This is a genomic window from Ornithinibacillus californiensis, assembly GCF_001038485.1.
Taxonomy (GTDB): domain Bacteria; phylum Bacillota; class Bacilli; order Bacillales; family Amphibacillaceae; genus Ornithinibacillus; species Ornithinibacillus californiensis.
Genome location: NZ_LDUE01000030.1, coordinates 1 through 57,671 on the forward strand (window position 1 = coordinate 1; position 57,671 = coordinate 57,671).

Consider the following 57,671-nt stretch of genomic DNA (forward strand, 5'->3'; position numbering starts at 1 on the left):
CTTAAGTTGGGTGGAGATTTTTGTTGAGATGAAGAATAGAGTGGTTCTAATCCTTAAGTTGGTTGAGGAATTTGGTTGAGATGAAGAATAGAGGAGTTCTAATCTATAATCCTTTAGTTGAGTGAGGATTTTGGTTGAGACAAAGAATAAATGTTGAATAGATTGCAATTGCTAATAAAAGAAACCTATTGAGTCATTACTCAATAGGTTTTCTAGCTTTAAAGTAAGACCAACGTTTGTTGCTGATAAAATTATATCGTGTCATTAATATTCTTTGTATTCTTTGTTGTGTCAGTAAAGATGCACACCAGTCGTTTACAATACTTGTTGTTATTTTTTCATTTGGGAATAATAGAATGAATTCTTCGGTTGTTCGTAAAACAGCATCGGCTATCTTTTCATTCCTTCCACAATTAATGCAGTAACAATAATACCCCGAAACTCTAATAGAGAATGATTTGCAGTTTTGACAGCTGATCCCTTTCTTAAGTTGATTATAAGAGTAGGAAGGTAGGTTAGAATATGGATACTCCTCTTGATGAGAAGATAAGAGCTTGTCTACAATTGCTCTAGTTCGATTGGTAATATCGGAATGTTTAGAATTTAATTTCCTAAGTAGGGAGTTAATTTGTGTTGGAAGAATAAATCGTTTATCTAGAGGAGCATTGTATAAGGTGAATTCTGGATTGACAAATACCACAGAGGCTTGAATTGGAATATTGATAGAATTACGATTGACAAATTGTTGTAGTAGGGTTTCTGCCCGATCTAGTTGGTGGAAGGGGTTTGTTATTTTATAATCTGGATATTTATAGAAGTTATCATTCTTATAGATATATTCCGCTTCAAAGTTTTTGATTTCGTAGACCTTTATCACATCGGGGAAAACTAATAAAGTATCAATTTGAAATAACGAGTTGTGATGGGTAAGTAGTAAATCTTTTATTATAAAGCAATCAGTTTGAAGTTGTGATCAAGTATTCCATCAAACAACACCTCTCCTTCATAACCTTTCTTTAAATTAAAATAGTGTTGCTCTTCCTTCTCTGATAGTTCGCTTCGATAAGACAAAATCTCTAGTATTTGCAGCTCTTTAGAAGGGGTTCGTTTCTTTGCTTCCATTTACTTCATCCTTTCTTTATGAAAAATCACTTGAGAGATAATAGGGGAGAATGACTAAACGATCTCCCCTAAACATAATTACAACGCCTTAACTAACCCACCATCAACCAACAACGTCTGTCCAGTCGTATACGTATTTGCTGCAGAGCATAAGAAAACGGCTTGCTTAGCAAATTCTTCTGGCAATCCGTAGCGACCCATCGGAATACTTTTTTCGGTTGAAGATACAATTTCCTTATAGGACAAACCTAGTTTCTCTGCACGGATCTTATCTAAATGTTCTACACGTTCTGTTGCGATTCGGCCTGGTCCAATGGTGTTAATCAAAATATTGTCTCTTGCAAGCTCTTGAGACAGGCTCTTAGCCAACCCGACAACTCCTGCGCGGAATGTGTTTGATAGAATTAGATTATCAATGGATTGTTTAATAGATGACGAGGTGAAGTTAATAATTCGACCGCTTTGTTGTTCCTTCATATATGGGAGTACTTCACGAATTGCTCTGACAAAACTTAGTAAATTAAGTTCAAATGCATTTTGCCATGCATCATCTTCAAAGTTTGCAAACCCACCAGCTGGAGGTCCTCCTGCGTTGTTGACGAGTACATCTACTGTTCCGTTTAATTCCGCCGCAAATTGAACGAGTTCTTTAATTTCATCTGGATTGGTCACATCACAAGTTTTGTAGAAAACATTGTTGTTTGCAGTGCTTTCTTTAATTTCTGCGACAGTTGCAATTAAATCTTCCTCGTTTCGACTGGAGACTACGACATGAGCTCCTTCGTGTGCAAATTGTAGTGCGGTTGCTTTCCCTAGACCTTTACTTGCAGCCATTACGATAACGGATTTTCCTTTTAACCCAAGATCCATATGTATTACCTCCTAGTAATGCGATTAATCAAAGTATATCACAGCTCTATTATTTTATAGTAAAATATACATAATTTTATGAAGAAACAGATATTGCGAAACCTAAAAAAACCGGCGCATCGCACCGATTCTCTTAATCCTTCTTAAATTTACTTCCATTGCTCTTTGCACGTAATTTTGCTAAAAGGTCTGCTGTCGTTTCTTTGGCTTCTTTTTCTGCCTCGTGATCAATTTCTACAATTTTGTAAGATCCATCTTGCTTCTCCATTTTAAAAACGGTATTTATATCACTACCTTCAGGAAGTTCTTCCTTTGCAACGACAAGCTCTGCTTTATCTTCTTCAATTAATATCACAGCTTGATTTCCTTCAAATCTGTCTAGTACACCTTTCATTGCTTTCCCTCCGAACTTTAATTTACACATGCAATTCCTTCTGCTTCGATATCCCTTATTCTAGCATCGCCAATTCCTTTTATCCGTGTTAAATCTTTCACGGAACTAAATGGTCTCAATTCGATAAGGTCTTGTGCACGCTCTGGTCCAATGTGTTTAATATTCTGTACCTCTTCGAATGAAGCCGTATTAATGTTGACACAGCTTGAATTCGCTTGTTCATTTGATTCATTTGGAGAGGAACCAGAGTCTGAATTTGTTCCGCTCCCAGAACTAGAGCTTGAACCACTGTTAGTTTCACTACTTTTCGGGGTTACTGTTCCATCCTTTTTCGTCTTAATAGAATAGTCTTTACCATCTGTCGTCACAATAATCGTGCCGTGGACATCCGTGCCATATAATTCAATTCCAGCATTGTTCATGAGTGAGACAATTTCTCTATGTGGATGGCCGTAACTATTATCAGCACCCGCACTATATATTGCTACGTCCGGGCTTACCGCATTTACAAATGAATGATCACTGGATGTAGATGATCCGTGATGTCCTAACTGTAAAATATCAGCATCTATCGTAAACCCGGCATTCATCATACGCTTCTCAGCATTCGTATCCGCATCTCCAGTAAACAGGAACTTTACGTTACCATACGTGAAAAGTACTGAGATAGACTCTTCATTTGATTTACCGGTAGCAGACTGTGGATAGAGAACTTTTAAATTCATTGGTCCAATATCAAATTCATCTCCGGAACGAGGCTCATGATAGTTGGCACCACTTTCTAACACAGCTTCGAGACCGCGTTGAAATGTATTTGAGGTACTATCGTTTCCGGATAACCAAACTTCTGTAACCGTCATTGCATTAACCACATCATCTAGCTGGCCAATATGATCGGCATCTGGATGACTCCCAATAACTAAATCTAGTTTGGTAACGCCTTGCGATTGTAAATAATTGACGACTTCATTTCCTCGCCAGTCCCCAACGTCAAATAATATATTGTGCTCACCATATTGCAATAGTGTCGCATCGGCTTGCCCGACATCAATATAGTGAACCTGTAACTCTGGAAGGCTACCAACGTTTTTGGGTTCTTCTTTTTCTTCCTTTTCTTCTTGTGTAGCTTCATCACTTTGTGAATCGGTTTGTTCGTCAGCTACTTCTTTTGCGTCACTGACCTCTTCTTCTGTCTGCGTCACTTCTATATCTACTTTTTTATCTTTTACTTCCTCACTACTATCCGGTTCTACACCTTGACCACAGGCAACTAAGAAAAACGCCATCAGCACGGGAAGCAAGAGTCTTTTATACATGTTTATTCCCCCATAAAAATCATTTAACCTCATTAATCGTAACAAAATAACCTAAGGAAATCTACATGAGAACGACAGGGTAAAGGTTGGTGATATCCCACAACATAAAAATTACTAGAAATTAAATTTTAATAGCCCTCTACTAATGCAAAATTGTATTTTCTACCTATGAAAAACAAATTTTCTACCTAAAAAAGTTCAGTAAAACACTATTTTACAAAGATGATTTATTTTTATCGAATTGGCATACTTAGGGATAGGAGGGATGGACGTGAAAAAACTAGTTCAGTGGAAAATAACTACGATCCTAATATTTCTTGTACTAATAGGTAATGGCCTAGTTACTATTTTTGCAGAAAAAATCGCACTTGAATCAGTAGATCAACCATCCAACAAGAAAACTGTATCAGTTAATGGAGTCGTAGACCGAATAGAGGACGGAGAAAAAGTTGTCATTCTAGTAGAGGCATTGGAAAAAGAGCTAGTTATCCATCAAGGTGATTTTGACCTTATTCTCCAGCCACATATCTGGCTACGACTTACGCTAATGGATGGTGAAATAAAGGAAGTGTCCATAGATTTGGAAAAAACCAAAGAAGAGGAGGGAAAGGTTAAGGCCCTGCTAGATAAGATAAAGGGTAGGGGAAATAATTAGACTTTGTTATAGTTTAAATCCTTCCTTAACCTTCTTCGCTACTTCAGCAGCACTTAGGTTTGTATTGTTAATTCTTATGTAGTTTTCATACGGAATTTCGCCTTCTAAAGAATTTAATCGATGTTTAACTATCGAATTTTTTAGGTTGTTTTCCGACCACTCGATATCTCTTTTCGACGGCTTATGTTCTAGTCTATTGGGCGTTTTATTTCTTTCCAATCTCTCGGATATGTCAGCCTCTAACTCTACAAAATAGACCGTGCCACCTCTCGATTCAAAAATCTTGCAGATGCGGTTTACGTAATCCCAGTCTTCTTGCAGATCAAAGGCCCACAAATAAGTGAAGATTAAACCATCTAAATCACTTGTTGCCACTGATTCAAAAATCTCACGGCGAAAGAGGTTTACTAACCGTTTTCCTTCTTTGGTTCCATAATCAAAGAAATTGCTAACTAATTCGATTGTCATGTGGTTATGAAAGAGCTTTAAATTCGTGATTCTAGCGAGTTATTGTCCGACAGTCATTTTTCCAACAGCTTGTGGTCCTGTGATAAGTACAAATTTCATTTCATATAGTACCCCTTTTAGAATTTTATAAATAGTTTATCATATTTTGGCAAAGAAAAAAGGCTAAATCTAATTAGATTCAGCCTACCGAAATATCCATTATTTAATGACCACCATGCTCATCTTCTTCAGTTTCCTCATGACCATGATCGTCCTCTGTATCTTCATCGGTTTGTTCATAATGACCGCCTTCACCAATCGTAATCGCTAGTTTAGGCATTGTGTGCATATCTCTTGCAGTTACATGGACTTGTACATGGAATAATCCATCATGATCAAATGAAGTAGTAGCGGTATATGTACCGTCTTCATTATTTGTGGACTCTATTTTCGTGCTTTCGTCTTTTTTTCCCTCTTCCCAAATTTCATAAACGACTTCATCAGCATCCGTAACATTCTCTTCACCATATGTGACAGTAGCAAGAAGTTCAACCTCTTCGTTAACTTCTGCAGCCTCGGGCACATCAAGTGTTGCCCCTAAAACAAGTACTTCTTCTTCGTCAGGATTGTTTTCATTCGTATCGGAACAAGCAGCTAGTAAAATAATTGAAACTGCAATTAGGATAAAAAATAATTTTGATTTCATTCCAAAAACTCCTTTCAATCTATCTGTATTCTATCATGTTGCATCATAATTTAAACGTAGAGTTTTGAACAGATATTGACATTTTGTTACAGCTATCATTTACATAGAAATTACACTATTTTCACAATAAACTGAAACTCAAATGGGATACTTAAGATAGAGTGAATATTGAATGGAGGGAACTAAATGAAACGTGTAAAAAAAGCAATCATTCCTGCAGCTGGATTAGGTACACGCTTTCTACCGGCAACGAAAGCAATGCCTAAGGAGATGTTACCTATAATTGATCGTCCTACAATTGATTATATTGTGGAAGAGGCAAAACGTTCAGGTATTGAGGACATTATTATTGTTACCGGAAAGGGAAAGCGTGCTATTGAGGATCATTTCGATAAAAATATAGAGCTGGAAGACAACCTGATTAAAAAAGGGAAGCATGCATTACTCGAGAAAATTCAACCTTCATCCAATGTGGAAATTCATTATATTAGACAAAAAGAACCGAGAGGACTTGGTAATGCTGTATGGTGTGCACGTAAGTTTATCGGTGATGAACCATTTGCTGTGTTATTAGGTGATGATATTGTTCGAGCGGAAACACCTGGTATTAAACAATTAATCATGCAATTCGAAAAGTTGGATTCCTCCATTATTGGGGTACAAGAAATTCCTATAGAAGAAACAGAGCGGTATGGAATTGTTGAGTCGGATAAGAAGCAAGGTCGATTACACTCAGTGAAAAAATTAGTAGAAAAGCCGAAGATGGAAGCTGCTCCAAGTACTCTAGCGATTATGGGGCGTTATGTTCTAACCCCCGCTATATTCGATCTATTAGAAAACCAAGTACCAGGAGCTGGTGGGGAAATCCAATTAACAGATGCAATTAACCGTTTAAATGAGCTGGAACAGGTTTACGCCTACCAATTGGAAGGTAACCGATATGATGTTGGAGATAAAATGGGTTTCTTACGTACCACGGTAGATTTTGCTCTTGAAAACAGCGAGTTTAGTGGACAGGTAGAGCAAATGCTAAGGGAGCTATTAGAAAAATATCATTCACGAGAGGTAGTACGATGAATATTGCCGTTGTTGGTACAGGATATGTCGGACTCGTAACAGGAGTTAGTCTAGCCGAGGTTGGTCACCATGTTCGTTGTATCGATTTGGATACGAAGAAGATGGAACAATTAAAGTCTGGGAGAGCAACGATTTGGGAGCCAGGGTTAGAGGAATTGATGGTTAAAAACATGGCTAAGGGGAGGCTTTTCTTTACAACAGAGTATGAAATTGGTTTAGAAAATGCGGAAGTGATCTATATAGCTGTAGGTACTCCAGAGAAGGAGGATGGATCAGCGGATATTCAGTATGTAGAAGAGGCAGCGAAAACTATTGCAAAATTTGTTCGGAACGATGCATTAGTGGTGATAAAGAGTACGGTCCCCGTTGGAACAAATGATAAAATTTATAGCATTCTTCAAGATAATCTGATACGGGATATTACAGTAGATATGGTTTCAAATCCTGAATTTTTAAGGGAAGGAACAGCGATTCAAGATGCCTTTCGTGGTGATCGAATCGTAGTAGGGGCCCATAACTTAAAGGCCATTGAAGTGATGGAGAGAGTAAATAAACCTTTTGGAATACCGATATTTAAGACAGATATTCGAAGTGCTGAAATGATAAAATATGCTTCAAACGCTTTTCTGGCAACGAAAATTAGCTTTATCAATGAAATTGCAAATATTTGTGAACGTGTTGGGGCAAATGTTGACTTGGTCGCGCAAGGAATGGGGATGGATGAGCGTATAGGGAGTAAGTTTTTAAAAGCAGGAATCGGTTATGGAGGTTCTTGTTTTCCTAAAGATACGAAGGCATTAATACAGATTGCTGGCAATGTTCAGTATGATTTTGATTTGTTAAAAGGGGTTGTTCAAGTCAATCAAAAGCAGCAGATGATCCTAGTTGATCGCTTGCTTGATAGATTTACCTCGCTAAAAGGGAAGAGAGTTACCGTACTAGGATTAACATTTAAACCGAATACCGATGACATGCGAGAGGCCGCCTCCATTATTATTACGAATACCTTGATAACGCTAGGTGCAGATGTTATCTGCTATGATCCAGTTGCGATGGAGCAAGCGATGAATCTTCTACATGATCAAGTTAAATTTGCAGATAGTATGAAGGAAGCATTATTAGAGAGTGAAGCTGCGTTATTATTAACAGAGTGGGATGAATTTAAGGAAATAGATTTAGATGTTTATCAGCTTATGAAATCGCCAATTATCTTTGATGGTCGTAATTGCTATCCACCAGAGGTTATGGCTGAGAAGCAGATAGAGTATTATTCCATTGGTAGACCTAAGATCCCACCATTAACGTATGTGAAATAGAAAGGGCAGCTCCTGTTTTGGGAGCTGCCCTCTTAATGAATGGCGCTTTTGAATTTACCACCATGTGCTTCTTGCGCATCGATAATCGTAATAAATGCTTGCGGGTCTGTTTCGAAAACGATAGATCGTAGTTTAGCTATCTCTAAACGAGTTAACACAACAAAGATAACCTCTTTGTCTTCCTCTATAAAGCCACCTTTACCATATAAGTTCGTAATCATGCGTCCAAGTCTTTCTTGGATTGCTTCGCCGACTTCTTTATATTCATTCGTTACAACTAGTGCAGCTTTTGTATCACCGGTAAGTCCTTGACCAACAAAGTCGATTGCTTTCGACGCAATAAAGTAGGTAATGATAGAAAGCATTGCTTGTTCCCAGCCAAGGACAAATCCTGCCCAAGCAAAAATAAAGATGTTGATAAACATAACAAACTCGCCTACAGAAAAAGGTAACTTACGAGATAATAGGATTCCAAGTATCTCGGTTCCATCCAAAGCTCCAGCATTACGAATAACAATACCAACACCCACACCTAAAATTAATCCACCAAAAACAGTAGCTAATAAAGGCTCATCTGTAGCCGGCGTTAACGAATGTAATGTCGGTTCTATAAGTGCTAGCGCAACAATACTAAATAAGGAAGAGATAACAAAGTTTTTTCCTATATATTTGTATCCAGCAATTAGGAAAGGAAGGTTAAAAATAAGTATTAAAATACCGAAATTGAGACCTGTTAAATTATTCGTAAGTAAGGAAATACCGATTATGCCACCGTCTATGATGGAATTGGGGATTAAGAATAGTTCTAATGCCACAGCTGCAAGCGCTGCGCCTATAAGCATCATCGAATAGCGCATAATAATGCTGCCAATTGATTCCTTTTTATGTTGCTTTCCCAAGTTAAAACACCTTCTTTATTAATTTTCAAAAAAATGGTACGTTAAAATTATACAGTAAAAAGGTTATTCTATGTTGTGTTTAATTCTCTATTAACATACTTTTGGAGGTGTATAAATGGATGTATGGTACGCTAGTTACGGATCGAACTTAATGGAAGATAGGTTTTTAGCATATATATATGGCGGAACTCCCCCTGGCTCAAATCGTCCTGAACGTGGAGCTCGAGATAAAACACCCCCGAAAAGGAATGAACGGGTTGATATTCCATATCCACTCTATTTTGCAAAGGAAAGAAGTAAATGGGGGATTGGTGGTGTAGCATTTATTGGTACGGGTACCACCAACGAGGAGAGCACGATCGGTAGAATGTACTTGATTAAAGAAGAACAGTTTTATGATGTTGTTTCACAAGAAAACAATGGAGTAAAGGTGGATTTGGATTTAGAAGTGATAGAACGGAAAGGTTTCATCGATATACATGATGGTTGGTATAACCGGATAGTATTCCTAGGGAGAAAAGATGGGGCACCAATTTTTACATTTACAAGTAGTTTACCAATACATATGGTATCTCTCAGAAAACCTTCTGCTCCTTACTTGTCCGTCATTGCAAAGGGATTGAAGGAACTCGGATTTGTAAAAGAGGAAATAGAGGACTATCTCTTAGGTAAGAAAGGCATCGATGGGTTTTTAACCAAGAACACTTTGAACAATTTTATTAACTTTTAATGAAAGAAAAATAACGGAGAAAGGACGAATCCATTCTCCGTTTTACAGTCTTACATTAATCTTTGAATTTTTATCGCCTTTATAATAAAAGACTCCTTCCATAATTTGCGTGTGAGGAAAAGTTAAGTGATCCCAATAATACCTTAATGCTTGATCACGATCGACAACTTGATTTAAGTTCTGAAGCGCAAGGATGGAGTTTACATTAAAATCATAGCCTGCATCTAAAAAGGTGAGAAAGAGCTTAAGTTTCTCATAGGTTAAACGATTCTTCTTCTGGAAGACTGCTGGGTAAAGTACAGAACGATAGTTTAGAAGCTTTGGGTTTTTGGCAATTTCATTAACAATACATCGTCGATTATATTTCATAGCTAGCTCTTTGTACTTTTCAGGAATGGTTGGGTCAAATATAAGTTGATAGATTTCATTTTTGGAACAACCGGTATTTTCACAAATACGTTTGATATTGTTATTGGTTTCTTTCAGTAAAAGCATAATATACTCGTATTTTAGTTTATAATTAACTTTTTCTTGCATGCAGGACTGAAATAATCGGAGCGTCCAATCGAGCTGAGTGATATGCTGTTTTTCTAAAATATAGACTGGGACAGTAATTTGGGGGCTCTGAGATTTTAATATGTTATAAGCCTCGATACCTTTATGCAATAACAGTTGCCCTTTTTTGTCTCGAATAATATGGATATAGGGGACGTGATTATTTGTATACCTATGGTAAGAGTAACGGGTAAGCGATTTAGTTGTCGTGTGCCGTGCTTTTATTTTATGAAGTGGAACCCACTCTAGTTTAATCAAGTCCATTGACTCAGCCCCTTTCGTTGTTGTTTGTAAAGGGTATGTGGGGAGTGAATTGTCCTATACCATTGTTATGATTTTGTAACAACGGTTGAAGAGCAATAAAAAAAGATGCTGACAAGAACCAGCACCTTATTGATTATAGAAATGGCAACACAATTATATCTGTATTCCCTAAGCTAGTTTGTGTTGCTTGTGTTTCTTGAATTTGGTAATTTAAGTTTGCTGCTTTTTGGATCCAATAGTTAATAGGGTGTTCAGAACCAGCTTCACCTTCAAGTTTGCAACGTTCCAGCCCAATGTTTGCTTGAATGAGCCCCCATTCCTGATCAATCGTTTGGTATAGCTCATTAGCTAGATTAAAATAATGATGTGCTTCAGCATATTGGCCCTTTTGGAAGTTCAGCTCACCCTTTGAAAGGAATATGTGGCCTTCCCAGCCTTTGATACCAACTTTTTTAATCTGTTTCATCGCCTCATCTAGAAAATCATCTGCAATAGAGTATGCTCTTTCCATTCGATGTATATCAGCTAATGTACAGACCAATATCGCTTCGTATCGATCATAAGCTCCTTTTCTAGCAAGCTCTATCCCTACTTCACAGCACTTTCTTGCCCATTTTAAGTGCCCATTTACTTTTAAGACATCAGCATATTTTCGTAAGGCACGTACAAGGTAGTTGTCCATCTCAGTTTCTTTTGCGTATCGGATGGATTTCACTAACCATTCTCTACTGAATTTCATATCCCCAGATAACACACCCAGGTTGCCACCTACCATAAATAAAAGCTCATTGTATTCAGCTGTCCAATCCTTCTCTTTAAGAATAGATTCATAGCTTAATAGCTCTTCAATTAATCCATCTACAGGTTTTGAAAACATCTGATGATGAACTTTCCGGATGGCAAGATGTGCTTTTTCTTTATTAGCCAAAATTTCAGCGGTACCTTCGTTAGCAAATAGATTTTCAATCATGGTAATCGCCTGTTGATACTCTCCGTTCAAATGAACCATATCAATTAGTATCTGCATAAGCGACAGCCCTAGTGCACTTGCCCCGTGTTCTTGATACAGTTGTTCTAGTACTTGGCGGAGAAACCTTGTTTCTCCTCGTAACTGTAACTTTTTCAAGATTGGTAGGCAAGCTGTTGATAACCAGTAGAAAAATGCTTCTTGTTCGAGATAAGCTTCATGATGGAATATAGATTCCTCAAGCGCCTGAATTTCATTCTCTGGGTGTATGGCTGTTGAAGCATAATTCTCTACTAACTTGTCATAATAGGTTGCAAGTGTGTGATGAACACGTTTGGATAACTCTTGGTTCGTATAATCCAACATACCTTGTCGCATCAATGCATGAATAAATTGCTTATCTTGTTCCTTTGTAATAAATGAAAACTTATTAAAATCATGATAACGCGTTGCAGCGTAACCAGTTGGATGCTCTCGCAATAAATAATGAAACATATCTTCCGTATAGAAACGCGGCGTTGTCATGATTTTTAACGTTTCAATTTCTTCATCGGTTAAGTATTGCAGGAATCGGTCTAGTATCTCACGTTGGTTAGAGGCGAATTTGTCCGCATGGATTTCCTCACCGAGATTCTTCATTTCAAAATACGTATCAACCGATAAGTCTAGATGATATGGATGTCCACTACTAGAGGTAATGATTTTTTGACGTACTTCTTTCTCAGTAATACCACAATTTTCTAGGAAGCTATCTGCATCATTAGTTGAAAGATTTTCAATGATATGATGATCAAGAATTTCCTTCCAATCGGAGTCGTACTTTTCCCATTCTAAATATTCTCTTCCACAGATGACAAACAATACATCCGGAAGGGAACCAATTAAATCCCGCACCCACTTGTCTTTGGAATGAATGGTAGCCTTATTCGTTACACTAGACCATATTGCTTCGAATGTATCGAGGAAGATAACCGTATGTTTAATGTTGTACTTTTCTATGGCAAGGCGTAAATCATAGGCGAAAAAGGCAATTAAGCGCTCTTCCATTTCTTGCAGGGAGCAGTGTTCTAATTCGATTAGTTGCTCTTTTACTTCTTTTTTTAAGTGCCATTTCTTTCCTGATTCATATACTTTTCCGACAATCCCTGTAATGGAACCTGCTATTCCGAGTCCATCCAATGTGCTAATAATACTTCCTAGAATTGAAAGTTCTTTTTCATACCGAAGTTTTTTCTCATTGTATGTAATGTCTGGATTTCGTTTGTAAAAATACAACGAATAAGCGAGCTCGAAATGAGCAAAGGTGATATTCTTTTGGTATTTTATTTCCCTTACAAGCTCTAGTAAGGCGCGAGCTGGTGTATGGAAGGAATGATCCTTAAAATCTAGTGAGGTATATAATGCGTGAGGGTCATAGTCTACTAGTTCAACCTTTAGTTGTTTTTGTAGACTAGTTTTTCCGATTCCTCCTACTCCATAATATACAATCACATCGTAATCCTCATGTAGGCGCTCATTCATGCTATGTAAATGATTGAAAAATACCTCTCTTGGTAATTCACGATCTGTAAAAGTTTTCGTGGCAAAATATTTGCGTTCTTTTCTTCCAATTTGAAATTTTGGTTGTATAGGCATAAAGACACCTCCTATACGTATTATAATCTACAAATTGGAGCTTGTACTATAGAAAAAAGAAAAAATGGGACAAGGGTGTTTTAATCAAAGAAAATTCATACTATACTTTAGTGCATAATACCCGCTCCGGAAATATACTTCGCTTTCCGTGGGCGGCTGGTGAGCCTCCTCGTGCTTACGCACTGCGGGGTCTCACCGATGCCTATCCTCCCACAGGAGTCTCCGTATATTTCCGGAGCTAATGTGGTAAATTATTCGCATTTTTAACTTCAACTTCTAGTTATGTCTCATCCTCTGTACTTGCTATTTATTATTCCACATAGACAGAGTCGATAATGGTTCTTTTGAATGGTTTGCCGTTTTTGGTTAGTCCTTCTACTTCAATTGTTATATTGTATACTTCCTTCGCAGTGTTAAAAGTAAGTACTTTGGAGAGATTTTTGCTCCCTGCAACAGAAAGTTTCTTCGAGTTTACGGGATTATTAGATTCGGTGATATGGTACGTTGCGGTTAACGTATTCTCCTGTACTTCTTCTGTGTTCGCAGTTAAGTGGTATGTCATTTGCATGGAATTGCTAGCTTTCACTTTTCCAGCATTCTGTAGTTTAGTAGACGAGTTAAAACTGGTAACTAATAGATATGCATCTTCTTCTTTAACCGTTAGTTCTAATTTCCATTCTCCAGCTTCAGGCTTTTTGTAAGTTAGCGTATTCTGAATAGCTCCTAAGAAAATACCTTCCTCTATTTTTGTAGAGGAGAATTTAGGTGTTACGACTTTTCCAGAAGGAGAGGTAAGTTTAGCATCAGCTAAATTACGAGAAGTTAGTAGGTTGAGAGTTACTTCTTTCACACCGTCTTCTACTGGGATGACAAGCTCATTTTCTTTTTCTACTAGGAGTGGTCCACCATCTACCCATTGGTTATAGCTAGGTGAATTCCTATCGATATTTCCAGTGGTTTTTCTCATCTGAATATTATAGTAGGTATTATCAGTTAGATAGTCATCAAACACAGGGAAAGTAACGCCTGTGCGGATGGTCGTGTGGGTCCAATCCCCGATAGCGAGCTGTTGTCCACCTGGTAATCGACTGCTAGCAGTAGTAACTACACCATCATTGGATCCATATTGTGATAAATAGACACCGCCGTACCAATTAGATGAAAAGGCAGAGCCCCAAGCGGTGCCGCCCAACGTATAGTAATCATTATAATAAGCCCTAGGCTGATCATCCGTTTGCGCTCGGAAATCTGCCATATAGCCCATCTGCATGGAATATGTACCGTCACCTTGCGCACCTAATAAGTCTGCCAGCCATCCTGCTCCGGAGCTATATGCTAAGTCGGCTAGTTGTGACCCGTGATGTGGACTGGATAGTGTAATAACATTATTTACATATTGCCAAGCACCATAGTATGTTAAAGCAGTTTGTGTATCTACTCCACCTTTACTATAGGCAACCACCGTGATTGGTTTTCCTCCAAAGTGATTGGAAATTTCTCTTATTTTATCAGCTAGCAATGCGCCGTTATCCCACATATCAGCACTAGCACCACCCGCGTCATATAACTGAATAAAAGTGGTTTGATAGCCAGCGTTGTAAGCAGTTTGATACATATCGTTCTCTTCATAAAAAACTTGCGCAACATTATTTAAACCAGGGACAAATAGTAGAATAGGAGAATTAGGTATTAAATTCGGTGGGGTGGAACCGATATACCATTCCCCAGGTGTTTCGGTGTTTCCATTATTCGCTTTACCAGTAGTGGAAAAGAGCGGTTCGGATTCTTGGAATGGAATAGGGTCAGGGATTTCAGATAAGGTTACATTTTTTGCAGATGTCGATAGGGGGAAAGCTAAACCAATAACAAGCATTACAATAACAAAAATTAACGAAAACTTCTTAGGCATCTTACTCCTCCTCATGTTTAGTCTTTTCAATCTTATTCAATCTAAAAAGGATTCATGATGGGAGGAGGTTGGGAAAGTTGATAAATTTAATATAATCTCATCCTAACATTTTGCACGGATTAACGAAAAATAGTATCAGCTAGTACATATTAGTGGGCAAAATTGGTAAAAATTAATTAGAAGGAAAATAAAATTGGGGTGAGATTAATTAGACTACTTCAGAGCTTATTCATTATTGGAGTACTATTCATTGTAATATCGCAGGTGACTTCTGCCGAACAAAAGAGCATGGAACGAATACCTACTAGTACCGAGGAACATAATTGGAAACAGTCTAGTGTCAATTACGAGACCTTGGAAGTAGGAGAGCATAAATATAATTACTGGAAGAATTTTATGAAGCATACAAGAACATGTCACATTTCTCATCGAATGAAGACAGTTGTGTACTACTGTGACATACATAATCATACGAAGTCAGAAACTATTTTAGATGAAGTGATACATAGTGAAAGACATCGAAAAGACTAAGAGAGTTGCACGAGTTTGCAACTGGAGAAACTGGTATACCGGCAATTCGGATTGCAATTGAAATTACGTAATAATAAAAAAGGGGTATTCGTCTTATTGACGAATACCTCTTTCAATGTTTAATTTGCTATGTTGCTAACTGTAAAGGTCCTAATTATAAGTTTTTAAGATAGTGATATAACCCATTTTTTTCATAGGTAAATGTAGTTACCTCATCGGCTTGTTCTTTGACGTTATCCTCTGCGTTTTTCATTGCAACTGCATGTCCAGCTAACTCAAACATTGGTAAATCATTTTCGCTGTCGCCCACGACTAGTAAGCTCTCTTTTGATATTCTATATTCGTCTAGAAGTAGTTGAATCCCTGTTCCTTTTGTTACTCCAGATACCATTATTTCAACATTATGAAGAGATGAAGATGACATCGAAAAATCAGTTTCCTGTTTTAGTTCTAGTAGTCTATTTTTCCAATCATTAATCTTTGTCGTATCGACACTAAAGAAATAGACCTTAACAATATTTTCATAGCTGAGATGATTAACCCAGTTGATATTCTGACGAAGTGCTTCCGTTCTAGAATTTAATTCATTCTCAAGTAGGGTTCTCGGAATTGTTTTCTCTAGTTCACTGATAAAATAATCTTTGTCCTCTGTTAATGCGAAGCGAGATTCTTCTACAGGATGAACTTCATAGTAGATTTTTTCTTCTCTAGCTTCTGCAATAACTTTTCGAAGAAGGTGTTCTTCTAAAGAAAATTGTGCGAGCTGCTTTTTCTTCGTATAGATACCCATACCATTTGCTGTTACATAACCATCAAGGTGAATGTGGCTAGGAAAAACATCATCGATCTCTTTTTGCGTCCTACCTGTTGCTATGAATATTTTAATTCCTTTCTCACGAAGGTGTTGGAGATGGTGAATTAAACTTTCCTCAACCAAACCATTTGGATTGAGTAGCGTACCATCCATATCTAAGGCGATTGCTTTGACATTCAATTATATTCCTCACCTTTCCAAATTTAAGTATGTCATATACAGTTCATTATAGGAGATAAATATGACATATTGGGAAAACTATGAGCACAATTTATGTTGGAACAGTGGGTACATAGATTGGGTTCAAATGTAATTGAATGCAGTAATGAAAGCGTAATACAATGAAAGTAAGAAGTGGAGGGTAACTTTTGATAGATCAACGCTCCTATATATTATTTAAAGAAATCACTTCAAGTCATCATATTACTAAATCAGAGGTGATGAGAAAACTAAGTTTGACTGAACGACAGCTACATTATGATTTAGATAAATTAAATGCCGCCTTAAAAAATCTTGAACTGCCAGAAATCAAAATAGAGAATAATATCTTAACGATTCCGGAAGAGTTAAAAGGAGAAAAAAGCTCCGGTATCTTGGCTAACGTGGATTCAAAAATGTTTATCATTTCCGAGCAGGATCGCGTATTTGCGATCTACCTCTATACTTTCATTCGTAAGGAAGTTATATCTAACTACCACTACCAATTATTACTTGGAGTTAGTAAAAATACGGCCTTGGCAGATGTGAAGCGAGTGAAAGAGCTCTGTGAAAAATGGAATCTAAAATGGGTCTATTCTCGAGTGGAAGGCTATCATGCATTAGGTAGCGAAATGGACAAGCGTAGACTGGCAGCTTTCTGTAGTGACACCTTACTTTCCCAGCCATTAGGAAAAGAAACTTTAATCTTAATCCTCAAAAGTTGGGGCTTTGAAAATGAAATCGTTTTTACCAAACGGTTGGTGGATCAACTACTAGAGCAAAGAAATGTAACGCTTGTTAAAAGTAGAAAGACAGAGATGATTATTCGGCTAACATTTCTTCGGGTTCGTACTCCAAAAGGAAATATTACTTTTAAGGAGTATGAAAAGAGTATCATTGAGCGTCAAAGTATCTTCCATGTAGGCAAACTAATGGTAGATGAGCTTTTTCCTAAAGGTATTCCAGAAGAAAGCTACTATGTAACATTACAATTATTAGTTTCATCACAGGAGACGGAAACAGCCGATAATCCTAGCCTCGCTGAGTTGGTAGATAGGATCATAATTGAGTTTGAAAAAGTAACACTACTGCCAATTGAAAACAAGTCCTTTTTAAGAAAAAGCCTATACAATCATCTAGTTCCAGCTTTTTTCCGAATCTCCTTTGGGATACCATTGGTGAATCCATTAAAAGAAAGGATACAGGAAGAGTATAAGGAATTATTTGAATTTGTTCGTCAAGCTCTAGCTCCTTTAACCATGTGGACAGGTAAAATCATTAGTGATGAAGAAATTGGATATTTCACCCTTCACTTTGGTGGTCATTTAACAGATGATAAGCGAAAAAGTATAGAAAAACTTCGAGCTTTAATCGTTTGTTCCAATGGAATAAGTTCATCCATGATGTTAAAGGCGCAGCTTAGCCAAATGTTTCCCGATATCCAATTTTCAAGTATTCATAGTTTGAATGAGTTATCGGAAGTATCATTAAGAAATTACGATATGATTTTTTCAACAGTAGAGTCAACATCTATAGAGAAACCATTCTATGTTGTCAAACCACTATTATCACAAGTGGAAAAGAATTACCTTATTCAACAGGTTGCAGCTGACTTTCCGAAAATGAATGTAAAAAATGTTTCCGTAGACAGAATAATGGAAGTGGTTGGAAAGTATGCAGATATTCGAGATGAAGAAAATCTATTCTCAGAACTTGTTAACCTACTATATTTCAAAAACACAGATAAAGGGAGATACTCACCAATGCTTTCAGAATTACTTACAGAAGACATGATTCAGTTTACCGATGTGGATTTAAATTGGAAAGATGCAATTTCAAATGCATCGACTCCATTACTCGAAGCAGGAAAAATAGAACAAAACTATATTGACGCGATGATAAGTAATGTAGAGGAAGTTGGAACGTATATCCATATTGGAAAAGGTATCGCCATTCCTCATGCAAGACCAGAAGCTGGTGTAAAACAAATTGGGATGTCGTTCCTTAGAACGAAGAAACCTGTACTGCTACTTGATAAGGAAGAACATGCAATTGATATATTCATAACTATTGCTGCAATTGATAATGAAGCACATTTAAAAGCGTTATCTCATTTAACTAAAATCCTTGCAGATGATAGCAAGCTGACTTTATTAAAGAAAGCTAATTCAGCTCAAGAAGTAATAACAATAATTAAAGAAGGAGAAGAAGAATAATGAAAATAATGACAGTATGTGGACATGGATTAGGTACAAGTTTTATGGTGGAAATGAATATCAAGAATGTATTACAGGAACTAGGTGTAACAGGTGTGGAAGTGGAACACTCTGATTTAAGTTCGGTAGGACCAAGCGATGCAGATGTATTCTTCCTTGCAAAGGATATAGCAGAAGGTGGAGCTCATCTAGGTGAAGTAATTGTATTAAACAATATCATTGATATGGATGAATTAAGAGAAAAAGTAACAGCTTTAATGAAAGAAAAAAACTTAATCTAATTTTTAATCAGGGGGAAAAATCATGAATTCTTTTCTAAGTACGCTAGTTGATATTTTAAGTCAGCCAGCAATACTTGTGGCGTTAATCGCCTTAATTGGATTGCTATTACAACGTAAAAAACTATCAGACACAATTAAAGGTACTACGAAAACGTTTGTTGGTTTCCTAGTAATTTCAGCAGGCGCAGGAATTTTAGGAGTTGCACTTGAACCATTTGGAGCAATGTTCCAAGAAGCATTTAATGTATCTGGGGTGGTTCCAAACAATGAGGCAATTGTTGGGCTTGCTTTAACTGAATATGGTACAACAACTGCTCTTATCATGTTCTTTGGTATGATTGTTAACATTTTAATAGCTCGTTTTACACCGTTTAAATATATTTTCTTAACTGGTCACCATACTCTTTACATGGCTTGTATGCTTGCAGTAATTATGGCTGTAGCTGGCTTTAGTACACCGGCATTAATCGCAGCTGGATCTGTTGCTTTAGGTATTATCATGGCATTGTCCCCAGCGATTTTACAACCATTCATGCGTCAGTTAACTGGCAATGACAATGTGGCACTTGGTCACTTTAGTGCAGTTGGTTATGCAATTAGTGGTCTTGTTGGTAAAGCTGTAAAAGGTAAAAAGGAAGTTGTTTCTACTGAGAAAATTAACTTCCCACAAGGTCTTGGCTTCTTACGTGACAGTACGGTAAGTATTGCTTTAACGATGGCAATTATTTATATTATTGTGGCATTATTTGCGGGCCCAACTTATATAGAGTCTGAATTAAGTGCTGGTACAAACTATATTGTATTTTCATTGATTCAAGCTGGTAACTTTGCTGCAGGTGTATTCATTATCTTAGCGGGTGTACGTCTAGTATTAGCTGAGATTGTACCTGCTTTCCAAGGTATCTCTACTAAACTAGTTCCAAATTCAAAACCTGCACTTGATGTACCTATCGTATTTACGTATGCACCAAACGCAGTATTGATTGGATTTTTCTCGAGTTTCGTAGGTGGTATTGTATCCATGGTAGTTATGGCCTTCACTGGTAGTGTTATTATTTTACCAGGTGTTGTACCTCACTTCTTTACAGGTGCTGCCGCAGGGGTATTTGGTAACGCAACTGGTGGTGTTAGAGGTGCTATCCTAGGTGCATTTGTTAATGGTATTATTATTTCATTCTTACCAGTATTCTTAATGCCTGTACTTGGAGATTTAGGATTTGCAAACTCTACATTCTCTGATGCCGACTTTGGTGTAGCTGGTATCTTCTTCGGTTCACTTGCTAACTACTTTGGTACTATTGCCATTGTAATAAGCTTAGTAGTAATTTTAGTGCTTATGGCAATTCCTTATAAGAAAAAGACAGCTAATAACTAATTAAATAAGATTTCGGTTAGATGTTGATTTAAACCCGCGACCCGAATACAAAAAGCTTCCTGCGGGAGTTAATGTATTTAGGGTCGCTTTACTTTATTTAAGAATTTCCAAAATATTAAAGCATCAAGGAGGATAACATATTATGACGCAAGCAACGAAAGCAGTATCCCAATTATCTATTAATACAATCCGTACATTAACGATTGACAGTGTAGAGAAAGCTAAGCATGGTCATGCGGGGATGCCGATGGGGGCAGCACCAATGGCATATGCATTATGGAAAAACTTTTTGAATATTAACCCATTAAATCCAAGTTGGTTTAACCGCGATCGTTTTGTACTTTCAGCAGGACATGGTTCTAACCTCCAGTATAATCTACTTCATTTATCTGGATTTGATGTTACTCTAGAAGATTTAAAGACAACTAGACAATGGGGGAGTAAAACACCAGGACATCCGGAATATGGACATACTCCAGGTGTAGAAGCAACAACAGGTCCTCTTGGACAAGGAATTCCAGTAACAGTAGGTATGGCACTAGCGGAAAGGTATTTAGCAGAGACGTATAACCGGGACGGATATCCTGTAGTAGATCACTTCACTTATACGATTTGTGGTGATGGGGACTTAATGGAAGGTGTATCCTATGAAGCAGCATCACTAGCGGGTCATCTTGGTCTTGGCCGTTTAATCGTTCTATATGATTCCAATGATATTAGCTTAGATGGGGATTTGAATATATCATTTTCTGAAGACATTAAAAAACGCTTTGAATCTATGAATTGGCAATACCTCCTTGTCGAGGATGGCAATGATATTTCCGCAATAGGGGCTGCGCTGCAAGAAGCACGTTTGGATGATAATCGCCCAACTATTATTGAGGTTAAAACAACCATTGGTTATGGATCTCCTTCCCTCCAAGGGACACATAAGGCCCATAGTAATCCGTTAGGAAAAGAAGAAATCAGCCGTACAAAAGAATATTTAGGTTGGGAATATGTAGAGGAATTTTATGTTCCAGAGGAGGTTTATGAAGACTTCCGATCCATTCGTGAAAATGGTATCCAAAGGGAACAAGAGTGGAATCAGTTATTTGCTAAATATGAAGCGGCATATCCAGAAGAAGCTCGAGAATTATTACGTGTTATTAATGGTGAGTTACCAAAAAACTGGGATGCGAAACTTCCTGAATTTGTTGATGGGGATTCACTTGCCACAAGAGCGTCTGCAAGTAAAGTGTTAAATGCGCTAGCAGATGTATTCCCAGAACTCGTTGGTGGAGCAGCTGACCTAAACTCTTCTACACAAGCTAAATTAAATAACTATGGTGATTTTAAGCCAGGAAATTATGTTGGAAGAAACGTTTGGTTTGGTGTCCGTGAATTTGCCATGGGTGGTATAGCGAATGGTATGGCACTTCACTATTTAAAACCGTTTGTAAGTACATTTTTTGTATTCTCAGACTATCTTCGTCCAGCCATTCGATTAGCTGCTTTAATGAAACTTCCGGTTACTTATGTTTTCACACATGATAGTGTAGCTGTTGGTGCTGATGGTCCGACACACCAACCTATAGAACATCTAGCATCCTTCCGTGCGATGCCAGGAATTTCTGTAATTCGTCCTGCAGATGCAAATGAAGCAAAAGAAGCTTGGAAGCTAGCGGTAACATCATCTGATACTCCAACAATGCTTGTTTTAGGACGTCAAGGTCTTCCGACACTAGAAGAAACTAGTAAACTAGCAACGGATGGAGTAGCAAAAGGGGCTTACGTTGTATCGCAAGCAAATAGCAAGGCAACAGGTATCATTCTTGCAGCAGGTTCTGAAGTATCTTTAGCTATTGAAGCACAAAAAGAACTAGCAAGGGAAGATATTCATGTGAACGTGGTAAGCATGCCATCATGGGAGCTATTTGAAAAGCAGTCAGAAGAATATAAGGAATCTGTACTTCCTAATCATTTAACTAAGCGCTTGTCTGTTGAAATGGGGTCTAAGCTTGGTTGGAGGGAATATGTAGGCTCAGCTGGATCAGTACTTAGTATTGATATCTTTGGTGCATCTGCTCCAGGAGATGAAGTAATTGCGAGATATGGTTTTACCGTAGAGAATGTTGTTAAGGAATTTAAGAAACTATAATTGTAGTGCCAGACACCAAATCAGGTGCCTGGCACTTTTGTGTAGATAAAGTTTATTGCCTGGAATCTCTCCTAGGATCCTTCTTCCGCGATATTGTTTCGGAGTCGGTATGTGTTTCTTCCGCAAATTCTGTTTGTAACCGTCCACTTCTTCTTAATAGGCGTTTTCTTTTTGATTTCGCCTCATTTTCCAGGATATAAGCATGGATGAATGGTTCTGTAAGAGTTATAAAGAATGCTGCAAATAAAGATGTCATAATAAGTGGCATGTCTGTTTCAATAAATAAATATCCAAGAATTGCTAGTGTGAAAAATGTTAAAAAGAAGTCGGCAATGCTTGCTTTAACATTCCCGAATCGTCGTAATAAAAAACGGTCACCTATAAGGTAACTTATTCCTGTAGCGAGAATTCCAATAATGACTAGATTGGTTAAGCTAGCATCAAAAAATATACCAAATATAGATAGTACGGTAATCATATGCACAATAAGTTTTATTCCCAAAGCTTTTAAATTCATCTTTATAAACATCCTTTCAGGAGTGGTTTCTTAGGCTTATGTTAGTATTTGGCAATTCTCCTGAAAATATGATATTTATAAGATAAGAAGACAAAACATTATGGGGGATAATACATGAAATATTTTGCTGTTTTTTTACCAATGAAAGATGAAGAAAAAAGTAAGCAATTTCGAGCAGAACATCTTACTTATTTACAAGAAAAGGTTGAGGCAGGGAATGTATTTGCGAAAGGCCGATTTGTTGATGGTGCTGGTGGTCTCGTTATTTATATGGCCGAAAGCTTAGAAGCAGCAGAAGAGATGGTAAAAAAGGATCCTTATGTAGTAACTGGTGCTAGAACTTATGAAATTCATGAATGGGAAATGACACAGTAAAAACATTTAAGACCAGAACGAAAGATGTTCTGGTCCTTTTCTCTGTACTGTAAGCTATCTGAAGGTTCCCCCTGTTTAGTAACCCCTTGCCACTTGGCGATTGTTCTCGATAATGTTAGTAATGACGGACTCTGTTAATCGTTTTACTGTTTTAGGTACCATTGTTTTTAACACGGGGTTGATCACTGGTCCCATCATTCCTTTGGCAGTCATATTAAGATTCCCTGTCATTTCTGTTTGAAAGGCTGTTATCGTTTTTGCTTCGAAATAACCGTTACCTGAGATTTTTTCACTAATTCCAGTCAAGGTGAACTTTACCGTAGTAGGTTTCTTCCATTCGGTAATATCAACTCGCATACTAACGGTTTTTTGTAGTTTACCTACATCTCCTTTAAACTTCCATGTCGACTGTTTTTCATTTAAAATGCTGTGCTCGACATAACCAGGAATAAGTGGTGCCCACTTGTTCATATCACTAACAAACTCCCAAATGGCTTCAATTGGTACATCCACTTCTTTTGTAAATGAACCTCCAGGCATATGAAAACCCTCCTTTAATCCATGTTACCAAGTATATTAACAACATCGAAATTTATTCAGGAAAGTTTATTTTGACAAATGGACAAGTATATTGCTGTTATTGTCGATATTTGTTGAACAAAAGAAAAAAATTCCTATTTTACTTTGTTTATTAAGATAAATAGGAATTTTATAGTAAAATTTCCACTCAAAACACTCTTTTACAAGAAATTGCTTGTCGAATGGTGTCAAAAACCAAAAAAATACGGATTGGAAATATTTTTTAGAATTTGGTATTTATATTTATAGAGTCGAAAGGAGGGGGGAAAATGACCCAAAATGAACTATTAGATTTAAAAAGAAAAGTAGATCAACATGAGCAAACTATCGTTCAACTCTTAGAAATAATTGCGGCGACAAATCGTCGTATATCGGAAATTTCGGCCGTTCATTCCCCTTGTTGTGATAATTTAACCCTCAAGTATCCTCGTTAGGCGCCTCACCTCTTAACAAAATAAGGATCAGTCCATCCCCGGATTGATCCTTATTCTTCTATAATAGTAATAAACCATGGCGAAGATTGTCGCGATTCCTCTTGAGATTGTCGGATGAAATTGATAAAATTAGTAAGTATGAATTCAATTAAGTTATGTATAAACTACTAGTTAGGTAACTTAGTAGATATGAATATCATTCAATCCTAAATTAAGAGGAGATACTGCCATGTGTGGTTTTGTTGGATTTGCAACTAATTCAGTTAATATAGATAAATCAAAAGTAATACAAGATATGATGAATACAATTGGACATCGTGGGCCAGATAGCGATGGTCGCTTTGTTGATGATACCGTCACATTAGGATTTAGACGATTACAGATTATTGATCTTACGCCTGATGCAAGTCAGCCTATGTTTAATGAAGATGATTCAATATCATTAATTTTTAACGGTGAAATTTATAATTACCAATCATTGATGGATGATTTAAAAGAAAAGGGTCATGTGTTTAAAAGCCAAAGTGATACAGAAGTTATCATTCATGGGTATGAGGAGTATGGAGTAGACATCCTACAAAAGCTTCGTGGTATGTTTGCATTTGCTTTATGGGATAAAAGAAATGAGTCACTATTTATTGCGCGTGACTTCTTTGGTATTAAACCGCTCTATTATACACAAAATACAACTGATAATTCTTTCCTTTTTGGATCTGAGATTAAATCATTTATGAAATTCCCAGGCTTCCAAAAGGAATTGAATAAAGAAGCGTTAAAACCTTATCTAACGTTCCAGTATTCAGTTCTTGATGAAACATTCTTTAAAGGTGTATACAAGTTACGCCCAGGTCACTACATGATCTATAAGAATGGTGAAATGGAAATCAACCAATATTGGGATATACCTTTTGAAACAGAGGAAAATTCGCTAGAGTACTACGTTCAACAAATTAAAGAAACGATGGAAGAGTCTGTTAAATATCACCGTATAAGTGATGTAAAGGTAGGGTCTTTCCTCTCAGGTGGGGTAGACTCTAGTTACATTACAGCACTATTAAAGCCAGATAAGACGTTTTCCGTTGGATTTGAGGACTATGAAGGAATCTTTAATGAAACTAATATTGCGGCTGACCTTTCGAAGCAATTAAATATTGAAAACCATAAGAAAATTATCAGTGCAGATGAGTTTTTTGATGTAATTCCTACGGTTCAATACCATATGGATGAGCCACAGTCCAATCTATCATCGGTTCCATTATATTTCCTAGCAGAACTCGCTAGTAAGCATGCTACCGTGCTACTTTCTGGTGAGGGAGCGGATGAAATCTTTGGTGGGTATGCATGGTACGAAACGTCGAAAGAAATGCGCGCGTATGAAAAAGTACCATTTATCTTCCGTCGTATCATATCGAATATCGCGAAGAAACTCCCTGAAAACCGTATTTCAACCTTCTTGGTAAAAGGTGGTCAAAAGGTTGAAGAGAAGTTTATTGGACAAGCGAAAGTTTTTGAAGAGAAGGATGCACTAAAAGTTTTACGTGATGATTTTAAAGATGCACCTACACCAGAGGAAATCGTACGTGAATCTTACGAAAGAGTTCCTAACAAGGATAATGTCACCAAGATGCAATATGTGGATATGAAGCATTGGTTGCCTGGAGATATCCTATTAAAAGCAGATAAAATGAGTTCCGCGCACTCCATTGAACTCCGAGTTCCTTTCTTGGACAAAGAGGTTATGGAGATGGCTGGAAAAATACCAGCACATTTAAAAGTAAATGATATCGATACAAAGTATGTATTACGTAAAGCTGCAAACGAAGTACTGCCAGATGAGTGGGCAAATCGTCCTAAGGTAGGATTCCCAGTTCCATTCCGTGACTGGATCAAACAAGCGAAATATTATAATCAAATACGAGAAGTGTTTGAGTCTGATATTGCTAAGCAATTTTTCCATGTCGAAGAGCTTGTGAAATTCTTGGATGAACATTACCATGGACAAGCAAACCGAGCACGTTATATTTGGACAGTGTATGTATTTTTAGTTTGGTATAAGCGTTTCTTTGTGGATATGGAAAACTAAATTAGCACTATTACAAGGTTTTCCTTCCTAGGAAAACTAATAGGGAGTAGCTCACAATGAAATTGATGTTACGAAACTCAATTCTCTTTTTTCTAATATTCATTAGCATAATCCTAGTCACAATGAATGGTGATCGGATATATGCTTTTGTTTATGAGCTTTTTGAAGAGGATGAAGGGGTAATCACAATTGTGAGTGTGGATGCTGTTAATGGGTATCCAATCAAAAATACCAAATTCCAACTGATTGATGTGGAAAGGAATGAGATGATCGAAGAGCTAATTACGGGAAGTGATGGTGTCGCACAGTCGCAAAAGCTTCCCCAGAATAAGAGCTACCAAATTGTCCAAACCGAAATCCAAAAGCCATATCAATTAAATGAGGAGCATAATTCGTTAGAGTTGGTAGCTGAACGGAATTATATAACGATTGAGAGTAGCGTTCATCCTGCGATTACTACCTATAAACGCACGGACAATCAGGAGATCGTTGCAACAGAGATGAAATTGCCTGTTGAGGTAGTGCTACAAGAACCTGAATTACCGAATGGTTGTGAAGTCACAGCACTTACAGCCGTTCTAAAATTTTATGGATACAAAGTAGAAAAAACAGCGCTCGCAGACAAGTATCTACCCAAAGTACCTTTTGAAGTGAAGAATGGCAATCTGTACGGGGCAGATCCTTACCAAGCATATGCTGGCGAGCCAAGGAGTAAAAATCAAGGATTCTTTAGCTACGTCCCGCCGATAATGGAGACGGTAAAAAGCTACTTTGAATCCATGGATGGCCATCATCAGTCAAAAGATTTAACAGGGAATAGTCCGGAACAATTATTACAATATGTTCGAGAAGGAATACCAGTGATTGTTTGGACAACGATTAATCAAAAAGAACCGATGTTTAATTACTCCTGGTATGTTGCTGATACAGATAAATCCATTGACGTAATACGTAATTCTCATACGGTCGTACTCACTGGATTTAGCGAAGATAATGTTTATGTTATGGACCCTTTAAAAGGGAACGTAGCGTATCCAAAGGAAAGATTTTTTGATATATATGAGAAAGCCGGTAGCCATGCAATGGTTGTCCATTAGCAAAAAACCCATGAACAATGAAGATTGTTTATGGGTTTTTGTTATCTTAAGAAACAAAAAAAGACTCAACTACTTGAGTCTTTTTCTAATCATTATTCAGCTACTACACCGTTAGAAACATTGTCCTGCTTAGCAGCACCGATCATTAGGAAGATTGCAGAAAGAATGTGCATGATCCAACCTACGAAAGGAATCCAAGCGATACATGAAGTTACGATACCAAGGATGCTTCCAACTGTAGAACCACCGTCTTTTTTAGTAAGTACTAAAGTAACGATATGAAGTGCTAACATGATTAATAGTGGAGTCCATAGTAATCCAACGATAATGGATGCACCAAGTACGGGGATTGCTAATAATGCTTCTAAAGCACCAGTTACCCATTTCATAATACGAGATGTTGACATGAATTTCACCTCCAAATTTTGTTTTTTGTTATAATCACAAAAATTATTATTGCATAGAAATGATATCACAACTTTAGACCTATGTCGACAAGATTTTGACAAATTATGCTAAGATTCTACAAATTTTGGTATAGCAGGTTCTAATGACCATGTGATATCTACTTATAAATAATAGTAGACACGAATACTTATATAGTAGTCCACCTTAAATGGAAGAAGGTAACGATATGAGACGGAATAATCGTAAAGGCTTACTGTTTTTTCTTCTTTTAAGTGTTGTTATAGCTCTACTGTTTTGGTTTATCTACTCGTTTTTCATCAATAGCTCATCCAATCAAGCGGAGGCAGCAGTGGAAGAATTTTATCTATATGAACAGGCTGGTGCATTTTCGGACTCTTGGGAAATGTTTCACCCATATATGAAGGAGAGGTTTGAAAAAGGTCATTATTTACAGGATCGGGCCCATGTTTTTCTGAATCATTTTGGTGTTAATACGTTTACGTTTTCTCTGGAAGACGCGGAATTGCTCCGAAATTGGCAAATTGAAGAGGATTCAGAACCAATAGAAGAAGTGTATAAAGTAGAGGTCACGCAATATTATGAAGGGAAATATGGCAACTTTGCACTTGTTCAAGAAGTTTATGCTACTAGTCTAGATGGGGAGTGGACAGTGCTTTGGGATTATAAAAAGTCAGAAACTACCTTAGAACCAGATGAAAATTAGGTATTCTTCACCTTAAAAAACAACTCACATTCTCGTATGATAGTAAAAAGAACTAGTCCATAGCGTATATTTTCTTAAAAGGAGGAAGAAGGATGAGTCAGAAGATTGCAGTCTTGATTCTTCATGGTGCAGGAACTCCTGAGAAAAATTTTGCAGATAAATTAATTGAACGGATAACAGAAGGTTTTGCTAAGAAACTGACAAACCGAAATGCAGAAAAGGAAATCGTATTCGAACCCGTCTACTGGTCTAGTGTCTTTGCACCTGAACAAGTAAAACTATGGGAACAGCTTCAGGATTATCGGGATTTAAATTATGGTAGACTCAGGCGTTTCGTTTTAGAATTCCTTGCTGATGCAGTAGCCTATCAACCGACTAGACTAGGAAATCAAAATTATGATAAAGTCCATGCTCTCGTAGCTAAATCCATGCAGCGCTTGCGAGATAGAGCGGGACATCAAGCGCCTTTATGTGTGATTAGCCATAGCCTTGGTTCCATTATTGCTAGTAATTATTTCTATGACCTGCAGTTTAAAAAGGAAAATATCGGCATGGAAACAAAGGGCTGTACCAATTCAAACGCCCTGGAACAATGTCAGACACTTACCCTTTTTTATACACTGGGCAGTCCAATGGCCATGTGGTCTCTTCGTTATATAGATTTTGGTTCTCCTATCACAGTCCCTTCCCCGACAGTTAAAGAATTTTACCCGCACTTAAAAGGAGAATGGATAAATTTTTACGATAAAGATGATATCCTAGCTTTCCCTTTAAAAGGTATTAACGAAGCTTACAAACAAGCTGTTACGAAGGATATACAAGTAAATGCTGGTGGGATATTTACGAGTTGGAATCCTCTATCTCATTTGAAGTATGATACAGATAAGGAAGTCATCAAGCCAATTGTAGACGGTCTTGTACGGACATGGAAGCGGATAAATGAGGTTAAGTAATTTAATACTAGTGATTCCTACAATAAAAAGGTATTTTTTTCAAAAAAGTTCCATACATAAATAGTAGGAGGGATAAGTTGTAAGTTAATAAAAAGGAGGAGTTTATGTATGGAATTTGGAATTCTATCACTCTTACCTCCAATTCTTGCAATTGTACTAGCACTAGTTACACGAAATGTCATTCCAGCATTGTTCGCAGGAGTATGGATTGGGGCAACGATGGTTCACGATTGGAATCCTTTGTTAGGTATGTATGCAAGTTTTAGTGAGTTTATCCTACCTAATCTCGGGGATCCGTGGAGTGCTACTGTATTACTTTATTGTGGATTATTCGGTGTATTAGTAGCATTTTTACAACGGACTGGTGGTGCACGAGCAATTGCGCATTCGATCTCTAGCCGAGTGAAATCTGATCGTGGTGCACAAGGTTCGACCATGTTATTCGGTATTATTATTTTCTTCGAGGATTATTTCAATGCATTAACGGTTGGTAGTGTGATGCGCTCTGTAACAGATAAGATGCGAGTATCTCGTGAAAAGTTAGCTTATATCGTGGATTCTACTTCCGCACCGTTATGTTTGTTAGCACCAGTATCAACATGGGTCGTTTTTGTTATGGGTTTGATCGGAGCGCAATTTGTAGAGTTAGGTATAACTGGTTCTGAGTATGTGACGTATTTAGCTACGATACCATTTAACTTTTATTCTATTTTAGCATTATTGTTAGTTGCTATCGTCATTTGGAAAAGATGGGACTTCGGTCCAATGGCACAGGCGGAATATCGAGCAAGAACTACTGGTAAACTATTGCGAGATGGAGCAGAACCACCTTCTGATGATGCAATGCTAGAAGCGGAAAATCTTCAAACGGACGTGGTACCGAAGAAACGAAACTTTCTAGTACCAATTGGGGTCCTTCTTGGTATGATTCCACCTATGTTTCTATGGACAGGAGGATTTCCTGAAAATAATTTGGTTACGGCAGTTGGAGAGGCAGATGGTGGATTATCCATTCTAATGGCAGCCTTTACCGCAATAATCGTGGCCATCCTTATGGGTATGCAACAAAAGTTATTTCGTTTCAAGGAAGCCATGCAACTGATCGTAAATGGTTTTAAAAGCATGATGTTAGTATATATAATCTTAACATTAGCTTGGTCGATTGGTAGTGTAACACAAGCCCTTGGAACAGCAGACTTTATTGTTGGCTTGGCAGAGCAATCCGTATCACCTGCTGTCATTCCGGTATTGTTATTCCTAGTAGCTTGCGTGGTTGCCTATACGACAGGTACTTCTTATGGCACGTTTGCTATCATGGTTCCAATTGCTATGCCTTTAGCTCATGCTATGGATGAAATTTCTATGTTTTTAGCAATTGCAGCAGTACTGAGTGGGGGAATATTTGGAGACCACTGTTCACCGATATCGGATACAACGATATTGTCTTCAGCTGGAAGTGCAAGTGATCATATTGATCATGTAAATACGCAAATGCCATTTGCTATAACAGCTGGGATAAGTGGGTTAGTTTCATTCTTGATAGCTGGAATAACAGGTTCAGCTATTATCTCCCTCATTGCCGGAATTATCTTATTGGTAGCTCTAGCCTTCCTATTTAATAAAAAATGGGGGAAAGAAATACCTGCAGAATTTCGAACGGTTCCGTAAGAAAAGAGTAATTTAGAGGAAAATTTTCCTGGAGAATCTATAATTTAGCGGAAAGGAGACGAAAATAGTCTCCTTTTTTTGTATAATTTATGAATCATATACCTACGTATACATTACATTTTTACCAGAATATGCTAAGCTATTTCTAATAGATTACTAGATTTACACACTAGTCCAGTAAAACGGTCCCCACCAACTATTTTTAAAAATTAATGGAGGAATGTATAAATGGGTCATGATTTTTTAAATCAAAAGGCCAGCCAGAAAATTGAAGGTAATCACCCTTTGTATCACTTTAAACGAAAAGTTTGGAATACCCATATTGATCGGTATCCTGCTGCTATTTTTGAATGCAAAAGTGAAGAAGATGTAATAGATGCAGTCTGTTATGCAAAAAAACATGGGTTAAAGATTACGGTACGTGGTGGTGGATTTCATCCGGCAGGGAAGTCTGTTATGGATGACGCAGTACTCATTGATTTGTCTAATATGAATGCGATTCAAGTGGACGAGGTTAGTAAAATAGCAACCGTTGAAGCAGGTGCCAGAACATTTGAGGTAGATGCAATAACCCAGGAGTATGGATTAGCGATTCCTCTCGGGATGAATTCCAATATTGGGGTTTCCGGTCTTGCACTGGGCGGTGGCCTAGGCTATTTAAGAGGTAAATATGGATTAACAAGTGATCATATTGTTGGTGTACATCTTGTTACAGGAGATGGGCAGTTAATCTACGTGAATCGAATAGAGCGTCCAGAATTGTTTTGGGCAATTCGAGGAGCTGGAGCCAACTATGGTGTTGTAACGAAGTTTGAATTTAAGCTAGTACCTGTTGGGCAACTTATTCTCGGTTTAGATGTTGTTTATGATTATAGTGATTTCAAACAGATAATGGAAAAAGCAGAAGCATATCGTCAAAAAGCGATAGATGATATATCCTTTAATATAATATTAACAAAATCGAATACAGGCTTTAAATCTGTCCGAGTAATCGGTATGTACATAGGGGAGTTGAATTTACAGACTGAAACAGAAATCATACAGCCATTATTGGAATTAGCCCCATCCGTCACGGATTATTCTGAGATGATGCCATATGTTGATATGCAGAAAAAATTTGATTGTTTTATCCAAGATGGTTTCGCCATTGAAGGAATTTCGTTGTTTTTTAATGAGTTACATCCAGATGTTATCGAGATTCTAATGGATGAAGTGGATAGAAGTGAATTCCCTGTATCTTATCATTTCGTTGAGATACATGGTAAAATGAATCGGATTTCGAAGTTTGAGACAGCTTTTCATATACGTGACGCTAGTTACCTTCTCGTAGTAGAAGCAGAGGTAGGAAGTCATCCTGATTTAACAGAACAATGGATCTATCAATTGTATGAAAAATTGCTTCCATATTCTTATAATCAAGTATCCTATTTAAATAGTTCAACAATAGATGAAGGGGTAATTCAAAATTCATACCGATGCATCCATGGGCGTCTAGTGGCACTAAAAAAAGAATACGATTCCGAAAATCTATTCTGTTCGGAAAATAAATTAATAGACTAATATAATAGACGCCTCCTAATGTTTTATCTTTTGGAGACGTCTATTTTTTAAATGATATCCATTATTTTCTTGATTAACTGTGGTCTGTTTTTTACATCTGCTTTTCGATAAATTCTACTTAAAGCCTTTTTTACTGTAATCTCAGCAATGAATAAGTCATTTGCTATCTCCGTAATGATTTTGTCCTCTAATAATAGTTTCATAATATCTTGTTCTCTTTTCGTTAGGGAGAACTTCTCTATGAGGATATCTAATTCATTTTGTTTCGTAACACCCTGTAAAAATTGTTTAAGATATGGAACTAGTCTTGGGCCACTCAAGTCTAGTATAAAAGTTGGTGTTGGTATATCTTCATTAAAATCATCATGCTCCGCGCCTGGTACGGTTTGAAACCCGAACTTATACAGTAAATCTTGAAAAAGTTTTAACGGTGTAGAAGCAGTAATCTTCCCTCCAGAAAAAATCAAGCGGAAAAGGCTATATAATAAGAATGAACGTGCCGCATTGTCTGTTGGGTCGATATAATCTTGATAGCGGATAAAATAACTAGTCGTTTTTTCTACAGGAACATTGTAGTACTCCTTATCTGTATTAGATAAATTTCCAAAGTATGCCCTCGATACAGGTTCCTTCGAGAGGATTGGTAGAGTCTGCTCATTTACTGGAACATTGATAGATATACCAATAACTTCACCATTCTTTTTGAGTAAGCTTGCCCCATGATAACCTATCTGTTGAATATACTCTGGTCCTATCAATTCAGACTCAAGCTGATTGTGTTTAAATGATGCATCGAATTCAATGGAAGAATTCGTTCTACGGTTGTAATATTTCGTGTTACTCTTAGAAATATTGTTTTTTTGATAAGCAAAGAACGCTTCCACCTCGTGAAAATTATACTCATCAATGGGATCTAAGTACATGGTCGTATCTATTGATGCTTCCTGGAAAAATATAGATTGAATGAGATCATCCCCGAGATGATAAAAGAAGGAAGCGATATCTTCTTCCGTTGGTTGCTTAATAATACGATGATAATAAAAAGCTACTATTTTATTGGTTAGTAATTCATATCTGTCAGGATTTCGTTGCTTTAATTCCATTCGAATAGCATCACGAATGAGCTCATGCATACTCCAACCTCTTCTGGTCTTCCGGACAAAAGAAAGGGAAGTGAGTTGATTAAATTTTCGATTTGGAATATCCTGATTGAGAATTTCTGATAAGCAACTTTGATCGAATTGATAAAATAGCGCTGCTACCTCTACAATGTTTATTAAACGGTCATTAGTTACTTCCGTTAACCATCTTTTTGTTAGTTTACTTAATATATCTGAATTGCTATTGAAAGTGCTTTCATAATTTTTGTTAGTAAAATCACTAATACTAGCTAACGTAATTAATAATGGATGGCCTTTTGTGAATTCCCAAATGTTATTAATATGGTGTTCATCGTTCACCCCGCTTTTGTTTAGAAGATGTAGCGTTTCTTCAAGACAAAAGGGATGGAGTTGAATTTGTTTCGTTACCTTTCTCCAAGCGGGAGATTCCTGCCATTCACCAGTTAACGATTTTCTCCCTGCCAAAACTACTCGAACGCTTGGATATAATTGACGAATAAAAGCATTTCGGAACCACCGATCAAAGTCTTCCATATGTTCATAGGTGTCCATAGCGATAAAAATCTTCTCATCATAATTATTTAGTAATGTAAGGCAGTCATGTAAGGTTACTTGTGATATATCATCTTTAGGGTATTGTATTTGTGAAACAAGGGTGGCATAAAGATATTCGATAAATCCTTGTACATTGTGAGTGAAATCCTGACTATTTAAATAGATAAACGGAATCTGTTGCTTCTTAGCAATTCTAGCTAATTCTTGCAACAAATATGTTTTACCAATACCACCTTCTCCATAAAAATGGGTTATTCTATGTATTGGGTTCTCCGCTTGCATGAATTCTTGGAAGAATGATAATTCGTTGCTTCTCCCGATAAAAAATTCCTCTTCCACTTTATGAATCATTTCATTAATTCGCACATCTACGTCAGAAGTACCTTCATGCACTTTCAAGATTATCCTCCTTATTCAGACAGATTTTTGAAAAGTCGTGTAATTCATAATATAAAGTAGTACTAAAGTACTGTCAAGACTATACGTGAATTACTGTAACATTCGTATAGAAATTGTAATTAATCGTACCCTAAAGAAGAACAGAGTAATCTGTTCAATACCCACAAGGAGTGATCGTTTTGGCCAGAAACAATAATAAATTGTTAGTGCCTGGTTCAAGAAATGCAATCGACCAAATGAAAGAGGAAATTGCAAGCGAACTTGGGGTACAACCTGGGGCGGACACAACTGCACGTGAGAACGGATCTGTGGGTGGCGAAATGGTCAAACGAATGATCCAAATCGCCGAGCAGAGCATGCAAAATGGGAACAAGTAGTATGCTCGATCAGGGGGCTTCCTTATTGGGAGCTCCTTATTAAATATTTCTGAATACTATATATTTCAATAAAAACTCTAGTATGGTAAATTTAGATTACTAGATTGTTAGGGTGATGTTCATGGGGAAAATTACATTACAGACGAAGATTCTCGTTCTCATTATTGGCTTGATTATATTAATAACTGCTTCATTAACGGGGATTGTTGCTTATTATGAATCAAAGGAAATTGAAAAACATATCGGAGAACGTGCATTAAATGCTGCAATTACAATATCACTAATGCCGACTGTCATTGATGCATTTGAACATGAAAATCCAACGGGCGTACTGCAACCCATTGCGGAGGAAATTAGAGAGATTATTGGAGCAGAGTTTATCGTTATTGGTAACGCTAATAGTATTCGTTATGCTCATCCAGATACCGGGAAAATAGGGAAGAAGATGGTAGGTGGTGACAATGATCGGGCACTAATTAGTGGCGAAACTTATACGTCAAAAGCTGTAGGAAGTCTTGGACCATCGTTAAGAGGAAAAGCACCTGTTATTAATGAAGATGGAGAAATTATCGGCATTATTTCAGTTGGTTTTATGTTAGATGATATCCAATCTATTATCTATAATAATTTACTGAAATTTAGTGGGTCAGCAATTCCTATAATTTTATTAGGGATATTCGGAAGTGTCATGCTTGCCCGTAATATTAGGAAAGACACCTTTGGTCTTGAACCACACCAAATCGCATCGCTATTTCAAGATAGGAGTGCCATTTTATCTTCGGTAAAGGAAGGGATTGTGGCGGTGGGTGCTGATGGAAGAGTGACCATGATGAATGAGTCTGCACAGAAGATACTTGGACTTTCAAATAACTATATGAATCAACGAATTGAAGAAGTATTTCCAAATACGAAAATGTATGACGTGTTAAATTCTGGTAGTGCAATTAAGGATGATGAGGTTGTTCTAAATAATCGCCCTGTTATTGTAAATCGTACACCTATTTTAAATGATAAAAGTCAAGTGGTAGGAGTGGTTGCAAGCTTCCGTGATAAGACGGAGATAAATGAAATGTTAAATACTTTATCAGAAGTTAGGAAGTACTCAGAAGACTTAAGAGCGCAAACACATGAATACACCAATAAACTTTATGTGTTATCTGGATTGCTACAATTAGGTCATTATAAGGAAGCAATTGAATTAATTCAAATCGAATCTAGTGCTACTGTACAAGTCAATAAAATCTTACTAGAGCAGATTAAAGATCAAACTATTCAAGCGATTTTATTGGGGAAGATTGGTAAATCTTCTGAAAAGAAAGTTGAATTTAGAATCGATACCAACAGTTACTTAGAAGAACTGCCAAGTCATATTGATGTAGCCAAATTGATTACTATTGTTGGTAATTTACTAGACAATGCTTTGGAAGCAGTTGAGAAGAAAGAAAAGAGAGAGATCGTGTTTTTTGTGACAGACCTTGGGGATGACATCGTATTTGAAATTGCGGATTCTGGTGATGGAATTCCGGGACAAGACACATACAGAATATTTGAACGTGGCTATTCTACAAAGCGTGAGAAGGGTCGTGGCTATGGCCTTGCCATTGTGACAGAAACCATTGGGGAACTAGGGGGACAAATAGAAGTACATAATCCACCAGATGGAGGAGCCATCTTTTCCGTATTTATTCCTAAGCAGTCAAAATAGAGGGGGGAGAATATGATTGATGTCATCATCGTGGAAGATGATTTTCGAATAGCTAAAATCCATGAAGAATTTCTTGGGAAGGTTTCTGGGTTTCGAGTTGTCGGTAAAGCATTGAACGGAGAAGAAGCGATTAAACTTGTAAAAGCTAATAAGATAGACTTAGTTATTCTAGATGTGTATTTACCCGATATAGTAGGTTCCAGTATGATTGAATCGATTAGGGAAACGAATACGAATATCGATTTCATTATGATCTCTGCTGCTACAGAAACAGAAATAGTTAGTGAGATTATTCGAAATGGAGTGTTTGATTATATTATTAAACCTGTAAAAATGGAACGATTTATTGAGACACTAGAACGCTATCGAGAAATGAGGGAGAATTTAGATAAGAGCAGGGAGGTTGATCAATTATTTTTAGACAAGTATTTTGGACATCCTTCCGATAAAGTGGAACACAAGGACACACCTAAAGGAATCGATCCATTAACTTTAGATAAGGTTTCGGAAATAATTAAAACGTTACCTATTGGGATAACAGCAGAGGAAATGGGTAAACGAATTGGTGCTTCTCGTACAACGGCTCGAAGATATTTAGAGTATTTAATTTCAACTGGTGAGGTAGTTGCCGAGTTAGAATATGGAATTGTTGGACGTCCAGAAAGAAAATATCATGTAGTAAAGTAGAGGGATGACACGTGTAGGGGTCAGTCCCTCTTTTCGTGAACAATATGAACAAAATGTATTTTTCTATCTTTTTAATCATTATTTTGAAAACGGTTACATATTGAAAGTATTGAATTATAGTTACAAACAAGCAATAATTTTTAGATTTCATAAGGGGGATAAAATAATGAGGAAATATGTAGCGTTTTTATTAATTGCTATCTTAATTAGCGTTCTAGCTGCTTGTTCATCCGATGAAGCGAATAGTGATGCTTCAGGTGACTGGGAGCCGGACAAATCAATTGAAATGGTTGCACCAGCTGGAGCAGGTGGGGGCTGGGATACGACTGCTAGAATGGCTGCAAAAGTGTTCAAAGAAGCAGGAATTATTGAAGAGGATATCGGTGTAATTAATAAGCCTGGTGGCGGTGGTGCTGTAGGTTGGGCTTACATTGCTGGGCATGAGGGTAGTAATAATCACTTATTTGTCGCCTCACCACCTATCATTCTTGTGCCTTTAAACGGACAATCCGAATATAGTTATGATGATTTTACACCAATTGCCAATGTTATTGCTGATTATGGTGCATTCGCTGTTCGTGCAGATGCGCCTTGGGATGATTTGAATGATCTTTTCGAAGATATGAAAGCAGATCCTGAGAGCATCTCTGTAGTTGGAACATCTTCACCTGGTAGTATGGATCACATCCAATTTGTTCAAATTGCTAAGGCTGCAGGAGTCGATGTAACAAAAATCAAGTATGTTACTGACCCAGATGGTGTTGGTCTAACACAGTTATTAAACGGTAGTGTAGAAGTATTCTCCACAGGTGTTGCCGAAACAGTGGAACAAGTAAAAGCTGGAACGATTAAAGTTCTTGGTATTACAGCTGAAGAAAGATTATCTGGAGAAGTTTTAGAAGATTTCCCGACTGCAATCGAACAAGGAATTGATGCATCCTTTGTAAACTGGCGTGGATTCTTCGGCCCTCCTAACATGGATGAAGCAGCAGTAAAATATTATGAAGCAAAATTTAAAGAGTTAAGTGATTCAGAGGAATTTAGTGCCATTCGTGATCAGTATGGCTGGGATGAAATGTTTATGGGAAGCGAAGATTATAAGACATTCTTAGATGAACAAAATGAAACCGTTCAGACCTTATTAGATGAGCTAGGATTAGGTCAGTAAAAAATTAACCATTCTGTGAAGTCAATGATGTCCGGTCATTGGCTTCCGTTTGTTTTAAATCTACTTGTAGGTGGTGAATAGATGTTTAAAACATTGAACCAACGTATAAGCATTGTATTACTTGTATTAGCTATTGTGTATTTAATATTAGCCTTCCAATTACCTTCTTTTGCGTATACCAATATTGATGCGGATGTGGTCCCAAAAGGGTTGGGATTTTTATTAGTAGCGTTATCGATTGGGTTGTTTTTTGCTAAAGATTCCGAGACGGAGGAACAGAGAGCACGAAGGAATATTCCCCAGAAAGATATAGGGGCTCTTTTAGCTGTTTTTGCTTTTGTATTTTTATATATTTTCTTTCTAGAATTATTAGGATTTGTGGTGACTACTGCAATCTTCATTTTCGGTTGTTCATGGTTCTTAGGCTATAAAAAGCATGTTGTAAATGCACTTGTTTCTGTTTTATTTCCTCTAGTAATGTATTTGTTATTTACTAGCTTTTTACAAATTAATCTACCACAAGGAATATTGCCTTTTTAAAGGGGGGAGCATATGGGATCGATTGAGGGTATACTAGCAGGTTTTCAAGTTGCGTTAAGCCTTGAAGGTATTATGTTTGTCTTGATTGGAGTTCTTGTTGGTACATTTATTGGGATGTTACCAGGACTTGGTCCAATTAGTGCAATTGCGGTCATGATTCCTATTACATTTGGGATGGATCCAACACCTGCACTTGTAATGATGGCAGGGGTATATTATGGGGCAATATTTGGAGGATCAACATCTTCCATACTATTAAATGCACCAGGCGTATCTGGTACGGTCGCTACAGCTCTTGATGGCTACCCAATGGCACAGCAAGGGAAAGCAGGAAAAGCACTTGCGATAGCGGCGATATCATCGTTTGTTGGTGGAACAGTCAGTGTTGTCTTGCTTATGTTGTTTGCACCATTGCTATCGAGTGTGGCTATTTCTTTTGATCCTCCTGCATATTTTGCCCTAATGTTTTTGGGACTAACTGCGATAACGAGTTTGTCAGAAGGGTCAACAATTAAGGCGTTAATTTCGGCAGTAGTAGGGTTTATGGTTGTAACAATTGGCATTGATCCACAAACAGGTACGCAGCGATTTACATTTGGAAATGTGAATTTACTAGAAGGGGTAGATTTCTTAGTCATTGCGTTAGGGCTATTTGCTCTAGCAGAAGTCTGTACATTAATCATTAATCGAAAAGATTTATCCTTTGATAATAAACAAAAATTGGGGAGTTTAAAAATTACAAAGGATGAATTTAAAGAAATGAGAGGACCAATGACTAGGCAGTCCTTTCTTGGATTCTTATTAGGGGTTTTACCTGGAGCAGGTGCAACAATCGCCTCTTTCATCGGTTATATAACAGAAAAGCGACTTTCTAAGAATCCTGAGGAATTCGGAAAAGGATCAGTAAAAGGACTCGCAGCACCAGAAACTGCTAATAATGCTGCAACAAGTGGTGCTTTTGTGCCGTTATTAAGTCTAGGTATTCCAGGTTCTGGTACGACTGCTGTTATGCTAGGTGCCTTTTTAGTATTAAATGTGCAACCAGGTCCGTTACTAATGACTGATCGACCTGAAATATTTTGGGGAATTATCGCTAGTATGTATATCGGTAATGTATTTCTATTAATCTTGAATCTACCATTAATACCTTATATCTCGAAAATACTAAAAATACCACGCCCTCTATTAATATCTTTAGTTATTATGTTTAGTATTATTGGGGTATATGCGATTAGTTTTAACACCTTTGATTTGTATATGTTGTTACTATTTGGTGTGATAGGATTCCTTATGCGTCTGTTCTCCTTCCCTGCACCACCTTTTATTTTAGCGTTTATATTAGGTGGCATGATGGAGCAAGCATTCAGACAATCCCTAACAATATCAAATGGAAGCTACATGATCTTTGTAGAAAGTCCAATTGCAATAAGTTTATTAATCATCGGCTTATTATCATTCCTATTCCCAATTATAGGACATTTTCGCCGTAAAAAAGAAGTGTAGGGGGACTGACCCCTCAGGTGAGTAGTACGCTCGATCAGGAGCTTCCTTTATGGGAGCTCCTTTGTGTTTTTATGTATAGAAATTAATCAGCAGGATTTCCAATTTTCGCAAAAAATAGTCCCATCATGACGACAGACAGTGTATCATAAAATATAATAAAAAGGTTTTTGGGAGGATGCCAATTATGAAACCATTAATCGGAGTAATAACGTCTACAGAACTGGATGATGATATTTACTATGAGGGGAAAGACAATGTGAATGCCATTATGAAAGCTGGTGGGATTCCGATTCTACTTCCTTATTATGATCAGGAAGTAGATATAAAAGAGATTGCAAGTAGGCTAGATGGACTGTATGCAACTGGTGGGTATGATATTGACCCTACCCTGTTTGGAGAAGAGCCCCATCCAAAGCTTGGAACAATTCTACCTGAACGTGATATTTTTGAGATAGCGTTAATAAACAAAATGCTAGAAATGGATAAACCAATTCTCGGTGTGTGTCGTGGTAGCCAGACGTTGAATATTGCACTTGGCGGTGATATGTACCAAGATATCTACTCGCAAATAGAAGGCGAGTTATTACAACATCAGCAGAAAGCACCTAAATATCATGGTTCCCATTTTGTCGAAGTTAAAAAAGGTTCGCTATTGAATCGGTTAACTGGTGAAACTAAACTAAAAGTAAATAGTCGCCATCACCAAGCAAATCGTAACGTTGTAGAACCCCTTCAAATATGTGCAACAGCAAGCGACGGAGTTATAGAAGCAATCGAAAGTACAAAACACCGATTTGCTCTAGCCCTTCAATGGCATCCAGAAAATATGTACAGTAAAAATGATCCGATAGCAGAATCGATTTTTAGAGGATTTATAGCAGCTTGTGTGAAAGAGTAATGTAACAAAGTTTAAAAAATGAAAGGAACTTCAAATTGAAAATAATCGATACACATTGTGACGCTCTATTTAAACTTCAACAATCCAGAAGACAGCTATTCCAAAAGAAGCCACTTCAATTTAAAGATTCACCAGAACTAAATACGAATCTCGGATACTTGAAAACAGGCAATGTTAACGTGCAATTTTTTGCTATTTTTATGATGCCGGAAGTACCTAATGGAGAAAAATGGCAGCATGCACTAGAGCAAATTGATATTTTTTATCATGAGATTCTCGGGCAAAATCCAGAAATGAAACATATTAAAAACTGGCAAGATATAAAGCACTTAAAAGAGGGAGAAATAGGTGCCGTATTAACACTAGAAGGTGCGGACTCATTTGGTAATGACTTAGCTAAGCTTCGTTTGCTTTACCAACTTGGTGTCATGTCCATTGGGCTAACATGGAATAATGCTAATCTATGTGCTGATGGAGTAGGAGAGCAACGGGGTGCAGGTCTGACAGAATTCGGGAAAGAGGTTGTCAAACTAAATAATGAACACGGTGTCTTAACGGATGTATCCCATCTCTCTGTAAAGGCTTTTTGGGATGTAATGGAACTGGCAAACAATCCAATTGCGAGCCATTCTAATGCGTATACACTGTGCAGACACCCTCGAAATCTGAACGATGAACAAATTCAAGCGATGTTTGATAAAAAGGCAATGATTCATGTTGTTTTCTGGCCACCGTTTATTAATTATGAACAGCATAACGCTAGCATTTCTGATTTAATAAAGCATATTGATTATTTATGTTCCTTAGGAGGAGTACGGAACATTGGGCTCGGCTCTGATTTTGATGGGATCTCGTCATTTGTTACTGACTTAGAAAATGCATCTAACTATCAAAACTTAATAAATGAGCTGTTAAAGCATTATTCAGAAGAGAAGGTAAAAGGGTTTGCATATAGGAATTTCCTTAACCGATATGTCGATGTGTAAGTAACTGAAATTATTTATTTCTGTGGAAGATTCGGCTCGTATTATATAGTGGACAAATGTTTTTTAAAATTTCCATATTTTTACGCATAGAAGACTTTTCCAATCATATACTGATAAGTTGTTGTAATGTCCAACCACTCGGCTGCATAGAATGATATGTGGCCTATTTTTCCTGGAAAGCAGGAAGAATACCGGTAACGTAGATGAACACAATTTATTAGGAGAGAGGAAACGAGCGATGTGTGGAATAACCGGTATTGTTAGTTGGAAGAACTTTGTTCGTGAGGAAAGAGAAATTCTTCAAAAAATGACAGAAACGCTGTCGTTAAGAGGACCAGATGATACGAATATTTGGTTTGATACATTTGTAGGCTTTGGACATAAGCGGTTGGCTGTCGTGGATTTAGAAGGTGGAAAACAGCCGATGCAAAAGAAAGCGGATGGCAATGCTTATACGATAGTTTATAATGGAGAGCTATATAATACAGAAGAACTAAGAAGTGAACTACGTAAGCGAGGACATATCTTTACTACAACTTCGGATACGGAAGTTTTGCTTACCTCATATATCGAGTGGAAGGAAGCGTGTGTTGAGCATCTGAATGGCATTTATGCCTTTGGTGTTTGGGATGATGCAAGACAACAACTGTTTATGTCACGGGATCGACTTGGAGTGAAGCCTTTATTTTTCTATGAAGGTGATGGGCGCTTTTTATTCGGATCTGAGATCAAAGCGATTTTAGCTCATGATGAGGTGAAGGCCGAAGTGGATGATGATGGATTAGCGGAGATTTTTGGCTTAGGTCCTTCGAGAACGCCAGGCAATGGAATTTTTAAACATATGAAGGAACTACGAGCAGGACATTCGTTAACCTTTTCCAAAAATGGTCTAAAAATATGGCGCTATTGGAATGTGGAAAGTAAAGAACATACAGATTCTGTGGAGGAAACAATCCGACGAGTGAGAGAACTTTTTATCGATGCAGTTGAAAGGCAGTTAGTTGCCGATGTACCCGTATCTACTTTTCTATCAGGTGGCGTCGATTCTAGCGCCATTACTGCTGTGGCTTCAGAGTACTTTAAGAAAAATGATAGAGGGCAGCTTACTACTTTCTCCATTGATTACAAAGGAAATGAGAAGCACTTTGAAGCTAGTAAATTCCAACCTTCTAGTGATAGACCATATATTGAAAAAATGGTGAACGCTTTTGCTACAGACCATCATGATGAATTGATTTCAGGAAAAGAACTAGCAAACTACTTGAAAGAGGCTGTTGTATTGCGAGACCAGCCGGGGATGGCAGATATTGATTCATCGCTACTATGGTTTTGTAAACAAGTAAAACAACATACCACCGTTAGTTTATCTGGTGAATGTGCCGATGAAATATTCGGTGGATATCCTTGGTTTCATGAACCGGATGCTGCTGGAGATGGATTTCCTTGGGTACGTTCCTTAGATTCTCGTATTGACCTATTGTTACCCAAGTGGCAAGAAAAACTAAATTTAAAGACGTACGTTCATGAACGGTATCAAGAAACGATTGCAGAAACACCACTGCTTGATGGTGAGAACAAACAAGATGCTAGGAGAAGAGAGTTGTTTTATCTCAACATGCATTGGTTTATGCAACAGCTATTGGACCGAAAAGACCGAATGAGTATGGGGGCTAGTTTAGAAGTGCGTGTTCCTTTTGCGGATCATCATCTAGTAGAATATGTTTGGAATATTCCTTGGGAAATGAAGATGTATGGCGGAAGGGAGAAAGGAATTCTTCGAAAAGCTCTAGAAGGGATCCTCCCCGATGAGATTTTATATCGAAAGAAAAGCCCATATCCAAAAACCTTCCAACCCGAATATACGAAACAAGTAGTGAAGTGGATGGAGGAGATATTAGCTGATAAGGATGCCCCGTTATTTGATTTTCTCAATCGCGAAAAGGTAGAGGCTATTGTCCGTAGTGAGGGGAAAGAGTTTGAGGATCCGTGGTATGGTCAGTTAATGAAAGGACCACAACTAATTGCCCATTTATGCCAGATTGATTATTGGCTACGAACCTATCAAGTTACTGTCAAAGGGTAGATAGAATGATTATATTACAAAAAGTAGTGGGAGTATTCCACTACTTTTTTTCTTTAATTATACGAATTTAGGCATGTATGTATTTTAGTAGGAATATATTGTAATAGAAAATTTGGTACATGCTTTTATTACCTAACTACCAAATTTCCCAAGTCTAAATCATAAGAAAAGGGGTGTTGGTAAGATGTCAGAGTTTATGGCAGAACTAATTGGTACGATGATTTTGATCATTTTTGGTGGCGGAGTTGTTGGTGGGGTTGTCCTTAAGAACTCCAAGGCAGAAGGGGCAGGTTGGATTGTTATTACTGTAGGATGGGGTCTCGCGGTAGCAATGGCGGTTTATGCAGTTGGAAGTGTTTCGGGGGCTCATATTAATCCTGCGGTAACATTAGGTTTTGCTGCAGTGGGAGAATTTGAATGGGCAAAAGTTCCTATATACCTAACAGCACAAATGATAGGAGCTATTATTGGTGGAGCAGTTGTTTACCTTGCTTACTTAGCACATTGGAGAAAAACAGATGACCCAGCTACAAAGCTTGCTGTATTCTCTACGGCGCCAGCAGAGCGTAGTATGTTTGCAAACTTTCTGACCGAGACTATTGGTACGTTTGTATTACTGATGGGCTTAATGTTTATTGGTGCAAATCAGTTTACAGAAGGGTTAAATCCATTAATTGTCGGTCTACTAATTGTAGCGATTGGGGTATCTCTAGGTGGTCCAACAGGTTATGCTATTAATCCTGCCCGTGATTTAGGACCAAGAATTGCGCATGCTCTTCTTCCGATTGCTGGTAAAGGTGGATCTGATTGGGGTTACTCTTGGATTCCGGTAGTTGGACCAATCTTTGGTGGAATCTACGGTGCAGTATTCTATCAGGCGATATTTTTAGGGAACGTTTCCGCTTTATTCTGGATTATGAGTGTGCTTGTATTAGTAGCAATTGGTGGCGCTGTTAATGAAGACTTTAAAAAGCAAGGTGCACAAGTAGGCTAGCAGACAAAGAGGTTGTATAATAGTTAGTAAAATGAGAGGGGTGTCATGATGGACGGGAAATTTATTTTGGCATTAGACCAAGGGACAACAAGTTCGAGAGCGATTCTATTTAACCATAGTGGAGAAATTGTAGAAACGGCACAAAGAGAGTTTGAACAACATTTTCCAAAGCCAGGCTGGGTGGAACATGATGCAAATGAAATTTGGACTTCAATCTTAGCATGTATGGCAGAAGTACTTCGTAAAGCTGATGCGGATCCTAGTCAAGTAGCTGGTATAGGTATTACAAACCAACGGGAGACAACCGTCGTATGGGATAAAAATACGGGTAAACCTGTTTACAAAGCAATTGTATGGCAATCACGTCAAACAGCAGGTATTTGTAATGAATTAAATGAAAAGGGTTACAATGATCTGTTCCGTGATAAAACAGGACTACTTATCGATGCATATTTCTCAGGTACAAAGGTAAAGTGGATTTTAGATAATGTAGAAGGTGCACGTGAAAAGGCGGAGAACGGTGATTTACTATTTGGAACGATTGATACATGGTTAGTTTATAAGCTTTCGGGTGGAAAAGCACATGTAACGGACTACTCCAATGCTTCCAGAACACTAATGTTCAATATCTATGATTTAAAGTGGGATGAGGAATTATTAGATATTTTAACTGTTCCGAAGTCCATGCTTCCTGAAGTGCGCCAATCTTCGGAGGTATATGCACATACGGTTGATTACCATTTCTTTGGACATGAGGTACCAATTGCAGGGATTGCTGGTGACCAACAAGCTGCACTTTTCGGGCAAGCTTGCTTTGAAACAGGTATGGCCAAGAACACATATGGAACAGGTTGCTTCATGTTAATGAATACAGGGGAAGAGGGAGTAAAGTCAGAGCACGGACTTCTTACAACACTTGCATGGGGTGTAGATGGAAAGGTTGAATATGCTCTGGAGGGTAGTATATTTGTAGCTGGGTCTGCAATTCAATGGTTGCGGGATGGATTACGACTAATCGCTAGTGCCCCAGAAAGTGAAGGCTATGCTGCGAAAGTAGATTCAACGGATGGCGTGTATTTAGTACCTGCGTTTGTTGGACTAGGAACACCATATTGGGATAGTGATGCAAGAGGTGCAGTATTTGGTCTTACTCGTGGAACCTCAAAGGAACACTTTATCCGTGCAACACTAGAGTCTCTTGCTTATCAAACAAGAGATGTGCTAGATGCAATGATTGCCGATTCTGGCATTGACTTAAAAACATTACGTGTTGATGGTGGAGCGGTTAAGAATGATTTATTAATGCAGTTCCAAAGTGATATTCTTGGAGTTCCAGTAGATCGCCCAGTTGTTCAAGAAACTACAGCTCTCGGTGCAGCATATCTAGCTGGGCTTGCCGTTGGCTACTGGAAAGATAAAGAAGAAATTGCTCAGCAATGGCAAATCGATAAAACATTTGAAAATACGATGGATAGTGAAGAAAAGGATAAGCTATATGCAGGCTGGCAAAAGGCTGTAGAAGCTACTAGAGTATTTAAATAACTGAATAACATACTACTGACAAGGCCCTAACGAATAACACCGATAGGGCCTATCTTAATAGGTAAGGGGGAAAGTTAAGATGAAAAAAATAATCAACGATCCGAATCAGGTTGTCCAAGATATGGTGGATGGATTAGTAGCAGCATTTCCAGAAACCTTAAAGCAAGTACCAGATACATTTGTTGTAGCAAGAGCGGATTCAGCTGTAACTGGAAAAGTTGCATTAGTAAGTGGTGGTGGAAGTGGACATGAACCGGCACATGCAGGTTATATCGGAAAAGGAATGCTAGATGCAGCTGTGTGTGGTGAAGTGTTTACATCCCCAACTCCTGACCAAGTTTTTGAAGCAATTAAAGCAGTGGATAGTGGTGAAGGGGTATTTTTAGTAATTAAAAATTACACCGGAGACGTCTTGAATTTTGAGATGGCTGCAGAGCTTGCAGAAGCGGAAGGAATTAAAGTAGCTAATGTCATTGTAAATGATGATGTTGCAGTGGAAGACAGCTCGTTTACTACGGGACGTCGAGGAATAGCTGGAACTGTGTTTGTGCATAAGATAGCCGGTGCGAAAGCTGAAGTTGGAGGGACTTTGGATGAAGTAAAAGGAGTTGCAGAAAAAGTGGTAGCTAATGTACGTTCCATGGGGATGGCATTAACACCATGCACCGTACCTGCTGCTGGCGAACCAAGCTTTACACTTGCAGAGAATGAAATGGAAATCGGTATGGGTATCCATGGAGAACCAGGAATTAATCGCGGATCGATAGCAAGTGCTGACGAGATTGCAGACACGTTAATGGGGAAAATTCTGGAGGATTATGACTTTTCAGGAGAGGTTGCTGTCTTAGTGAATGGACTCGGTTCTACTCCTGAAATGGAACTGTATATCTTAAATAAAAAAGTCCAGGATATATTGGCAGACAGAGGAATTAAGGTGTATAAAACATTTGTTGGGGAATATATGACTTCATTGGAAATGGCTGGCTGTTCAGTTTCGTTACTAAAGTTGGATGATGAACTAAAAGAATTATTAAATGCAGAGTCACTAGCACCAGCATTTCGAATGTAAGAAAGGAGAGGTTCCATGGAATTACACGCAAGAGACATGGTCAACTGGTTTGAATTAGCTAATGAAAAAATCAAGCAAAACAAGTCTTATCTCACTTCACTCGATCAACCAATCGGTGATGGAGACCATGGAATAAACATGGCAAGAGGCTATCAAGAGGCAGTAAATAGGCTACTAGCAAAGGAATATAGTGAGCCTTCTGAAGTACTTAAGGATGCATCGATGGCTTTGCTCTCAAAAGTTGGTGGTGCATCTGGACCCTTATATGGAACTGCCTTCTTAAAAATGGCAATGGCTGTAAAGGGGAAAGATTATCTTGATTTGGAGTCACTTTCGGTTGGGGTGAAGGCTGCCCTTGATGGATTGAAGCAGCGGGGGAAATCAGAGACAGGTGAAAAGACAATGATTGATGTTTGGAGTCCGGTTGCTACCTACTTTTCTAATCCTTCATCATTTCATTCGAATGGATTGGTTGAAACGGCTAGGACTGCAATGGAAAAGACGAAGGATACCATGGCAACTAAGGGACGTGCATCTTATTTTAAAGAAAAATCAATTGGCCATATAGACCCGGGCTCTGCTTCCTCTTGTTATATTTTTGAGGCACTAGCAGAAGTAATAGGGGAGAAGGAATAACATGAAATATGTAGGAATAGTACTAATTTCCCACAGCTCAAAACTTGTAAGTGGATTATTAGAGATTATTCGTCAAGTAATTCATGATGTCCCTATTGAAGTTGCAGGAGGTACGGATGAGGGGGAAATCGGAACCAGTGTCGAGAAAATCGTTACTGCGATTGATCGAGCGAACGTTGGTAATGGAGTTCTCGTATTCTATGACCTCGGCAGTGCGATGATGAATGCAGAAGTTGCGTTAGAGATGATTGATTCTAATACAGTCAAAATTATCAATGCCCCTCTAGTAGAAGGCGCCTACGTTGCTGCCGTTGAATCCAACATGGGAAAATCGCTACAAGACGTTTATGATGCAGTGATGAAGGAATTTTAATGAGAATAAACATATAATACTGAAGAGTATTACCGATAAAACACATTTATACTAGCTCCGGAAATATACGTAGACTCCTTGAAAAAGAAGAGCACTTTTTCTGCGTGCGATGTAACGCTGCCGAAGCGTTCCTTGTCCTGCGGGAGGAAAGGCATAGGTGAGACCCGAGAATGCACCTGCGTCTGCAAGTAACGCTACGCAGCATGCTTCCTCGGTGCAAGGCAGCAATGAAGTAGATTCAAGTAGTTTCCTGGCTCACCAGCCGCCCGCGGAAAGCGAAGTATATTTCCGGAGCGGGTTTAGTGTACCAATCAACGGTTATGTTACTATTAATTCTTAGTATGGAACGTATTCACCTAATGCTTCATCATAGTAATACCATAAACCATCATATTCCTCGTAGTAAGACCAAGTTTGTAACTCATTATCATAGAAATACCACTGGTCTTCTACTTCATCATAATAACTCCATTCACCAGTTTCCTCGTCATAGTACATGTTTTCATCATCAGAAGGAGCGTAATCGTCCGCGTAAATATCTTCTTCAGTATCAAGTGAAGGGTCAACATACTCATCTCCACCAGATCCACCTAAACTACCATCCTCTGACCAATCTTCTTCATAGGAATCATCATACTCGTCATACCACTCATCGTAATAGGAATCTTCTTCCTCCATATACTCCCAGATAGCATCTCCGAATTCAGACCAGAAGTCCTCATAATCATATTCCCAGTAATTATAGTAGTCTTCGTCCTCGGAATATTCTCCACCGTCAAAATAGCCTTTTTCCCATGAATCACTGTAATAATTATCCCCGTAGTACAGGGCGAAGATGTCTTCTTCTGACATCGGCTCATTAATCCAGGATTCAATCAAGGAATGGATCGTATATAATGGAATACTAAATCCGATAGAAGCGTCTTCAAGGGATTCAGCAGAATTAATGGCAATAATTTTTTCTGATGTCTTGGATATTAAGGGGCCACCACTACTTCCTGGGGAAATAGGTGCAGAGATTTGGTACAAGTTCTCATAAACATATGGATCAATGACAAAACTGCGGTTCTTCCCAGTTATATATCCCATTGTTGCAGTATTCTCTAATCCTAGTGGACTACCAAGCGCAATTATTTCTTCGCCTATTTTCGTAGTATCATTAACTTCTAGTTCGAAAGGTTTTACTCCAACAAGGTCTGGGACATGAATGACAGCTACATCAGTTTCATTAGAATATCCAATTACCGTTCCAGGATATTCAATTCCATTGATTGTTTTAATATATACCTCCGTTTCACCTTCCACGACATGGGCATTGGTAACAACGGCGCCACTACTGTTATATAAGAACCCAGAACCTTGACTGTACGCTGTGAAAACGGTATAAACTGTCTCTTGAGCGGCAGCGATGATGTCTGTTAGTTCTCTTTTTTGCTCATCTTGTAGTTGTTTTTTCTCTGTAACAGGTGTAGTTGATTCAGTGACTTCAGGTTTTAAATCTGGTTCTTGCTGTTCAATTACAGGTTCTTCCTCGAAAGCAAGTGTATCGGAAATATTAGAATAAAAGCTAGTAACGACAAAAATACTTACTCCAATGGTACCAATTAGTAAGAGTGATAGAATAATAATCGTAAAGGGACTTAACTTTTGCTTGTGAACTTGTTTTGCCCCACAATGCGGACAAAAATTTGAGTTTGGCCGTCTCTCTTTACCGCAAGATTGACAGTACATAGTGAACTCCTCTTTTCATTGTTGTAGATACTAATATTATAGCACGATATATTTTGTCTTAAGCTTAGATTTATAAATTTTATAGTTAAATAGAATTAGAAACCTCTTGTTAATAGTATTCTTCTACTTAGCAATAATCCTAATACTCCGAAAACCTGTAGACAGGATGAAAATTATTTCGTATTATGAAATAAATTAATTTAAGTTTTAGAGCTTACTTGGGGGAGCTTATTCAGAGATGCATAATAGAATAATAGTTTCTTACTAAAATACGAGGGGTGTCATACATGTTTGCATTTGATCCACAATCTAATCCATATCCTATTTCACGCCAAGCAACGTATGCTAGAAATGGAATGGTAGCTACTTCACAGCCATTAGCTGCTCAAGCGGGATTGGATATATTAAAAAAAGGCGGTAATGCCATTGACGCTGCCATCGCAACAGCTGCTTGTTTAACCGTAGTAGAGCCCACATCGAATGGTATTGGTGGGGATGCCTATGCGCTAGTATGGGTGAAAGGAAAGTTACACGGTTTAAATGGTAGTGGTCCAGCACCAAAGAGTATCTCTATTGAAGCAGTAAAAGAAGCGGGATATGATAAAATTCCAAAATTTGGTTGGATACCGGTTACAGTACCTGGTGTTCCAGCAGCCTGGGCAGCGTTATCGGAAAAGTTTGGTAAACTACCTTTTAAAGAGGTACTGGAACCTGCTATTCGTTATGCGGAAGAAGGTTTTCCGTTATCACCAGTGCTAAGCAAGTATTGGAATAGAGCATATCAAATTTTCAAAGAGAATTTAAAAAAGGACATGTTTAAGCATTGGTTTGAAACATTTATACCAAATGGTAAAGTGCCTAAAGCTGGTGATATTTGGAAGTCACCGGGTCACGCAAAGACACTAAGAGAAATTGGCGAAACAAATGCTGATTCATTCTACCGAGGGGAACTAGCAGAGAAGATTGACCAATTCTCTAAAGATAACGGTGGCTTTTTAACAAAGGAAGATTTAGCATCGTATCGTGCAGAGTGGGTTCAACCTATTGGGGTTAATTACAGGGGATATGATGTATGGGAAATTCCTCCAAATGGTCAAGGGTTAGTTGCGCTGCAAGCATTGAATATTTTAAATGGATTTGAATTTGAAGCAAGAGATACCGTAGACACGCTTCATAAACAAATTGAAGCGATTAAACTAGCATTTGCAGATGGTTTTAAATATATCACCGATGAAATACATATGAAGTATTCATCAGAGGAACTATTAAGTGAAAGTTATGCAGCAAGAAGAAGAAATCTAATAACGGACACTGCACTATTACCTGAAGCTGGAGATCCATCATCTAGCGGTACCGTCTATCTTTCAACGGCGGATCATGAAGGGAATATGGTTTCATTTATTCAAAGTAATTATATGGGATTTGGTTCTGGTTTAGTCGTACCAGGAACGGGAATAGCATTACAAAATAGGGGGCATGATTTTTCTATGGACCCTAATCACAGCAATGCATTAGTCGGTGGCAAGAAGACAATAAATACGATAATCCCAGGATTTTTAACAAAAGATAATGAAGCTATCGGACCATTTGGGGTGATGGGTGGATATATGCAGCCACAAGGCCATGTTCAAGTTGTGATGAATACTATTGATTTTGGCATGAATCCACAGACAGCTTTAGATGCGCCTCGCTGGCAGTGGATGAAAGAGAAGTCAGTCCATGTGGAGCACCGTTTTGCCCATCATTTAATACAAGGTCTAGCTGAGAAAGGGCATCAGATGCAATTAGCTGTGGAACCAAATAGCTTTGGTCGAGGTCAAATTATATGGAGAGACCCTGAAACAGGTGTATTAATAGGAGGTACCGAATCACGTACAGATGGTGCAATTGCATCATGGTGATTGAATTACTAGTTGAGAGGTAAGTTTACTATATGAAAAATCAATGGAATTTATTTATTGCGTTTTTTCGAGTCGGAATATTTGGATATGGGGGTGGACCATCGTCCATTCCTCTGGTCCATAAAGAAGTTGTTGATAAATATAAATGGATGACGGATGAGGAGTTCGGTGATTTAGTAGCGTTAGGGAATACACTACCTGGTCCAATCGCAACAAAATTAGCAGGCTATATTGGATACCGAGTCGCAGGAATAATTGGACTAATAAATGCGGTACTTGCTACGGTATTGCCTACAATTATATTAATGATTGTATTATTAACTTCTTTATCCTCTATCAAGGAATTTGATTGGGTGAAAGGGATGACAGCAGCCGTAATCCCAGTAGTCGGTGTTATGCTCCTCGTGTTAACAATCCAATTTTTTCAAAAAGCAGTCAAAGGAATGGGCTGGCTAACAACTGTTATTATGTCTATCGTCATTTTTGGTTTATTATCATTATTGAATGTTCACCCCGGAATTATTATTGGTGTTTTACTATTAATTGCATTGTTGAAACGTGATAAGGTGAAAGAAGGGAGTTCCTCATGAAGTATTGGGAAATATTTTTAGCGTTTTTTATTCCTGGAATACTTGGCTATGGAGGAGGTCCTGCTTCGATTCCATTAGTAGAGAATGAAGTTGTTAAACGGTATGAGTGGATGACTGTTCAAGAGTTTAGTGAAGTGTTAGCACTCGCTAACTCGCTACCAGGTCCGATTGCAACGAAAATGGCTGGGTTTATTGGATATAGCGAAGGTGGCATATTAGGTGCATTTATCGGTGTGTTTGCAACGGTTGCACCTTCACTTATTTTGATGGTATTCTTGTTGGGAATTCTCTATAAATATAAAGATTCACCAAAAGTAAAGAGACTGACGATGTTTGTTCGCCCAGTTATCGCCATATTATTAGGATTAATGGCCTATCGATTTTTCTTTGAGTCTTATACCAATATCGGTATCATCCAAACGCTTATCCTTTCAGTAAGCAGCTATTTCTTAATCGAACGATTCAAAGTTCACCCAGCATTCGTCATCGCAGGAGCATTCGTTTATGGAGGTTTCTTTTTATAATAATAGGCTGATAAAAAAATGTGTTGTCTATCCAGGTCCGCAGCCAGTATACACTTCGCTTTCACTTCCAGTACAGGGGCGACATCTGCTCGAAAAGACCTCGCAGTGTCTACCTTGCCGCGGGCGGCTGGTGAGCCAGGCTACTACTTGGATAAGCATCTTTGCAGCCTTGCACCGAGGAAGCACACCTCGAAGCGATACTAGCAGACGCAGGTGCATCACGGGGTCTCACCTAGGCCTATCCTCCCGCTGGAGTCTTCGTGTATACTGGCTGCTCCGAGTATATATTTTATGTGAATTTCTTTATATAATTAACTAGCCTAAAATTTAATTTTACAGGGACAGTGAATAATACAACTATGAAAACTACAATCGTCTATAAATCAGTAGAAAATTGCAATGTAAAAGGTGATTTTCATCCAACAAATAAACCCAACTCACCAGTGATCGTATATATACATGGTGGTGGACTAATTTGGGGTTCACGAACGGATATACCAGAAAAACAAATCGAATATTTTAATCAAGCAGGCTTTAATGTTTTTACCATTGACTATCGTTTAGCACCAGAAACAAAGGTAAATGAAATAAAAAAAGATATTGAAGATGCTTTGAAATGGTTGGAAGAACAAGGAAACGAGCAATTTAATATTGATAAAAGTAAAATTGCCGTAATGGGAAGCTCGGCAGGAGGGTATCTTGCACTCCTAACAGGACTGTTACCAAGGAAACCAAGAGCAATTGTTTCGTTATACGGATATGGGGATATCACTGGCGACTGGTATTTAAAACCAAGTGCTTATTTCCTTCAAAAGCCAAAAGTACCAAAGGATTTAGCATATAAATTATTATCATCTCAACCTCTATCAGAAGGTCCGATCGAGAGGAGATATGCCATTTATCTATACTGTCGACAGCAAGGAGCTTGGTTACAGGAAGCAACAGGATTGAATCCATATATGCAAAAGAACGAAATCCAGTCCTTGTGTCCGTTCTATCAAGCAGGAACTGACTATCCACCTACATTATTATTGCATGGGGATAGTGATACGGATGTACCATATGAAGAATCAGTAAAAATGAACGAAAAGCTTAAAGAAAACAGTGTGGAAAGTGAACTTATCACCATTAAAGGTGGAGATCATGTTTTTGATGAGCATTGGGAGGATCCAATTGTTCAAAAAGCATTTGAAGATATTGTTGCCTTTTTAAAAGACAAATTAGCATAAAATTCGTCATATTAGATAGAGTATCTTAATGATACTCTATCTTTTTCTTGTTCAATAATTACATCTATTTCTTTATTTTTTGTTCAAATGAACTAAAGACTTTGTTCCTAGGTTAGTTTTATAATGTAACCTGTGCTTCTGAAAGCCCTTTTCTGAAGAAAAAAGTTTCCAGAAGATACCCTAGTTACATACAGTTAATCGATCGTCTATTTACGTAGTTTCGTTATATAAAAGGAGGAAATTATAATGTTCGATATCATTATTAAGAATGGTAACGTCGTATTACGCGATGGAGTCAAAAAAGTTGATATTGGTATTAAGAATGAAAAAATTACTTGCATTGCAGAACAAATAACCGATGAAGCAAATGAAGTAATTGATGCCTCAGGTCAATATGTGATGCCAGGTATGATCGATACACATGTTCACATTAGTGAACCTGGTCGTACAGAATGGGAAGGTTTTGAAACAGGATCGAAGGCACTTGCAGCAGGTGGAACAACTAGCTATGTAGAAATGCCATTAAACGCTCTTCCAGCAACTGTTAACAAAGAAGCTCTAGATCTTAAACTGGATGCAGCGAAAACACAAAACTATGTCGACTATGCTTTCTATGGAGGACTAGTCCCTGATAATTTGGATAAACTTGAAGAATTGTCGGATGCAGGTGTTTTGGCATTTAAAGCATTCTTATCCAATGCTGGTAGTGATATCCCAGGTGATTTCACTAATGTGGATGATTATACGCTCTATAAAGGAATGCAAAAACTGGCAGAATTAGATCAAATTCTATGTCTACATGCTGAAAATGCAGACATTACAAGTAAGCTGGAAGCGGAATTCATTCGTGAAGGAAAAACATCTGCAATGGATTATCCAGATGCACGTCCTGTTATTGCTGAAGTGGAAGCTGTACAAAAGGCACTCTTATTAGCAAAAGAAACCGGTTGTAAATTACACATCGTACACATAAGCACATCGGAAGCTGTACAAGCTATCCTAAAAGCACGTGCGGAAGGTGTTGACGTAACCGTTGAATCTTGTCCTCACTATTTCTCGATGAGTGCGGAAGATGTGGAGGAAATTGGTGCATATGCGAAATGTCAACCACCACTAAGAAAGAAACCTGTACAAGAAAAGCTTTGGGAAGAATTGTTAAACGGGAATATTGACTGGTTAACCTCTGACCACTCTCCATGTACAGAAGATTTAAAACTACAAGCAGACAATCTATTTGAAGCTTGGGGTGGAATTAGTGGAGCACAAAATAATGTTGATTTGATGTTTGATTTAGCTGTTAAGCAGCGTGGATTATCTGTTAATCGATTCGCTGAATTAATTGCTACAACACCAGCAGATCGTTTTAACATGCCAAATAAAGGTGAGATTTCTGTATCTAAAGATGCGGATATCATCCTAGTAGATCCTAACCAATCTTATACCGTTAAACGTGAAGATCTTTACTATAAAAATAAACATAGTGCCTATGAAGGTAGAAAAATTGATTGTCGTGTAACGAAAACAATTGTACGTGGACATGTCGTATTTGACGTAGAACAAGGTATAGTTGGACAACCAATTGGTAAACTAATTACTAAATAAGTAATAGGAAACATAGAGCGGAAAGTCCTGTTTCGAAAGGATGAAAAGGGCTTTCCGACTCAAAAGGAATACCTTTGCGCTAAATATGTCTATTTTAGCTAAACGTTGTCGAAAACATTTGTATAAAACTAACAATGACATGCTATCTGGAAGCGCTTATAATGTGATAGGAATGATTGATATGCCTATCATATCAATAGTTAAAACAACAGATTAGCAACAAGGGAGAGAGTTGTAAAATGTCGAACAAAGAAGAAAAGAAACAAGTTGCGGCTGCAGAAGGCGATTCGCTAAGGCCAACTGAAGATAAAGACAGAACAATGGGTACATTTGGCTACATGTCCATGTGGGTCGGAGACGGTGTAAACATGGGTAATATGACACTTGGTATGAGTGTTATTGCGGTAGGTGTAGCGACACTAAACATGTGGCAAACTATTGCTGCATCCGTTCTTGCAATCGGAATTATTTCACTTATTTTTGCATTAAATGATAGAGCGGGATACAGAACAGGAATTCCTTATGTAGTACAATTAAAAATGTCCTTTGGTGATAAAGGAACAATCATTTCATCTCTTCTACGTGGTGTACCTGCCATTATCTGGTATGGTATTCAAAGTTGGATTGGTGGTACCGCATTAAA

At 37.9% G+C, this 57,671-nt stretch carries 53 protein-coding genes and 1 pseudogene (1 of these 54 running past the window's edge); 37 read left to right on the plus strand and 17 right to left on the minus strand.

What is annotated here, in order from left to right; translation table 11 throughout:
* Positions 1-196 precede the first annotated feature (196 nt).
* The 5 genes from TE34_RS07375 to TE34_RS07390 all read right to left on the minus strand — a co-directional run bounded on the left by TE34_RS07375 (position 197) and on the right by TE34_RS07390 (position 3,702).
* Entirely contained in the window at positions 197-949 is a 753-nt protein-coding gene (locus TE34_RS07375) for a nuclease-related domain-containing protein (RefSeq protein ID WP_084710653.1), read from the minus strand.
* On the minus strand, positions 946-1,122 hold the full coding sequence (locus tag TE34_RS20990; RefSeq protein ID WP_157037596.1) for a hypothetical protein: 177 nt from the start codon (positions 1,120-1,122) through the stop codon (positions 946-948). The genes TE34_RS07375 and TE34_RS20990 overlap by 4 nt, the downstream gene beginning before the upstream one ends.
* A gap of 78 nt (positions 1,123-1,200) precedes the next feature.
* The gene (locus tag TE34_RS07380; RefSeq protein WP_047984183.1) at positions 1,201-1,992 is read right to left on the minus strand and encodes an SDR family oxidoreductase; all 792 of its coding nucleotides are present in this window, start codon (positions 1,990-1,992) and stop codon (positions 1,201-1,203) included.
* 133 nt (positions 1,993-2,125) lie between these two features.
* Positions 2,126-2,386: a DUF3006 domain-containing protein gene (locus TE34_RS07385; RefSeq protein WP_047984253.1), complete on the minus strand. Its 261-nt coding sequence runs from the start codon at positions 2,384-2,386 to the stop codon at positions 2,126-2,128.
* Positions 2,387-2,403: 17 nt separating this feature from the next.
* Positions 2,404-3,702, minus strand: coding sequence for an MBL fold metallo-hydrolase (locus TE34_RS07390; protein ID WP_053074999.1), 1,299 nt, complete (start codon positions 3,700-3,702; stop codon positions 2,404-2,406).
* A gap of 271 nt (positions 3,703-3,973) precedes the next feature.
* On the opposite strand from TE34_RS07390, the gene TE34_RS07395 reads away from it, so the two are divergent.
* Entirely contained in the window at positions 3,974-4,357 is a 384-nt protein-coding gene (locus TE34_RS07395; RefSeq protein WP_047984184.1) for a hypothetical protein, read from the plus strand.
* Between the two features lie 6 nt (positions 4,358-4,363).
* Here TE34_RS07395 and TE34_RS07400 read toward each other — a convergent pair.
* Positions 4,364-4,924 (minus strand): annotated as a pseudogene (locus TE34_RS07400) (AAA family ATPase).
* A 103-nt stretch (positions 4,925-5,027) separates the two neighbouring features.
* Positions 5,028-5,510 (minus strand): FixH family protein, encoded by a 483-nt coding sequence (locus TE34_RS07405; RefSeq protein WP_053075000.1) that lies wholly within the window; start codon positions 5,508-5,510, stop codon positions 5,028-5,030.
* Between the two features lie 186 nt (positions 5,511-5,696).
* Between TE34_RS07405 and galU the strand changes: the two genes are divergently transcribed.
* The gene (gene galU, locus TE34_RS07410; RefSeq protein ID WP_047984185.1) at positions 5,697-6,587 is read left to right on the plus strand and encodes a UTP--glucose-1-phosphate uridylyltransferase GalU; all 891 of its coding nucleotides are present in this window, start codon (positions 5,697-5,699) and stop codon (positions 6,585-6,587) included.
* A complete protein-coding gene (locus tag TE34_RS07415; RefSeq protein ID WP_047984186.1) occupies positions 6,584-7,903 on the plus strand; it encodes a UDP-glucose dehydrogenase family protein in 1,320 nt (439 codons plus the stop codon). Before galU ends, TE34_RS07415 begins: the two co-directional genes overlap by 4 nt.
* A gap of 32 nt (positions 7,904-7,935) precedes the next feature.
* Here the strand turns inward: TE34_RS07415 and TE34_RS07420 are convergent, their stop codons facing one another.
* A complete protein-coding gene (locus tag TE34_RS07420) occupies positions 7,936-8,760 on the minus strand; it encodes a YitT family protein (RefSeq protein WP_047984256.1) in 825 nt (274 codons plus the stop codon).
* 157 nt (positions 8,761-8,917) lie between these two features.
* On the opposite strand from TE34_RS07420, the gene TE34_RS07425 reads away from it, so the two are divergent.
* Positions 8,918-9,532 carry a pre-mRNA-splicing factor CWC25 family protein gene (locus TE34_RS07425; protein ID WP_047984187.1) on the plus strand — a complete coding sequence of 205 codons (615 nt, stop codon included), beginning with the start codon at positions 8,918-8,920 and terminating at the stop codon, positions 9,530-9,532.
* A 42-nt stretch (positions 9,533-9,574) separates the two neighbouring features.
* Here TE34_RS07425 and TE34_RS07430 read toward each other — a convergent pair whose 3' ends face one another.
* From TE34_RS07430 to TE34_RS07440, 3 genes are all read right to left on the minus strand, one after another.
* Complete coding sequence (locus TE34_RS07430) at positions 9,575-10,351, minus strand: hypothetical protein (protein ID WP_047984188.1); 777 nt, start codon at positions 10,349-10,351, stop codon at positions 9,575-9,577.
* Between the two features lie 133 nt (positions 10,352-10,484).
* Positions 10,485-12,953 (minus strand): hypothetical protein, encoded by a 2,469-nt coding sequence (locus TE34_RS07435; RefSeq protein ID WP_047984189.1) that lies wholly within the window; start codon positions 12,951-12,953, stop codon positions 10,485-10,487.
* 310 nt (positions 12,954-13,263) lie between these two features.
* On the minus strand, positions 13,264-14,862 hold the full coding sequence (locus tag TE34_RS07440; RefSeq protein WP_047984190.1) for an esterase/lipase family protein: 1,599 nt from the start codon (positions 14,860-14,862) through the stop codon (positions 13,264-13,266).
* A gap of 198 nt (positions 14,863-15,060) precedes the next feature.
* Here TE34_RS07440 and TE34_RS20995 point away from each other — a divergent pair, with 198 nt between their 5' ends.
* Entirely contained in the window at positions 15,061-15,393 is a 333-nt protein-coding gene (locus tag TE34_RS20995; protein WP_157037597.1) for a hypothetical protein, read from the plus strand.
* Between the two features lie 154 nt (positions 15,394-15,547).
* On the opposite strand, the gene TE34_RS07445 is transcribed toward TE34_RS20995, so the two are convergent.
* A complete protein-coding gene (locus TE34_RS07445; RefSeq protein ID WP_084710654.1) occupies positions 15,548-16,387 on the minus strand; it encodes a Cof-type HAD-IIB family hydrolase in 840 nt (279 codons plus the stop codon).
* A gap of 188 nt (positions 16,388-16,575) precedes the next feature.
* Between TE34_RS07445 and TE34_RS07450 the strand changes: the two genes are divergently transcribed.
* From TE34_RS07450 to tkt, 4 genes are all read left to right on the plus strand, one after another.
* Positions 16,576-18,621, plus strand: coding sequence for a BglG family transcription antiterminator (locus TE34_RS07450; RefSeq protein WP_047984191.1), 2,046 nt, complete (start codon positions 16,576-16,578; stop codon positions 18,619-18,621).
* Positions 18,621-18,902 carry a PTS sugar transporter subunit IIB gene (locus TE34_RS07455; RefSeq protein ID WP_047984192.1) on the plus strand — a complete coding sequence of 94 codons (282 nt, stop codon included), beginning with the start codon at positions 18,621-18,623 and terminating at the stop codon, positions 18,900-18,902. Before TE34_RS07450 ends, TE34_RS07455 begins: the two co-directional genes overlap by 1 nt.
* Positions 18,903-18,924: 22 nt before the next feature.
* Entirely contained in the window at positions 18,925-20,277 is a 1,353-nt protein-coding gene (locus TE34_RS07460; protein ID WP_047984193.1) for a PTS ascorbate transporter subunit IIC, read from the plus strand.
* 142 nt (positions 20,278-20,419) lie between these two features.
* Positions 20,420-22,417, plus strand: coding sequence for a transketolase (tkt, locus tag TE34_RS07465; RefSeq protein ID WP_047984194.1), 1,998 nt, complete (start codon positions 20,420-20,422; stop codon positions 22,415-22,417).
* A 52-nt stretch (positions 22,418-22,469) separates the two neighbouring features.
* Here the strand turns inward: tkt and TE34_RS07470 are convergent, their stop codons facing one another.
* A complete protein-coding gene (locus TE34_RS07470) occupies positions 22,470-22,934 on the minus strand; it encodes a YndM family protein (RefSeq protein ID WP_053075001.1) in 465 nt (154 codons plus the stop codon).
* 114 nt (positions 22,935-23,048) lie between these two features.
* Between TE34_RS07470 and TE34_RS07475 the strand changes: the two genes are divergently transcribed.
* On the plus strand, positions 23,049-23,309 hold the full coding sequence (locus tag TE34_RS07475) for a YciI family protein (protein WP_047984195.1): 261 nt from the start codon (positions 23,049-23,051) through the stop codon (positions 23,307-23,309).
* A gap of 75 nt (positions 23,310-23,384) precedes the next feature.
* On the opposite strand, the gene TE34_RS07480 is transcribed toward TE34_RS07475, so the two are convergent.
* The gene (locus tag TE34_RS07480; RefSeq protein WP_047984196.1) at positions 23,385-23,849 is read right to left on the minus strand and encodes a CoxG family protein; all 465 of its coding nucleotides are present in this window, start codon (positions 23,847-23,849) and stop codon (positions 23,385-23,387) included.
* Between the two features lie 308 nt (positions 23,850-24,157).
* On the opposite strand from TE34_RS07480, the gene TE34_RS21000 reads away from it, so the two are divergent.
* The 3 genes from TE34_RS21000 (at position 24,158) to TE34_RS20210 (ending at position 27,502) form a co-directional block, all read left to right on the plus strand.
* Entirely contained in the window at positions 24,158-24,322 is a 165-nt protein-coding gene (locus TE34_RS21000; RefSeq protein WP_157037598.1) for a hypothetical protein, read from the plus strand.
* A gap of 229 nt (positions 24,323-24,551) precedes the next feature.
* Positions 24,552-26,405 carry an asparagine synthase (glutamine-hydrolyzing) gene (gene asnB, locus TE34_RS07485; protein ID WP_047984197.1) on the plus strand — a complete coding sequence of 618 codons (1,854 nt, stop codon included), beginning with the start codon at positions 24,552-24,554 and terminating at the stop codon, positions 26,403-26,405.
* Positions 26,406-26,461: 56 nt separating this feature from the next.
* On the plus strand, positions 26,462-27,502 hold the full coding sequence (locus TE34_RS20210) for a C39 family peptidase (RefSeq protein WP_053075002.1): 1,041 nt from the start codon (positions 26,462-26,464) through the stop codon (positions 27,500-27,502).
* Between the two features lie 92 nt (positions 27,503-27,594).
* Here TE34_RS20210 and TE34_RS07495 read toward each other — a convergent pair whose 3' ends face one another.
* A complete protein-coding gene (locus TE34_RS07495) occupies positions 27,595-27,909 on the minus strand; it encodes a hypothetical protein (protein ID WP_047984198.1) in 315 nt (104 codons plus the stop codon).
* A 227-nt stretch (positions 27,910-28,136) separates the two neighbouring features.
* Between TE34_RS07495 and TE34_RS07500 the strand changes: the two genes are divergently transcribed.
* From TE34_RS07500 to TE34_RS07515, 4 genes are all read left to right on the plus strand, one after another.
* Positions 28,137-28,634: a hypothetical protein gene (locus TE34_RS07500; RefSeq protein WP_047984199.1), complete on the plus strand. Its 498-nt coding sequence runs from the start codon at positions 28,137-28,139 to the stop codon at positions 28,632-28,634.
* Positions 28,635-28,726: 92 nt separating this feature from the next.
* Positions 28,727-29,587 (plus strand): hypothetical protein, encoded by an 861-nt coding sequence (locus tag TE34_RS07505; RefSeq protein ID WP_047984200.1) that lies wholly within the window; start codon positions 28,727-28,729, stop codon positions 29,585-29,587.
* Between the two features lie 108 nt (positions 29,588-29,695).
* On the plus strand, positions 29,696-31,255 hold the full coding sequence (locus tag TE34_RS07510; RefSeq protein ID WP_047984201.1) for a Na+/H+ antiporter NhaC family protein: 1,560 nt from the start codon (positions 29,696-29,698) through the stop codon (positions 31,253-31,255).
* 228 nt (positions 31,256-31,483) lie between these two features.
* Positions 31,484-32,815, plus strand: a complete 1,332-nt coding sequence (locus TE34_RS07515; RefSeq protein ID WP_047984202.1) for an FAD-dependent oxidoreductase — start codon at positions 31,484-31,486, stop codon at positions 32,813-32,815.
* Between the two features lie 47 nt (positions 32,816-32,862).
* On the opposite strand, the gene TE34_RS07520 is transcribed toward TE34_RS07515, so the two are convergent.
* Positions 32,863-34,884 (minus strand): LuxR family transcriptional regulator, encoded by a 2,022-nt coding sequence (locus TE34_RS07520; RefSeq protein ID WP_236687121.1) that lies wholly within the window; start codon positions 34,882-34,884, stop codon positions 32,863-32,865.
* A 185-nt stretch (positions 34,885-35,069) separates the two neighbouring features.
* Here TE34_RS07520 and TE34_RS07525 point away from each other — a divergent pair, with 185 nt between their 5' ends.
* The 14 genes from TE34_RS07525 to dhaM all read left to right on the plus strand — a co-directional run bounded on the left by TE34_RS07525 (position 35,070) and on the right by dhaM (position 49,451).
* The gene (locus tag TE34_RS07525) at positions 35,070-35,267 is read left to right on the plus strand and encodes an alpha/beta-type small acid-soluble spore protein (RefSeq protein ID WP_047984204.1); all 198 of its coding nucleotides are present in this window, start codon (positions 35,070-35,072) and stop codon (positions 35,265-35,267) included.
* A gap of 121 nt (positions 35,268-35,388) precedes the next feature.
* Positions 35,389-36,972: a sensor histidine kinase gene (locus tag TE34_RS07530; RefSeq protein WP_330218306.1), complete on the plus strand. Its 1,584-nt coding sequence runs from the start codon at positions 35,389-35,391 to the stop codon at positions 36,970-36,972.
* 12 nt (positions 36,973-36,984) lie between these two features.
* Positions 36,985-37,659, plus strand: coding sequence for a response regulator (locus tag TE34_RS07535; protein ID WP_047984206.1), 675 nt, complete (start codon positions 36,985-36,987; stop codon positions 37,657-37,659).
* Between the two features lie 166 nt (positions 37,660-37,825).
* Positions 37,826-38,827 carry a tripartite tricarboxylate transporter substrate binding protein gene (locus tag TE34_RS07540; RefSeq protein ID WP_047984207.1) on the plus strand — a complete coding sequence of 334 codons (1,002 nt, stop codon included), beginning with the start codon at positions 37,826-37,828 and terminating at the stop codon, positions 38,825-38,827.
* A gap of 81 nt (positions 38,828-38,908) precedes the next feature.
* A complete protein-coding gene (locus TE34_RS07545; RefSeq protein ID WP_047984208.1) occupies positions 38,909-39,367 on the plus strand; it encodes a tripartite tricarboxylate transporter TctB family protein in 459 nt (152 codons plus the stop codon).
* A gap of 12 nt (positions 39,368-39,379) precedes the next feature.
* Positions 39,380-40,870, plus strand: a complete 1,491-nt coding sequence (locus tag TE34_RS07550) for a tripartite tricarboxylate transporter permease (RefSeq protein WP_047984209.1) — start codon at positions 39,380-39,382, stop codon at positions 40,868-40,870.
* A 184-nt stretch (positions 40,871-41,054) separates the two neighbouring features.
* The gene (locus TE34_RS07555; RefSeq protein ID WP_047984210.1) at positions 41,055-41,768 is read left to right on the plus strand and encodes a gamma-glutamyl-gamma-aminobutyrate hydrolase family protein; all 714 of its coding nucleotides are present in this window, start codon (positions 41,055-41,057) and stop codon (positions 41,766-41,768) included.
* Positions 41,769-41,803: 35 nt separating this feature from the next.
* On the plus strand, positions 41,804-42,754 hold the full coding sequence (locus TE34_RS07560; RefSeq protein ID WP_047984211.1) for a dipeptidase: 951 nt from the start codon (positions 41,804-41,806) through the stop codon (positions 42,752-42,754).
* A gap of 238 nt (positions 42,755-42,992) precedes the next feature.
* Entirely contained in the window at positions 42,993-44,837 is a 1,845-nt protein-coding gene (asnB, locus tag TE34_RS07565) for an asparagine synthase (glutamine-hydrolyzing) (RefSeq protein ID WP_047984212.1), read from the plus strand.
* A 184-nt stretch (positions 44,838-45,021) separates the two neighbouring features.
* Positions 45,022-45,831 carry an MIP/aquaporin family protein gene (locus TE34_RS07570; protein ID WP_047984213.1) on the plus strand — a complete coding sequence of 270 codons (810 nt, stop codon included), beginning with the start codon at positions 45,022-45,024 and terminating at the stop codon, positions 45,829-45,831.
* Positions 45,832-45,879: 48 nt separating this feature from the next.
* On the plus strand, positions 45,880-47,373 hold the full coding sequence (gene glpK, locus TE34_RS07575; RefSeq protein ID WP_047984214.1) for a glycerol kinase GlpK: 1,494 nt from the start codon (positions 45,880-45,882) through the stop codon (positions 47,371-47,373).
* A 79-nt stretch (positions 47,374-47,452) separates the two neighbouring features.
* Positions 47,453-48,442, plus strand: coding sequence for a dihydroxyacetone kinase subunit DhaK (gene dhaK / locus TE34_RS07580; RefSeq protein ID WP_047984215.1), 990 nt, complete (start codon positions 47,453-47,455; stop codon positions 48,440-48,442).
* Between the two features lie 15 nt (positions 48,443-48,457).
* Positions 48,458-49,078, plus strand: a complete 621-nt coding sequence (gene dhaL, locus TE34_RS07585) for a dihydroxyacetone kinase subunit DhaL (RefSeq protein ID WP_047984216.1) — start codon at positions 48,458-48,460, stop codon at positions 49,076-49,078.
* A 1-nt stretch (position 49,079) separates the two neighbouring features.
* Positions 49,080-49,451: a dihydroxyacetone kinase phosphoryl donor subunit DhaM gene (gene dhaM, locus TE34_RS07590; protein WP_047984217.1), complete on the plus strand. Its 372-nt coding sequence runs from the start codon at positions 49,080-49,082 to the stop codon at positions 49,449-49,451.
* Between the two features lie 336 nt (positions 49,452-49,787).
* Here dhaM and TE34_RS07600 read toward each other — a convergent pair whose 3' ends face one another.
* On the minus strand, positions 49,788-51,182 hold the full coding sequence (locus tag TE34_RS07600; RefSeq protein WP_047984219.1) for a trypsin-like peptidase domain-containing protein: 1,395 nt from the start codon (positions 51,180-51,182) through the stop codon (positions 49,788-49,790).
* A 287-nt stretch (positions 51,183-51,469) separates the two neighbouring features.
* Between TE34_RS07600 and ggt the strand changes: the two genes are divergently transcribed.
* The 6 genes from ggt to TE34_RS07630 all read left to right on the plus strand — a co-directional run.
* Entirely contained in the window at positions 51,470-53,083 is a 1,614-nt protein-coding gene (gene ggt / locus TE34_RS07605) for a gamma-glutamyltransferase (protein ID WP_047984220.1), read from the plus strand.
* Positions 53,084-53,115: 32 nt separating this feature from the next.
* The gene (locus TE34_RS07610; RefSeq protein WP_047984221.1) at positions 53,116-53,673 is read left to right on the plus strand and encodes a chromate transporter; all 558 of its coding nucleotides are present in this window, start codon (positions 53,116-53,118) and stop codon (positions 53,671-53,673) included.
* Positions 53,670-54,197 (plus strand): chromate transporter, encoded by a 528-nt coding sequence (locus tag TE34_RS07615; protein ID WP_047984222.1) that lies wholly within the window; start codon positions 53,670-53,672, stop codon positions 54,195-54,197. The genes TE34_RS07610 and TE34_RS07615 overlap by 4 nt, the downstream gene beginning before the upstream one ends.
* A 359-nt stretch (positions 54,198-54,556) precedes the next feature.
* Entirely contained in the window at positions 54,557-55,426 is an 870-nt protein-coding gene (locus TE34_RS07620) for an alpha/beta hydrolase (protein WP_047984223.1), read from the plus strand.
* 243 nt (positions 55,427-55,669) lie between these two features.
* Entirely contained in the window at positions 55,670-57,028 is a 1,359-nt protein-coding gene (gene allB, locus TE34_RS07625; RefSeq protein ID WP_047984224.1) for an allantoinase AllB, read from the plus strand.
* A gap of 239 nt (positions 57,029-57,267) precedes the next feature.
* Positions 57,268-57,671, plus strand: the beginning of a protein-coding gene (locus TE34_RS07630) for an NCS1 family transporter (RefSeq protein ID WP_047984225.1). Its footprint extends 970 nt past the window's final position; only the first 404 of its 1,374 coding nucleotides appear in the window; its start codon is at positions 57,268-57,270; the stop codon falls past the right edge of the window.

What these genes read in the sequence shown, in the direction of transcription:
- glpK (WP_047984214.1), top strand. Translation starts at nt 45,880, where the DNA reads ATGGACGGGAAATTTATTTTGGCATTAGACCAAGGGACAACAAGTTCG.
- TE34_RS07440 (WP_047984190.1), bottom strand. Translation starts at nt 14,862, where the DNA reads ATGCCTAAGAAGTTTTCGTTAATTTTTGTTATTGTAATGCTTGTTATT.
- TE34_RS07475 (WP_047984195.1), top strand. Translation starts at nt 23,049, where the DNA reads ATGAAATATTTTGCTGTTTTTTTACCAATGAAAGATGAAGAAAAAAGT.
- TE34_RS07385 (WP_047984253.1), bottom strand. Translation starts at nt 2,386, where the DNA reads ATGAAAGGTGTACTAGACAGATTTGAAGGAAATCAAGCTGTGATATTA.
- TE34_RS07430 (WP_047984188.1), bottom strand. Translation starts at nt 10,351, where the DNA reads ATGGACTTGATTAAACTAGAGTGGGTTCCACTTCATAAAATAAAAGCA.
- TE34_RS07545 (WP_047984208.1), top strand. Translation starts at nt 38,909, where the DNA reads ATGTTTAAAACATTGAACCAACGTATAAGCATTGTATTACTTGTATTA.
- TE34_RS07495 (WP_047984198.1), bottom strand. Translation starts at nt 27,909, where the DNA reads ATGTCAACATCTCGTATTATGAAATGGGTAACTGGTGCTTTAGAAGCA.
- TE34_RS07480 (WP_047984196.1), bottom strand. Translation starts at nt 23,849, where the DNA reads ATGCCTGGAGGTTCATTTACAAAAGAAGTGGATGTACCAATTGAAGCC.
- TE34_RS07415 (WP_047984186.1), top strand. Translation starts at nt 6,584, where the DNA reads ATGAATATTGCCGTTGTTGGTACAGGATATGTCGGACTCGTAACAGGA.
- TE34_RS07500 (WP_047984199.1), top strand. Translation starts at nt 28,137, where the DNA reads ATGAGACGGAATAATCGTAAAGGCTTACTGTTTTTTCTTCTTTTAAGT.
- TE34_RS07460 (WP_047984193.1), top strand. Translation starts at nt 18,925, where the DNA reads ATGAATTCTTTTCTAAGTACGCTAGTTGATATTTTAAGTCAGCCAGCA.
- TE34_RS07600 (WP_047984219.1), bottom strand. Translation starts at nt 51,182, where the DNA reads ATGTACTGTCAATCTTGCGGTAAAGAGAGACGGCCAAACTCAAATTTT.
- TE34_RS07405 (WP_053075000.1), bottom strand. Translation starts at nt 5,510, where the DNA reads ATGAAATCAAAATTATTTTTTATCCTAATTGCAGTTTCAATTATTTTA.
- dhaL (WP_047984216.1), top strand. Translation starts at nt 48,458, where the DNA reads ATGGAATTACACGCAAGAGACATGGTCAACTGGTTTGAATTAGCTAAT.
- TE34_RS07455 (WP_047984192.1), top strand. Translation starts at nt 18,621, where the DNA reads ATGAAAATAATGACAGTATGTGGACATGGATTAGGTACAAGTTTTATG.
- TE34_RS07435 (WP_047984189.1), bottom strand. Translation starts at nt 12,953, where the DNA reads ATGCCTATACAACCAAAATTTCAAATTGGAAGAAAAGAACGCAAATAT.
- TE34_RS07505 (WP_047984200.1), top strand. Translation starts at nt 28,727, where the DNA reads ATGAGTCAGAAGATTGCAGTCTTGATTCTTCATGGTGCAGGAACTCCT.
- TE34_RS07535 (WP_047984206.1), top strand. Translation starts at nt 36,985, where the DNA reads ATGATTGATGTCATCATCGTGGAAGATGATTTTCGAATAGCTAAAATC.
- TE34_RS07510 (WP_047984201.1), top strand. Translation starts at nt 29,696, where the DNA reads ATGGAATTTGGAATTCTATCACTCTTACCTCCAATTCTTGCAATTGTA.
- TE34_RS07425 (WP_047984187.1), top strand. Translation starts at nt 8,918, where the DNA reads ATGGATGTATGGTACGCTAGTTACGGATCGAACTTAATGGAAGATAGG.
- TE34_RS07380 (WP_047984183.1), bottom strand. Translation starts at nt 1,992, where the DNA reads ATGGATCTTGGGTTAAAAGGAAAATCCGTTATCGTAATGGCTGCAAGT.
- TE34_RS21000 (WP_157037598.1), top strand. Translation starts at nt 24,158, where the DNA reads ATGACCCAAAATGAACTATTAGATTTAAAAAGAAAAGTAGATCAACAT.
- asnB (WP_047984197.1), top strand. Translation starts at nt 24,552, where the DNA reads ATGTGTGGTTTTGTTGGATTTGCAACTAATTCAGTTAATATAGATAAA.
- ggt (WP_047984220.1), top strand. Translation starts at nt 51,470, where the DNA reads ATGTTTGCATTTGATCCACAATCTAATCCATATCCTATTTCACGCCAA.
- TE34_RS07390 (WP_053074999.1), bottom strand. Translation starts at nt 3,702, where the DNA reads ATGTATAAAAGACTCTTGCTTCCCGTGCTGATGGCGTTTTTCTTAGTT.
- TE34_RS07550 (WP_047984209.1), top strand. Translation starts at nt 39,380, where the DNA reads ATGGGATCGATTGAGGGTATACTAGCAGGTTTTCAAGTTGCGTTAAGC.
- TE34_RS07570 (WP_047984213.1), top strand. Translation starts at nt 45,022, where the DNA reads ATGTCAGAGTTTATGGCAGAACTAATTGGTACGATGATTTTGATCATT.
- galU (WP_047984185.1), top strand. Translation starts at nt 5,697, where the DNA reads ATGAAACGTGTAAAAAAAGCAATCATTCCTGCAGCTGGATTAGGTACA.
- TE34_RS07615 (WP_047984222.1), top strand. Translation starts at nt 53,670, where the DNA reads ATGAAGTATTGGGAAATATTTTTAGCGTTTTTTATTCCTGGAATACTT.
- dhaK (WP_047984215.1), top strand. Translation starts at nt 47,453, where the DNA reads ATGAAAAAAATAATCAACGATCCGAATCAGGTTGTCCAAGATATGGTG.
- TE34_RS20990 (WP_157037596.1), bottom strand. Translation starts at nt 1,122, where the DNA reads ATGGAAGCAAAGAAACGAACCCCTTCTAAAGAGCTGCAAATACTAGAG.
- TE34_RS07540 (WP_047984207.1), top strand. Translation starts at nt 37,826, where the DNA reads ATGAGGAAATATGTAGCGTTTTTATTAATTGCTATCTTAATTAGCGTT.
- dhaM (WP_047984217.1), top strand. Translation starts at nt 49,080, where the DNA reads ATGAAATATGTAGGAATAGTACTAATTTCCCACAGCTCAAAACTTGTA.
- TE34_RS07470 (WP_053075001.1), bottom strand. Translation starts at nt 22,934, where the DNA reads ATGAATTTAAAAGCTTTGGGAATAAAACTTATTGTGCATATGATTACC.
- TE34_RS20210 (WP_053075002.1), top strand. Translation starts at nt 26,462, where the DNA reads ATGAAATTGATGTTACGAAACTCAATTCTCTTTTTTCTAATATTCATT.
- TE34_RS07610 (WP_047984221.1), top strand. Translation starts at nt 53,116, where the DNA reads ATGAAAAATCAATGGAATTTATTTATTGCGTTTTTTCGAGTCGGAATA.
- TE34_RS07420 (WP_047984256.1), bottom strand. Translation starts at nt 8,760, where the DNA reads ATGCGCTATTCGATGATGCTTATAGGCGCAGCGCTTGCAGCTGTGGCA.
- TE34_RS07620 (WP_047984223.1), top strand. Translation starts at nt 54,557, where the DNA reads ATGAAAACTACAATCGTCTATAAATCAGTAGAAAATTGCAATGTAAAA.
- tkt (WP_047984194.1), top strand. Translation starts at nt 20,420, where the DNA reads ATGACGCAAGCAACGAAAGCAGTATCCCAATTATCTATTAATACAATC.
- TE34_RS07555 (WP_047984210.1), top strand. Translation starts at nt 41,055, where the DNA reads ATGAAACCATTAATCGGAGTAATAACGTCTACAGAACTGGATGATGAT.
- asnB (WP_047984212.1), top strand. Translation starts at nt 42,993, where the DNA reads ATGTGTGGAATAACCGGTATTGTTAGTTGGAAGAACTTTGTTCGTGAG.
- TE34_RS07530 (WP_330218306.1), top strand. Translation starts at nt 35,389, where the DNA reads ATGGGGAAAATTACATTACAGACGAAGATTCTCGTTCTCATTATTGGC.
- TE34_RS07515 (WP_047984202.1), top strand. Translation starts at nt 31,484, where the DNA reads ATGGGTCATGATTTTTTAAATCAAAAGGCCAGCCAGAAAATTGAAGGT.